The following is a 52,915-nucleotide window of genomic DNA, read 5'->3' on the forward strand; positions in this document are numbered from 1 at the left end:
TATTTTTTTGATCCAAACGAAAAAATTATCAATTACTAGAAATTAAGAAAACCACCAGATAGATAAAATCTGGTGGTTTGTAATCAACCTCAAGAAGCTAGGACTCTAGCTTCTTTTCATATAAATCATGAAAATCTTATCCCAGTGGAACAAGTCTGTTCCCTATAGCTTAATTCCTTTGGCCCATAGAACATTTTCAATGTCCATAATTTTTCTTAAGGTCTCCTGATTCACCTCATCATCAATGTTGAGCACCATCATCGCCATATCTCCCTTGGCGTTTCTGCCTACTTGCATGGTTGCTACGTTGATATGCTCTTGACCTAATATCTTTCCAATGTTTCCAATAACCCCTGGTACATCCATGTTTTGAATAAACAGCATGTAGTCACTTGGATTTACATCTACTTCATAGCCTTGGATCTTCACCAATTTTCCTTGACGCTTAGAAGATAAATTTCCCCCTAGGACAAAGGTTCCTTTTTTGTTTCTAATCTTGATTTCTATAAAGTCCATATATCCATCATAATGTTCTTTGATCTTTTGCTGTTCCACACGTATGCCTCTTTGCTCTGCTACCAGCTTGGCATTGATATAATTTACTTTATCCTCTACTACAGGTTCTAACAAGCCTTTGATAAAGGCGATGGTGATCATTTCTACATCTTGGGCTGCAATGTTCCCCCAATAATCTATATTGACAAACTCAATGGGTTCTTGATATAGCTGATAATAGATTTTCCCCAATTTTTCCAAAAGCTCGATATAAGGCCGTATCGCCATTAACTCATCCCTGTGGATGGCTGGCAGGTTCACGGCATTGGGCACAATCTCTCCCTTTAGTGCATTTACAATCTGCTGCGCCACAGTGATTCCCACATTTTCCTGGGCTTCTTTGGTGTCTGCTCCGATATGAGGCGTCACAATCACATTGTCTAGTTCGAATAAAGGATTCCCGTAGCAGGGCTCCTTTTCATGGACATCTAGGCCCGCGCTGGCGATTTTTCCGCTTTTCAAGCCTTCCATCAGAGCCTTTTCATTGATAATACCGCCTCTGGCCACATTGGCAATCCTTACCCCATCCTTCATGATCTCAATTTCCTTTTCACCAATCATGCCGAAGGTTTCCTTAGTCTTTGGGGTATGGACTGTAATAAAATCTGCTGTCCTCAATAAATCTTCCAACCTCTCGATTTTCTCCACTTTGAATCGTTCAAATCGCTCATCAGCGATATAAGGATCATAGGCAATGACCTTCATACCAAAGGCTGCCATCCTTGTGGCGATCAAAGAACCAATTCTACCCAAACCAACGATGCCTAACGTTTTATTATATAGCTCCACCCCTTGGAAAGGACTGCGGTCCCATTTCCCTGATTTCAGGAAGGTATTGGCTTGAGGAATATTCCTAGATTGAGCCAAGAGCATGCCGATGGTTAATTCTGCCGCAGACATGGTATTGCTCTCAGGGGTATTGGCCACAATAATCCCTCTCTGGGTTGCTGCCCCTAGATCAATATTGTCTACCCCATTTCCTGCTCTGCCCACTATTTTTAAATTGGTGGCTCTGGATAACAGTTCCTCATCTACCTTGGTTACACTCCTGACCACCAGAGCATCATATTCATGGATTTTCTCCAATAGTTCTTCCCGTGAGATGTTGAAGCATACATCTGCCTCCAATGCTTCCTGCAGCACTTTGATGCCTTCTTCATCAATTTTCTCAGTAATAATAACTCTTTTCTTTGTTTCCATTTTTAGTCCCCCTTTATACTTTCATGATTTAAATCGCTAAAGTACTCACTTGCGATCTTTGGTTTGATGAGAGATAGTACCCTGCCGAACGAATAAGAAAATCCCCGACCTTAACCTAATGTTAAGGACGGGGATTGATCATCCACATGGTGCCACCTTACTTCGCTGTAGATACAGCCTCTCGCTTCGATAACGGGAAATCCCGGCATAGGTTTTTGACCCCCATGCAGCTTCCGGTCGGATTCAATAGCCTTTATTGTCGATTCCCACCCACCATCGACTCTCTGAAAATAAAGGTGTATTTACTACTACCGTTCAACGCCTTTGGATATTTAAAAGCTATTATATTATTCTTAGAATATTTAAGCAATACTAAAAATATTTTTTTATATAAAATTTTTACTGCACAGAATCAGCAAAGTAATCATCCAGTGGTCTATAACAGATTTCCTCGCCCTTCTGCTTGAGCTCCACAGCGATGGTAAATGCCTTTGCCGTGTCGATAGAGGTAAAGGTAGGGATTTTGTATTCACTGGCTTTTTTTCTAATTTTAAAGCCCATGCTTTTTAGGTCGTTCCCCTTGGTCGGCGTATTGATCAGCATATGAATCCTGCCCTGGCTGATATATTGTTGAATCTCCTCCACCGATATGGATTCACAAGGTACATGGCTGTTTTTCAGGAAGCTGCCTGTGCCATTGGACGCATAGAGCTTGAAACCTAAGTTTACATACTGCTGTATCACAGCTAAGCCTTCTTCTCGGTCCACTTCTTTTAGGGAAACGTAGATACCGCCCTCTGTTGGTATCTTTATGCCTGAGGCACTAAATCCCTTGTAAATGGCTTTGTTCAAATCTCTATCGATACCGAGGACTTCCCCTGTGGATTTCATCTCTGGTCCTAGATAAACATCCACATCTGCCAGCTTCTCCCCGGAGAACACCGGTACCTTTACGGCATAGAAGTCTTTATTTTTCAATAATCCTGTGCCATAGGACATATCCACAAGCTTTTTCCCCAGCATGGTATCGATGGCAATCTTCACCATGGGCACCCCTGTTACTTTGCTCAGAATCGGCACGGTTCTGGATGCTCGTGGATTCACCTCGATCACATAGACATCTTTTCCGTCAAATACGTATTGGATGTTAACCAATCCAATGATATTTAAGCCTTTGGCAATCTTCTTGGTATAGGCCACCAATTTATCTACGGTTTCTTGATTTAAGGTAACATAAGGATACACCGTGATGCTGTCTCCTGAGTGAACACCAGTCTTTTCCACGTGTTCCATGATTCCCGGAATCAACACATCATCCCCATCTCCAATGGCATCTACCTCAATCTCGATCCCCTTCACATACTTATCAATCAATATAGGATATTTGGAAGAAAGATTTACCGCTTCCTCCATGTAGGTAATCAACGTCTTTTCATCATAGACCACTTGCATAGCCCGACCGCCGATGACGTAAGAAGGTCTTACCACCACAGGATAACCCAGTTCTTCTACTGTATCTATGGCTTCTTTCACGCTGGTTACAGCTTTCCCTGTGGGACTTGGTATCTCTAGTCTTTCTAGAAAATCTCTAAATTTATCGCGATCCTCAGCTAAGTCGATGGATTGAAAGGAGGTTCCCAGGATCTTTACGCCCCGCTCAAAGAGCTTCGGTGCCAAGTTCACTGAAGTCTGTCCCCCAAACTGCAGGATGACACCCTCAGGCTTTTCCCTTCTTACCACATTCATCACATCATCAATGTATAAGGATTCAAAATAAAGCTTATCTGCTGTATCGAAATCGGTACTGACGGTTTCAGGGTTGTTGTTCATGATAATGGACTGGTATCCAGCCTCTTTGATCCCCCATACCCCATGAACACAGCAGTAATCAAACTCAATCCCTTGGCCTATACGGATAGGGCCTGATCCAATCACCACAATCTTCTTCTCCTCAGAGATTACATTTTCATCATCTTCTTCATAGCAAGAATAATAATACGGGGTCTGGGCATCAAACTCACCACTACAGGTATCCACCATCTTATACACAGGATAAATGCCATGCTCAGTCCGGATCTTTTGTAGATCTTCACTTTTATAGCCTGATAGGTCACAGATCTCACGATCCGTAAAACCCATGGCTTCGGCAGCATAGAGGAGTTTTTCATCCATGCCTTCCTGCTGCAGCCGCTTTTCCATCTTCACGATATTCTGGATACCATGGAGGAACCATGGGTCTACTTTGGTCACCTCATAGAGCTGTTCCACAGAAATTCCTCTTCTCAAGGCATCTGCCAAGGCAAAGATTCGTTCATCATCACACAGGGCAATCTTAGCAAAAAGCTCTTCCTCTGTCATATCCATGATGGAGAACATTCTCAAGCCTGTAAACTTCCCTTCCAGGCAAGTGATGGCCTTTAATAGGGCACTTTCAAAGGTTCTGCTGATGGCCATCACCTCTCCTGTGGCCTTCATCTGCGTTCCTAGCGTTCTAGAGGCTTTACTGAACTTGTCAAAAGGCCACTTTGGAATCTTCACCACCACATAGTCCAAGGTTGGCTCAAAGCAAGCACTGGAAGTTTTCGTCACATAGTTTTTCAGTTCGTCCAAGCTGAAACCGATGGCAATTTTGGCCGCAATCTTGGCAATAGGATATCCAGCGGCTTTAGAAGCTAAGGCACTGGATCGGCTTACTCTTGGATTTACCTCGATGACCACATAGTTGTCACTCTTAGGGTCTAGGGCTAACTGTACATTACAGCCTCCCTCCAACTTCAGGCTTCTGACAATTTTAATAGATGCCTGTCGCAACATCTGATATTCCTTATCTCTCAAGGTCTGAGAAGGAGCCACCACAATGCTATCCCCCGTATGAACACCTACTGGATCCATGTTTTCCATATTACAGATGATAATACAGTTGTCTTTTTTATCTCGGATCACTTCATACTCGATCTCTTTCCATCCAGCCACGCTCTGCTCCAACAAAATTTGTCCAATCGGGCTGCTGCTGATTCCCCGCTGACAAATCTCTAACAGTTCCTGGTGATTGCTGGCGATACCGCCCCCAGTACCTCCCAAAGTAAATGCTGGTCGGATGATCACTGGATACCCGTATTGGGCTACAAAGGCTTCACACTCCGCAAGGGTAGTCGTTGTAATACTCATGGGAACAGGCTCACCGATCTCCATCATGAGCTGCTTGAAAGCTTCTCGGTCTTCTGCCTTGTGGATCGCCTCTCCTCGCGTTCCCAAAAGCTTTACTCCGTACTTTTCTAAAATTCCCATGCTCTCCAATTTCATGGCTAAATTTAAGGCCGTCTGTCCCCCAAATCCTGCCAATATCCCATCGGGCATTTCTTTTTCAATAATTTTTTCCAGGGCTTCTATGGTCAGCGGCTCAATGTATACACGATCTGCCACATTCAGGTCTGTCATGATCGTAGCTGGATTGCTGTTTACGAGGACCGTCTCAATTCCCTCTTCTTTGATAGCTTTACATGCCTGGGTTCCTGAATAATCAAATTCTGCAGCTTGACCGATGATAATAGGGCCAGAGCCGATAATCATCACTTTCTTCAATCCTTGATCTAAAGGCATTTGGTATCCTCCTTCTCCATGAGGTTAATAAATTTGTCAAATAGATAAGCTGAATCCGTTGGTCCTGGTGCTCCCTCTGGATGGAATTGGACGGAGTATACTGGCAAATCTTTGTGTTTCATCCCCTCTACCGTCCCATCGTTTAAGTTCTTATGGGTAATGATCATGTTTTTATCCTGGATGCTTTCAGGATCTACTGCATAGCCATGGTTCTGAGATGTAATGTAGGCCTTATCCATATCTATGTCATACACCCCATGATTCCCGCCTCTATGACCATATTTCATCTTATAGGTATCTCCCCCTACGGCTAGAGCGAGAATCTGATGGCCTAGGCAAATGCCGAAGATAGGCAGTTTCCCAAGAAGTCCTTTCACGGTCTCGATGGCCTCCACAGCTGCCTTTGGATCCCCAGGTCCATTGCTTAACAGCACCCCTGTGGGTTGAATTGCCATGATTTCTTCCCAACTAGCCGTTGCAGGAAAGATGGTGATATCACAGTCTCGCTCCTTTAGATTTCGCACAATGTTAGCCTTCACCCCAAAATCCACCAAAGCTACTCGATGGCCGCTTCCTGGTACATGGATGATTTTCTTTGTTCCTACTTCCTTCATCCAGTCATCTTTCATTTGTTCTGTTTGAAGCATCTGGTGGAGCTCCCCATCTTGCCACTCCTCATTGGTAATGACGCACTTCAAAGCACCTGCATTTCTAATTTTTTTCGTAATGCTTCTGGTATCCACACCACTAATCCCTACTACACCCATGGCTTTTAGCATCTCATCAATGGTTTTTTCACTTTTATGATTGGAAGGATTTTCTGAGATCTCCTTTACTACAAATCCTTTGGCATAGACCATGGAGGATTCATGCTCCAGGTCATTTACTCCGTAATTTCCGATCAAAGGATAGGTCATGGTAATCACTTGCCCCGCATAGGATGGATCTGTCAGTATCTCCTGGTAGCCTGTGATAGATGTATTGAATACCAATTCCCCTACCGTCGTTCCTTTCTTGCCAAATCCCTTTCCCTTATATACCGTTCCATCTTCTAAATATAATATTCCATTCATTTTTAGCACCTCTATCCTCATCGTTTTCCTTTTTTCCTCTTTACAAAAGGAAACAGAAAAGTTTTTTCTTTTCTGTTTCTCAATTCATTTTCTAAATAATATACTGGGTTAGGCTCCCAAAATTATTTTCTGGGCTGCCATCTACACAGAATACTTTATATTTTTCATTCTTTAAAATGCTGCCATCCTTCGTTAGCTCCTCATTTAATTCTTTCAATGCCATGGCGATTAAATCTTTCCCCAATCCTATGCCTAGGACTGTCTTCTTCCCCATATAGCCCTTGAGCTTTTCTACAACCTCAGGGATTATATCGGAATCCACCTTCCCATTGGAAATCATCAATACATCATGAGGTACAGCCTTTAGCTGTTGCGTACTAAAACTTTCATCGAAAATGTTCAAGCTATAGTTCATATTTACCAAATCCATCAGTTCTTCTTTTGTCATCCCTAGATTGACTATCGCTGCCTTTGTAATGCTTGGAGCAATATGAAAATAGCTTCCCTTGACTTCTCCTAAAACCGTCTCTATGTTCATCCCGCTAAATGCTTTTGCTGATAATACATACGTCATTTTTCATCCATCCTTTCCATTGATTGATCATTTTCATCTATCTATGAAATTCTCTATAACCTTTGCCTCTTTCTATATTTGTAAGGTTTATGCATGTCACATCGTCCTTTTCATCCTAGCAATTTATTCTTTCGTTATTCATAATTATACTTATTTGTATATAATTATGCAATATGTTTTTAAAAATTTTTCTTATTTTTATTAATATATTTTTATATTTATCCTCCCTGCGAGCGTGAAGTCATCTGAATCGACTCAAATAGTTGAAACAAGCTCTGGGATCTTGGTCATTTTTTATAAAACAAGGACATTATGCTTATTCACAATTACTAATATTAGTGTACACCCACACTTCTGTATATATACACATTTTATGTATATATATCCATTCCTTTTTCATCCACTGGCCTGCAAATGAATAATGGTAAACAAAAAACCTTCTGCCTGAGGCAGAAGGTATATTTTCCATGGAAAATCAAAGATATACGAAACCCATATCTTTTTCCGATACCCTTTTTAGCCTCTCTGGACCAATTTAAAGGTTCCTGTATTCTCTTTTCAAAACATATTATCATATATAATATTTATGTGTCAATATTAATCTTTATTCTTTTTTATCCTTGGACTTCTAGCATCGCTTCTTCCAATACTTTTACAGCCGTGTCTATTTCTTCTTTGGATACATTGAGTGGCGGAACAATTCGAATGACATTTTCTCCAGCGCCCACCAGCAGCAAGCCTTTTTCGAAACATTTATTGATGATAGCTTTTGGCTCGCCCTTCACCTTAAGCCCCAACAGCAAACCCAGTCCCTGCACCCCTTGGACTACATCGTATTTTTCTTGAAGCGCTGCCAACTTTCCGATGGTGTACAAACTCTTTTCATTCACTTCATCGATAATTCCGTTGTTCAGCAATTCATCCAGCACTGTCAGCGACACGGCACAGGCCAGTGGATTTCCGCCAAAGGTACATCCGTGATCCCCTGGAACAAAAGCACTGGCGGCATTCTCAGTGGCTAGCACTGCCCCAATTGGAAATCCGCCTCCTAATCCCTTCGCCATACAAATCACATCTGGTATCACACCAAAACTCTGGTAAGCAAACAGACTTCCCAAACGACCAATGCCACACTGAACCTCATCAAAAATTAATAAGGCATCATACTGGGTACACAAAGTTCTTACTTCTTTCAAATAGGCCGCTTGGGCCGCTACGATGCCGCCTTCTCCTTGAATGGGCTCCAGAATCACCGCACAAGTATTTTCATCCATTACTTCTTTCAACTTTTCAATATTATTAAATTCAACATTTTTTAACCCTGTCATCAATGGCATAAAATCTTTTTGATACTTCTCCTGCCCCGTTACCGCTAATGCTCCCATACTTCTGCCATGGAAGGAGTTGTTCATATAAATGATTTGATTTTTCGCGTTTCCGCCTTTGAGCTTTCCATATTTTCTAGCCAGCTTCAATCCAGTTTCTACCGCTTCTGTTCCGCTGTTACAGAAGAAAACCTGATGATGGTCACTATGGGATACCAATTTTTCTGCCAACGCCATTTGTTCTGTATTCCAATATAAATTAGAAACATGGATAAGCTTTTCTCCCTGAGCTGCCAGAGTTTTTGCAACGGCTGGATGACTATGTCCTAAACAATTTACAGCTACCCCCGACACAAAATCCAAATATTCCTTTCCATCCACATCATAGACCTTTGTTCCCTTACCTTTTTCGAAGATCACATCAAATCGACCATAGGTGTTCATAATATGCTTTTTCATAATTTTATCTCCCCTCCCCGAATCATCGTTCCAATTCCTGCGTTTGTAAAAATCTCTAGCAATAAGCTGTGTTCCTTTCGTCCATCAATCAAATGTACATTTTTAGCGCCCCTCTCGATGGCTTCTATACAACATTCAGCTTTGGGAATCATCCCTCCCTTAATCACACCAGTCTCAATATATCCCCTTACTTCATCGATGGTGGCCGATGAAATAAAACTCTCAGGATCATTTATATCCTTATAAATGCCTTCAATATCTGTAAGAAGAATCAGTTTTTCTGCTTCTAATACACTACCAATGGCAGAAGCCACATAGTCCGCATTGATATTATAGATATGTCCTTCTTCATCACAACCTACAGGTGAAATCACTGGAAGCTGTTCCTTCTCCAATAAATCCAACAGCAGCTTTTTATTGACCTCTTTTACTTCACCCACATAACCAATATCAATTTTCTCGTTCTCTTTATATAGATATTTCTTTTGCGCTTGAATGAGATTTCCATCTCTTCCGCTGATCCCCAAGGCACAGATTCCATGTCTGCAAAGATCCGCTGCAATCTCCTTGTTCACGCTTCCTGATAGAACCATCTCCACCACCTCTACAGCCTTCTGATCTGTCACCCTCAATCCATCTACAAATCGACTTTCCAAGCCCAATTGATCCAGCATGGCGGAAATATTTGGGCCGCCTCCATGGATGATAATCAGGTGTATTCCCACAAGTTTTAGAAGAACCACATCCTCTATAAAAGCCCTTTTGGCCTGTTCATTACTTATAATGCTGCCGCCATATTTAATGACAAAGGTCTTCCCTCTAAATTTTTTTATATAAGGTAGGGCTTCTACCAATATGGCTGCCTTTTCTTCGTTCATATTTCATCCCCCTTATCTGCCAATATATTTAATAATTATACTTTTAATTATATAAATATGCAATAATTTTCATGAATTTTTATTTTTGTTATTGAATATTTATTTATTAATCTGTATAATTACTTTAAATCATAAAAAGAGGTGATCCCATGATTCAAGCAGGTATATTAGGCGCCACAGGATACGCAGGCCAACAATTGATTTGGTTTCTCCTAAGGCATCCCTCCATTCGACTAAATTTTCTTTCTTCTCATAATCATACAGATATTTCTTTTCATCATATTTATCAGCAATATGCAGGTTTTATACAGAATGTCTGCATAGATATGCATGCAGCGGAAGAAAAACTTTCTGACATAGATGTACTGTTTATCGCCCTTCCCCACGGCAAGGCCTTTGACATCACAAAAAAAGCTCTGGATTTGGGCGTTAAGGTCATCGATTTGGGAGCAGATTTTCGTTTAAAATCTGCTGATGCTTATAAAGCTTGGTACGGGCTGGAGCATGAGGCGGAACACTTACTATCTACAGCAGTATACGGTCTGCCAGAAATTTATCGTGATCAAATCCCTACGGCTTCCTTGGTAGCCAATCCAGGTTGTTATCCTACTGCCAGCATATTGGCGCTGGCGCCATTGTTAAAGAATCATTTGATTGATCCAGCTTCTATCATTATCGATGCCAAATCCGGTGTCTCTGGAGCTGGTAGAGCAGCAAACATCGCCACTCTTTTTACAGAGTGTAATGAATCCATCAAGGCCTATGGGGTGGCCAGCCACCGCCATACACCAGAGATTGAAGAAATATTGGCAACACTCTATGGGAAAGAGCTCGTGATATCCTTTACGCCCCATCTGGTGCCCATGAATCGCGGCATCCTGGCTACCTGCTATGGTAACCTTCTAGAAAAGCAATCTCAGAGCCAGCTCTACGAAATATACAATGCCTATTATCAAGATGAATATTTTGTCCGCATTGTAGAAACCCTACCAGAAACAAGGTGGGTTAAAGGCTCAAACCTATGCGATATCGGCGTAAAGGTTGATGAAAGGACAGGAAGGGTCATCGTGGTCTCTGCCATTGATAATCTGATCAAAGGTGCAGCAGGGCAGGCAGTGCAAAACATGAACCTAATGTTTGGCTTTAAGGAACAAGAGAGTTTAGATGTATTATCTATGACCCCTTAATGATAGAGAAAGGATGATGAAAATGAAAATTTTACAGAACAAAACATTGACTGACGTATCTGGCTTTCAAGCCATTGGCATCCATAGCGGAATCAAAAAGAGCGGAAATAAGGATTTGGGCATCATTTACAGCACAAAGCCCGCCGTTGCTGCTGCAGCCTTTACCACCAATATCGTAAAAGCTGCACCTCTCCAGATAAATATGGAGAACTTGAAAATCTCCCAAAACACTCAGGCCATCGTGGTCAATAGTGGAAATGCCAATGCCTGCACCGGCGCCGAGGGCTTAAATCATGCCCACCAGATGACTCAAACGGTGGCGGATGCCCTAGGTCTATCTTCCAGTGAAGTCCTCGTGGCTTCCACAGGTATCATCGGTGTGCCCATGCCCATGCAGGTGGTAGTTCCAGGAATCAAGGCAGCCTGTGAATTGCTTGCCACAGGGACAGGTGCGTCAGCAGCAGAGGCCATCATGACCACCGATTCCTTTGTCAAATCCATTACCGTGGAAGTAATGATCGATGAAAAGCCTGTTTTAATCAGTGGTATTGCCAAGGGATCTGGTATGATCCATCCCAACATGGCCACCATGTTGTCCTTCTTGGTGACCAACGCCAATATTTCCAAGTCACTGCTCTCTGAAACCCTAAAGGATAGTGTCAGCGATTCCTATAACATGATTTCTGTAGATGGGGACACCAGTACCAATGATATGGTCATCATTCTGGCCAATGGTACTGCGGGGAATACCTTGGTGGAAAAAGCCGATGGGAATTATGGCAAGTTTAAGGAAGCCCTTGATTTTGTCAACAAGGAGCTGGCAAAGCTGATTGCCCAAGATGGAGAAGGTGCTACCAAACTGATTGAGATATCCTTATATAACGCCAAAACCCAAAAAGATGCTAAGGTATGTGCAAAATCCATCATTTCTTCCAACCTCGTAAAGTCCGCTTTCTTCGGCAGTGATGCCAATTGGGGAAGAATCATGTGTTCTCTGGGCTACTCTGGCGGTAATTTTGTACCTGAAAAGGTTGATATTTTGTTTAAAAATGAAAAGGGCACTATACAGCTGGTGAAGGATGGCGCAGGCATTCCTTTTAGTGAGGAACAGGCCAAGGAAATCTTAGACCAAAAATACGTAAATATCGTGGTAGATTTAAAGGACGGGGAACATGGTGCCGTAGCTTGGGGTTGTGACTTAAGCTATGATTATATAAAAATTAATGGTTCCTATCGAAGTTAAAAAACAAATAGAAGGGACTTAAGTCCCCACTACAGTTAAATTTAGAGCTGATAATAGATTAATATTTAAAGGCGTGGATCCATAATAGTGAATATATTTAGCAAGTAACCTTTATTTCTTCAAAGAAGTAAAGGTTATTTGCCTTGGTAAAGGACAAATCTGGAAATATATATTATAATAAATTTATGGGTCTAACACAAAGAACACCAGCATGGTTTATAGCAAATCTATAAGACCGTATAGATAATTTATTTCGGAGGTAATCATTTATGAACTTTGAAAAATCAAAAAAAGCCTTTGAGGAAGCGAATAAGTACATACCAGGTGGAGTAAACAGTCCAGTCAGAGCCTTTAAAGCTGTAAATATAACCCCACCCTTTATCAAAGAAGGAAAAGGTTCTAAAATTTATGATATTGATGGAAATGAATACATCGACTATGTTGGATCATGGGGTCCCCTCATCTTAGGCCACTGCCGTCCTGAAGTCATGAATGCTTTAAAAAGTTCAGTCGAAAAGAGTACTAGCTTTGGCGCTCCTACAGAAATTGAGACTGAAATGGCAAAACTGATTTGTGATGCTGTTCCATCCGTAGAAATGGTTAGAATGGTCAACTCAGGGACTGAGGCTACCATGAGCGCCCTAAGACTCGCCAGAGCTTATACTGGCAGGGAAATCATCGTTAAATTCATTGGAAATTATCATGGACATTCTGATTGTCTTCTTGTAAAAGCAGGTTCCGGAGCTCTAACCCATGGAACGCCAGATAGTCCAGGAGTTCCAGCAGATATTGTAAAGAATACTATTTCAGCAAAATATAATGATGTAGAAGATTTAAAAAATATATTTGCTGCCCACGGAGATAATATCGCTGCTGTAATTATTGAACCGGTAGCTGGCAACATGGGGGTTGTACCCTCTACGAAAGAATTTATGACATTTTTAAGAGATATCACGAATACATATGGTTCATTACTAATTATAGATGAGGTCATGACCGGTTTTAGACTGAGCTATCATGGTGCTCAGAGCTTATATAATGTAGATCCTGACATTACATGCTTTGCGAAGATCATCGGTGGAGGCCTTCCTGTAGGCGCTTACGGCGGTAAAAGAAAAATAATGGAAAACATATCTCCCCTTGGGTCCGTTTATCAAGCAGGAACACTGTCTGGTAATCCCCTTGCCATGACTGCCGGGGTTACTACTTTAAGATTGCTCAAAGAGAATGCCAAAATCTATGAGGCCATTGAGGAAAAATCTAAAAGACTTGAAGAAGGATTTAAAGATAATGCTTCAAAACTGGGCATAGACATCATAATAAACAGAGTAGGTTCTATGCTGTGTCTATACTTCACTAAAAATGATGTACACGATTTTGACAGTGCGCTAACAAGCGATACTGCAGTCTTTGCAAAATACTTTGAAGAAATGCTCAAAGAAGGGGTCTATCTCTCACCTTCCCAATTTGAATCAATATTTGTATCCTATGCCCATACAGATGAGGATATTGAGAAAACCATAAGAGCAAACTATAACGCATTGAAAAAACTTTTGTAAATTAAAAACCCCCGGCCTATTATCACTGGTCGCGGGTTTTTTTAGCTTGTTATTTTGTTTCCTATAACAGTAGTGGACTAATTATATTTTAAATAATGCAACCAATTCATTCAGCTCTCCTACCATGTTGCTTAACTGCTCAATGGAGGCGGTAATTTCCTGGATAGAAGCCATTTGCTCTTCTGTGGATGCTGCCACCTCTTGGGTACTAGCAGCTGTTTCTTCTGCAATAGACTCAATACCATTTATCAATACTGTAGTATTTTTAAAATTTTCGTTAAGGTCCGTCATCGAAGTTTCAAGCAGCGAGAACAACTGTTGATTTTCATTTATAGTACTTCCAATCGTTTCGAAGGTACTCCCCACTCTCTCAACAATCCGTTGTCCTTTGTCTACTTCAATCACACTATCCTCAATGGTAACAATAGCACCCTGGCTTTTTTCTTGGGTTTCTTGAATTAATTTTGTAATATCTTCTGCTGACCGTACGGACTGTTCAGCAAGATTTCTGATCTCCTCTGCCACAACTGTAAATCCTTTTCCGGCTTCTCCTGCTCTAGCTGCTTCAATCGCTGCATTTAAGGCCAGAAGATTTGTTTGATTGGCAATCTGATTGATCACATCTACAATCTTTCCGATTTTTTGAGAAGTACTGCTCAAATTCTTTATGGTACTGCTGGAGAGATAAGAAGATTCACGAATAATTTTCATTTGCTGATCCATTTCTAACATTTCTTTTTTACTAGCATTGGCTGATTGCACCATCACCTCTGTAGATGCCTTTAGCTCATCTATATTGTTCACAATATCCTTTATTTTGCTAGAGACAATATCTACATTTTCTTTTACCTTATTCGTCTTTTTCACCTGTTCTGAGGCACCAGCAGCTACTTCCTCTGTGGCTTTGGCAATTTGATCTGCTACAGCAGCATTTTGCTGAGCTGAAGTTACCAACCCTTCACTGAACGTATCCATGTTTTTAGAGGTGTTTGTAATCTTTTTAATCATATTCTTTACACTATCTATCATGGTAGAAAAAGATCGAGCCAAGTTTCCAATTTCATCTTGTGATGTTACTTCTATCGTTTCCCTCAAATCGCCAAGGGCGATTTGATCAGCAGATGTGACCAGCTTTTTCACTGGTTTGATAAGCCTTTGTATTAACAGCAGTACAAGAAGCAATCCTATAATAGAAACCACTGTGGCAGTAATAATACTTCTGGCAATCATGCTCTTCACAGCCGCTTCCACCGATGCTACAGACAATCCCACATTGATAGCACCAGTAATAGATCCATCTTGATTGTATATGGGAAAGATGACCTCATATATATTTCTTTTCCTTTCCTCAGAGTAGAAGATTCCCGTATGCTCTTCTCCCTTCTCAACAGCACCTCTTTCTCCCGCATAATCAAATACCATACCAACCCTTTCCTTGTCGCTATGGGCTACTGCTGTTAGGTTTCTATCAACCACCAGGGCATATACAACCTCCTCATCTTGACCGATAGATTCTAATAACCTTTGTATGCTGAAACTCTGCTTCATCTTTTCTATTTCATCAGCAACAATGCCGATTTGCACCGCCCCTTTACCATTCGGGAGCTTCACACCTCCATATTTATAAAATCTCGAATCTACTTCGCTTTTTCTTATATCCTCTACAATCTTTTCCTCATTTCCTTTTAGAATCCGCTGCATTGCATGATTTTCTCCATATACGTATCCTATGTTCTCTTTCATATTTGAATGGATGATGGCTCCATTCTCATCAATAATATTAATCTCTGTCAATCCAGTCTTTTGGGACAATACTTCCAACTTGTCATCACTATATATACCCATGTTGGCAATACTGAAGGCAGCATCATACAGATTATTGTCCAATATGACTTCTATGTCATCAGTCATCTTCTCCTGCATACTGGTTTGATATAGAACCAATCTAACCATTTCCTTGCCTTGAAGCTCCATCTGCTTATACAGATTTTCTTTTGCTATTTTTATCGATAAAGCTGTGGTCGATCCTATTGCGATCATCAAACAAATAATTACACCAACTATTATTTTTCTTGCTAATGATGGTTTTCCTGGACGCAACACGCATCATTCCTCTCTTCATTGGTTTTTTATTTTTCTAGATCTCTTTGTTGTTAATCTTATGTTTTATATTTACAAGATTTCATTGATTTTTACAAAAAAAGTTTTAGAAACCATCTAATCAAAGTAAAAGATGGTCTCCTAAAACTTTTTGGTTTCTGCCCTACACGTATTATCGATTATTTTTGTGCATCTGCCGTTGCCGGCTTTCTTACAGATTTAAACATTGTCATAGATGTATATAGGATTACAGCGATGACTAACCATCTTAAAACATCCAATGGCAGTGATTTTACAATATACGCCGCAATAAACACACCCACTAATCCAAATACACCTATGGCAAGGGATGCTTTTCTGTTATAAGATCCTTCTCTAACAAACTTTATAGATGCGACTGGCATTAAGAAGGCACAAGAACCCATCATGATAGGAAAAGCTACAGTAGGACTCATACCCAAGAAATAAACCAATGCCATACAAGGTGCATACATACCGATACCAAGTGTCATTAAGGCACCTAATATAAAGTTCGCAACTACAGCAACAACCAGCTTGATTCCTGATAATCCGATGGCTTCTCCTCCGCCAGGCATCCATCCCATGATACTGCACAACATCAAGATGGCTGTTACAAACAATGCAATGGCCATACCTAATTGAATTTTCTTCTCTGGTAAGTGAGATACAACGCCTGCCCCTAGCCAGGCACCTAAAGTTGCTGCCCCTAACATACTAATCAGAGTAATCGGTTCTACTTCAATAACAGTAATGAATATAAATGCTTCTGCAACAACAGGGATCGTGCAGGATACGTTTAGGGTACCCGGTATTACTCTGTCCTGGATTTGTTTGAATACCTTCAATAGTGCAGTTGTGGGCGCAAAACTTCCGATACCCAATGTATCAAAAAAGTTCGTTGTAAAGCCAATAGCGCTGGAAGTAGCAAAGCTTGTTTCACTTTCTAAACTAGCTCTATTGCGTGATAAGTCCCTTCCAAACTCAATGCCAAACCAAGCTGTCAATATACCTAGAATTCCTAAGATTCCCGTTATCATTTTTTTCCCCCTCTTCTTTTATATTCTAACTACAAGCAGAAACCATATTTCAGTGGATCTTCTGGATCGATAACATAATGATTAAATCCTGTAATATACGCACTTCCTGTTATCTCTGGTATGATGGCATCAAATTCTGCTACCTTCGTATGACCTACAACTTTACCTTTAAATAAAGTTCCTGTAATGCTTTCATAGACAAAATCTTCATTTTCTTTTATATATCCTTTTGCATATAAAGTCGCTAATTTGGCACTAGTTCCTGTTCCACAAGGAGAGCGATCCAACTGTCCTTGACCGAAAACAACAACATTTTTATAATGAGCTTCTGGATGAGTCGCTTTATCAAAAATTTCTACTAAATCTACACTGTTGATATGACGCTTCTCTGGATGCTGTACCTTCACCGACTGATTTATGATGTCTCTCACTTCCAGACCTATTTTGAGAAGATCATCAGATTGAGATGTTTCTACCTTTACCCCTAATTGTTTTGCATCAACGATTGCAAAAAAACTTCCTCCAAATGCAATATCCAAGGTTACTTTACCGATAGATGGCACCTCAATCACCAAATCTTTTTTATAAAGGAAAGAAGGTACATTGGTAATGGATGCTTCCTTCGCTTTTCCATTTTCGATCTTAACTCTCGCTTTGATCAATCCTGCAGGCGCTTCCATGACAATATCCGTATAGGGCTCCGTCACCTTTACCATGCCAGATTCTACTGCAATGGTGGCAGCACCTATGGACCCATGTCCACACATGTTCAGATATCCGCCGCCATCCATAAAAATGATTCCGAAGTCTGCTTCCTCTGTGGTTGCATTGGTGATGATAGATCCGAACATATCATTATGTCCTCTTGGCTCGTGCATTAAGGAAGTTCTTACATAGTCTAAATGATCTTCCAAATACTTCTTCTTATCTGCCATTGTCTTTCCAGGTATTCTTGGCACGCCACCTACGACGATCCGTGTCGGTTCTCCCATGGTATGAGAATCAATAGTATGTATGCTTCTGATGAATTTCATTTACCTTACCTCCTTCATTTTTAATTTCAAAAATGCTAATGCCTTCTTTGCATCTAAATAATCCGGGGTATTTTCCCCCACGACTTCTGTCTCGATGCCTGCCTTGGATTTATTAAAATCTACGATTGTGTCCATGTACTGATTTTTTATTACAAATTTTCCTTGCGTTCCTACAAAACTTAATCCAACTACAGGGATTCCCCTGCTGCCAATCTCTTCAATGGTATTGGCATAGTCAACATGACTATTTCCCCAGCCATCTACCGATATAATGGCACCATCTACTCTCATACTTTCCAGCCAAGCAGCAGTACGTCTTCCAACAAAGTGTTTTTCTTCATTATGTTGAGGTGTCCCTACGATAATGACGCCTACCAAATCTATATCATCATCGCTAGACACGATCTCTAAAAGGGGATCTCTAAAATGATGGAGTGTCGTTTCCTTTGTCGATGGTCCTATTCCCATTTCATCACCTTCCTTAAGTCATTGCTCTAAGAGCGCCATCCCTATATTCATTAGGTGTTAATACGATGGGTACATTTCCTAAATCGATAATAGAACGCCCCCCAGCAAAACCACTGGGCTCTTGTGGTAGAAGCTGATTATCATACATCGCCCCTTGTCCAGCTACTTGTTTCACAATAGCTATTTTCTTCTTGTTGAATCGAATCTTATCAAAAAACTCATGTTTTTCCGTATAGCTTCTGCCATCTACTTTTTTGAGTTTTTCTCTAATTTCCTGAATGAACAAATCACAGGCTTGATGCGCTTTTAAGATAGCTTCTCGGTTGGTACCTTGCCCCGCCTTCAGCGTGATATTTACTGAAATGATAAAATCTTCATCAGCGGGTGTTCCTGCTTTATTTAAGCATAATTGCTCTTTCAAGATGCCTTCTGAAGAACCAAATTCAGCCACCTGTACCCCAGCTGCATCCACTCCTGTCAGCACCACATAGACTCCTGTCAGCGTGTGGGTAATCCCCTCTCCTAATCTGCCAAGAACCTTTGTGGATATGGGGATAATATCCATGATGCTATTGGTCCATCGCTTATGGTCTTTTGGAGGAATGATTTCTATTTCTATTTTTTCTATCTGGGGAAAATTTGTTAATTTTTTATCAATATTTGCCGTAGAAATTTGAAGGCAATTATCATGAATTGAAACGTTATTTCCCAGCCTTATCTCCTCTATATGATAAGTTTTAATGACGAGTCTTCTTAGTACTTTCTCTTCATCTTTCATTAAAACCACCTTTTCTGATAAACCCAGCCTACCCTTCTATGAAATGAGGGATAGGCTAGATTTTTCTATAGTCTATACCTTTGCAACATACTCGTAAGGTAATGGTACAATCTTTCCTGCACTAGGTATTTCTATCAATTGTTTTAGTGTGTCTGCACAAATAGCTTTTTGCATTTCTGGATTGTTTGGTTCTCCAGCATTTGCACCCATTGGAACCAGTGGAGCAACCGCTCTTGGTGTTCCATTCTGTCTAACTACTGGAGGCAACGCTGCAATGATAATTGTAGGAATCCCCGATTCCTCTATCGCTCTCTGTACGATTACAGCAGAGCGGTGGCAGGTACCTCAGCCAGCAGTTAGAACAACGGCGTCCACTTTGGCTTCCTTTAGCTGTCTGGCAATCTCCGGGCCTGTTTCTTCCCTAAATTTTGCTTGATCGCCACCACCACCCATGAAACCAAAGTTTACAGAGGAAATTCCTTTGATGAAGCCCTCTTCTGCTAACTTTCTTATAGGATCGATTGGAAACATACAGTTGATATCTTTATTAACATCTGCGTTATCATACCCTCCATGGGATACCATCATTTCACTCACTGGTGCATCCCCTGGAATTACTCTAAAGGTGAAGTCTCCTGCTAAATTGAATCTTTTATCAGATTTCAAGTGCACTCCTGCTGCTGTAACCAATGCGACCGTCATGTCTTTGAGCTCTTTCGTTACAGGCGCCCATACAGGGGGAGGAGTGATTGGAACAAATATTTCTGATTGCAAACCTTTTACTACTGTTAAGTTAGCCATTATTCTACCTCCTTCTTGTCCTTATTCCTTTTGTCAATATTGCTAATATACTTTTCATTTACTTCTTCACGAACCACTTCTAAAAAACTCATTCTTAATGCCACTTCTTGCCCTATCTTGATAGGATAATCACTGATAATCATTCGCATGGGAACTTTTAAAAAGCCTAGTCTTCCTTTAAGGTCTACAGATACAGAACCGTCATGAACCTCTACGATGATACCTTCGATATATATGATTTTGTCACCATACTTCATTTGATCACCTTTTCTATCTATTTCAGTAATAGATTGTACCATCTACTCTACCTCGTAGATTTCTTGTCTCTTCTTGCTCTTTGGCAGTATCTGTTCATTTGCAACCAATTCTATGGCTTTTCCAGTCTGCTGCTTGATCATATCAATATTGTTTTCTTTTACATTGACATTGTACTTTCTCTCAGCAGGCTTAACTTCTTCTCCAGCCATGGCAGATTTTAGCATAGCAACCGCTCTGACAGCATCTTCTTTACATAACGTGTTGTTAGAAAGAATTTCATTTTCTATACCTTGTGATGACTTGTTCAAGTCTACCATGTATTTCATATATTTGTTTCCTACAACCAACGCTCCCTGCTCTGCGCAGAAAGACATTCCCACAACCGGGATATTCCTCATACCTACTTGCTCATGATGGCTTGCAAAATCGATATGATTATTTCCGAATCCTTCTGTTGTGATGAAGGCACCCTCTACATCCATCGTCTCTACAAGCATTCCCAGTCTTTCAGACACATAGAATTTCTCATTATTTACTTGAGGAGATCCAACAAACACAACCCCCGCCAAATCCAGTTCTTCATCATTCATTACCTGTATTACCAGTGGTTCTCTCCAGTAATGTCTTGAATTTTCTTTAGAAGCAGGTCCTATACAGGTTAATGCATGAATACCGCCATCCAATACTTCTAGCGGAGAAAGGACAACTGGAATGTTTCCTAAGTCAACATTTGGCTTCCCACCAATAACACCCACAGGTTCTACAGGAAGGATTAAATTATCGTGCATTGCTCCTTGTCCCATGATCTCTTTAATGATAATTACCTTCTTCTTACCGGGTCTTCTATATTGCACCAGTTCTTCTACTTCTGTCACTAAAGTCTCTTCTGCCTTTTTTAGTGCATCTCTGATTTCTTGTGTAATATAGTCTGTCGCCTTATGGGCAGCCAACGGTCCTGGTCTTTCCATATTGGTGTGTTCTTTGATCACAACCTCAGTTTTAATGAAGATTTCTCCCTTATCAGGTGCACCAGGTCTTCCCCACATGATATTGGTTTCAAGAACACCTTCAGACGAACCAAATTCACCAATTTGTACACCTTTTTCATCTGTTCCTGTTACAACAACTACTACTCCATCCAGCACTCTAGTTATGCCTTCTCCTAGCTTGCTTTCTCCTTCCTTTGTAGCAATTGGCTGAACATCCATGATGGTTTCACTGTATTTGTTATAGTCTTCTGGATTGATGATTTCTATTTTTATAGATGTAACAAGGCTGCTTGCATTCACAGCATCATCACAAATATTATCTCTGATATATAAAGTAGTTCCTTCGATTTTTGTTTCTGATCCAAATAACACTTTTTCAATCTTCAAGTGTTTTTTTATAAGCTTTCTAACAGCCTTTGCTTCCAAATCTACTTCTTTTCTTTCCTGATTCTCTACATTGGCAGCCTGTGGTACCAAAACGGCTTCTCCACATTGTGTTCCTGGCATCATTCCACCAGCTACAGATAGCGGAATTTCAAGATTTATATCTTTACCTTCTCCAATGTGGATCTTCACCACACCACCAAAAGCCTGTACCATTGAAGCTACAGGCGCTGCTGCCGCAACCTTAACTTCTTCCTTTACCTCTGATGATTTTTCTTCGTTTGTCACCTGTATTCCCTCTAATAAATCAGCGGTTAATGGCGTTAATGAGTCGATGGTTTTCATGAGTTTTGCACCCAAAACCTCCCCAATCTTAAGGCAGTTTTTAGGTATTTGTAATAACCCTGAGTCTTCCAAATCTGGGAAAATCGCTGGATCTTCAAGATTGGCAGCCCCGATAATTGTTCCTGCTTCAGTCCTACAGCATACTACCGCTAAATCATTTGCATGTTCTTTTGCAGTTTCTGGCGTTATAGACATTGTTTTCGCCTCCTATCTAGATTCTTTCATTCAGATTATTTTTGTCTATTCTTTATTTCTTCTAACAAGTCTTTGACCCACTGCCCTAAGAACATGGTCTGTACTGTGATACGTCGGAACTCCTAACCTAGGAGCTACATTCATGACTGTATTCGTTCAATCTCCACAGGTACCTGTTAAAAGAACTTGTATACCCTTTTTCTTCATTTTAAGAATTTTTTCCGCTTGACCCGGACATACCCCTGGCTTATCGCAGCGATATCTACCGTTTACCTCCACCATTCTCTTACATTTTTCTTCTGCTATGACCTCTGCTCCCATGGCTTTGGCAATGGCTTTTAATCTTCCCTCCTGGGCTCCGCATTCACAAGCTAGAATGCCCATCTTTCTTTTTTCCTGTGGGAAGGGCATCGCTACTAAGATTCCACCCAGGGTCTTGGTAACAGGAGAATCCTCCCTACCAGCTGCTCCAGTGAATGGTCCTCCCAGTGTGATTTCTCCATAAGGTTTTACATATCCACCACATTGGTCTATGTATTTTCCTACTGGTTCTCCCAAGGGTACATCTAAAAATACTTTTCCTTTTTTAGCGTTCTGTACACGGCCTGCTACCGTTATATCCTTGGTAATATAAGGTTTTCTCAGCTCTATTGCATTCACAATATGCTTTAGGGTTTCAACGTTTTGAATAATTGCTTTGGCTTCTAGCGGAAGCTTTCCTGGTTCTAGCTCAACCCCTAAAATTTCCCTTACAATTACCCGCTCATCTCCCGAAGGATACATATCTGGTAAAAATCTCACTTCAATGTCTTCTTCTTTAGAACAAGCTGTCTTCAAGGCGATTACTGCCTTCTTGTATTTTTCCTTTATGGCAATATAACCTTTCGAAGCATTAGTAATTTCCTTAATGTACTTAAGTCCCCTAACAATAACCTCTGGTTGTTCTTCCATCAGCTTTAGGTTATGGGCTAATACCGGCTCACATTCTGCTCCATTGGCGATAACATAGCCTCCCTGAAGATCTGCTTTAAGTTTGGCATAGGTAGGAAAACCAGCCCCCCCTGCCCCTACAATTCCAGCTTCTTTAATCGCCTCTAGCTTATCATCTGTTTCATGTATTTTTATATATTCATGGGGTTGTTCGTGATCGGGTAGAATGATAATTACATCTTCCGTAATACCTTCAACAACGCCATATACACTGGCATGAAGATTTGCACCTAATCCTTGAGGAGTAGCAATCAATTGTCCTTTTTTTACTTTATCTCCCGCTTTGACAATTGCCTCACAAGGAGCCCCTACGTGTTGCTTCAATGGCATAATAATTTTCAACTTTCTCACCTCCTCGAACTTAGTTTTAAGTATGAGCAAGTAGTATGCCAATTTCTAATAGTCGCTTTTTTACTATAGATTTTTTTTATAGAAAAGAATGAAACGATTGGTTTTTCAATTGTTTGTTATTTATCTAACTTCATGTTTTTTTCTTAAGGGCTCTTTTCAATATCGATTTTAAATTTTATAGTGTCAATCCATCGACAGCATTTCCCATATTTAGACATATCCATAAAAGTTTTACATCCTTGTTTCTTCAATACTTTTTCCTTTTATGTACACACAAAAAGACAACCGTCAATAGACTGACACATGTCATTCCATTGACGGTTCGTTTAAGTAGACGATACACTATAAATATTCTATCAAATCATAAAATTTTATTTTATAATACAAGGTGCTTCGCGGTATATTCAGGAGTTTTGCGGCCTGCGCTTTATTACTTTCAGCTGTCTCCATCGCTCTTCTTATGGCCGCTATTTCAGTTCTTTTTACATTTTCCTGTAGATCATAAATCGCCTCTGATTCTTGATCCCGTTCTACTTGTCTCAACAAATGTTCTGGTAGACTGTCCATCCTTATTTCCCCTTCCTTCGAAAAGACTACCAGATGTTCTACTGTATTTTTCAATTCCCTAACATTTCCTGGCCAGTTGTGGCTCATAAGAATTTGCAATACCTCAGGTATAATTCTAGGAACAAAGATATTATTTTCCTTACAAAACTCATCCATAAAATTTTTCACAAACATAGGAATATCTTCTTTTCTATCTCTCAAACTAGGTATTTCTAGATTTACAACATTCAATCTATAAAATAAGTCCTCTCTAAAACTGCCTTCCTTTACCATCGTCTTTAAGTCTCGATTGGTCGCAGAAATAATTCTTACATCAATATCAATTGACTTATCTCCTCCTACTCGCTCTACTTGGCGCTCTTGTAATACCCGCAAGAGCTTTGCCTGCATATAGAGGGGCAAATCTCCAATTTCATCTAAGAAAAGGGTCCCTTTATTTGCCAATTCAACTTTACCAATCTTTCCCTTATTTAAGGCTCCTGTAAAAGCCCCTCCCTCATAGCCAAACATTTCACTTTCAAAAAGGTTCTCTGGTATGGCACTGCAATTGACTGCTATGAAAGGTCCCTTTCTGCCGCTGGCTTGATGAATAGTCCTTGCAAAGACCTCTTTTCCCGTTCCACTTTCCCCGCTGATCAGGACACTGCTGTTTGTAGCAGCCACCTGCATTGCACGATAGATTTTATCTCGAATGACATCGCTTTTCCCCAATGTTTGTCCAAATGAATATTTATCTTCATTTATTTTATTTACCTCCATTTGCAGGTAATCGAGTTTTTCTTTAGCAATCTCCAGCTCTCGAGATAAATTTCTAACCTCCGTAATATCTCTATCAGTGGATACCCCTCCTACTAACTCTCCATTGATAAAAAGAGGCATGGCACTAATATTTACATAGCTTCCCTGCCGAGGGCTGTGCAGGACATTTTCTATCGGTCTCTTTTCCTGTAATACCCTCATCAAAAGTCCATTTGGAAAGAACTCCTTCAGTTTCCTTCCCACAATTTCTTCTTCCTTTACCCCATAGAGTTTCTCTGACTTACCGCTCCATAGGACAACAACCCCATCCTTGTCCACAACACATACGGCTTCATGAACACTATCTAAAATATATCTAAAAGCCTCTCTCATCTCATCTACTTTCAAATATACTTTGTCTAATATGTCCTTTACTCGGATAATACCAACTAACCGATTGTTTTCTATTACGGGAAGTCTACCAATATTCTTCTGTTGCATTCTATTTCTGGCTTCCAAAGCTTTTGCCTTACTATCAATGGATACCACATTCTTTATAGCATATTTTATTATTTTGTCTTCGAAGCTATTCTTACCGGGAATGTCCTTCATAGCACAGATAATATCGGTAAAGCTGACAATGCCAATAATATTTTCTTCTCCATCCAATATAACGATTTCTTCTGTGTTGCTATTTAGCATTTTCATGATGGCTTCTCTTAATGGAGTGTCTTTATGAACTGTCACCAAATCTGTTCCCATAATATCAGTTACAGTATAATCGTCTAGTCTATTTAGAAACATAGCATCCTCCTTATTTTACGGTCAGCACCCACATATCTGCTTCTTTCACTCATATAAATGCATAAATTTTTATTTATCAATGCACTTCGAGGAAATAGCGTTACACTTCCCAAAATCGACTACCTCTGCTAATAAAACCAGTTAAGCATACCTTTCCAGATTAATCACAAAAAATCAACTATTTCGACATAAATCTTACTCTATTATATACTAATATACAAAAATGGCTAAATAAAATTTTAAGAGCGAAATAAAATAGGCAGCGCTCCTGTTTTCATTCAAGAGCGCTGCCTATTGTTCTGATGTTTCACTTAACACTTTGGTGGTCTCACCTCTTTCATCTTCAACTGGTCTAAGAATTCATGATCTTCTTTGGTGGACTCATTCCCTTCTGTATATTGCTGTTTTATGAAATTATATTATATATTTACCACGGAATGGACAAGATAAACATCCCTTTTGAAGTTTTTTTATATTTAACTTCATCTATTTTTTCCATATAAATTCTAGTACAATAATGATATACACGTACGATCATTTCGTGGAACGATTGCTGATCTTTCTGACTGATTAAATTCTCTCGTCCCACATCTATCAAAATAGTTTCACATTCAGTAAATATAACAAAACGAAGGAGTGCTGGAATGAAAAGAATAGCATATTTTTCTGTGATGTGTGCTGCCATATTGTGGGGAATTCTAGGTATTTTTATCAAGAAACTTTATGGTTTTGGATTTAATCCATTTCAGATCGTAGCCATTCGTGCCGTAGGTGCCTTTGCCATGTTGTTTCTATATGTCACCGCCACCGATCGAAAACTTCTTCGGATTCAGCTTAAGGATGTCATTTATTTCATTGGTACAGGCATCATCAGTTTTGTCTTTTTCAACTGGTGCTATTTTATGGCCATTCATTATACTACCTTATCCATCGCTTCCATCCTTTTGTATACAGCACCAGCTTTCGTTATCGTATTCTCTACATTGCTTTTTAAGGAAAGACTGACTTCACGAAAAATACTGTCCTTTGTCCTAACTTTTGCGGGATGCATTCTGGTGACAGGATTTTTTCAACAGACAGGAAACAGTCTCCCTATGATCGGTATACTGGCTGGATTAGGAGCTGGATTGGGCTATGCTCTCTACAGTATCTTCGGAAGATACGCCTTAAAAAAATATGATTCTATGACCGTTACGCTCTACACTTTTTTATTCGCTAGTCTAGGCCTGATCCCTATAACAGACTTTCAAGGTATGTATCCCTTATTCTCTGGTGTAGATGTGCTGTTTTACAGCATTTGTTTAAGCCTATTTTCTACAGTACTGCCCTTCATTTTCTACACCAAGGGATTAAATCAACTGGAAACCAGCAGAGCATCTATTATTGCCACCTTAGAACCCGCAGTGGCTACCATGGTTAGTATTGTTGTCTTTCAAGAACATATTACCTCCTCTAGGATGATGGGTATTGTTTTGGTATTGGCAGCCATTATCGTGGTGAATGAAAATGTATCCGTAGAAGAAAAGGAACACATCCCCTTGAATGAATAGGGTCATCCATCAAAAAAACCCACAGATCTGTGGGTTTTTATTTCTATCTACATAACAATTTTTCGATCTCTTCGGCGGTGCCTAACTGTAATACCTGGTCTGCCAGGGTCTTCATCTCTTCATAAGACAAACTCTGAATCTGCTTGCGCGCATGTAGAATCGCCCCTGCACTCATGCTGAATTCATCTAATCCCATACCCAATAGTAGTGGGATCAGTCGTTTATCTCCAGCCACTTCTCCACACATACCTACCCATTTTCCAGCCTTGTGACCATTATCTATCACCAACTTGATCAATCTTAATACGGCAGGATTAAAAGGATTATACAAGTGAGCAATCTTCTCATTCATTCTATCTACAGCAGTAGTATACTGGATTAGGTCATTGGTACCGATGCTGAAGAAGTCTACTTCTTTCGCGAGGATATCTGAAATCACTGCCGCGGCAGGGATTTCTATCATGATACCCACTTCGATGTCCGATGCCCATTCTTTTCCTTCCTGCTTTAGCTCTTGTTTTACTTCCTCCATGATGCCATTGGCAGCCCGAACTTCTTCAAGGGAAGAGATCATCGGGTACATAATTTTTAGATTTCCATAGACACTAGCCCTTAGAAGTGCTCGAAGCTGGGTCTTAAAAATCTCCTTTTGGTCCAAACAAATTCGAATAGCTCGATACCCTAGGAATGGATTCATCTCCTTGGGCAGGTTCATATAAGGCAGTTCCTTATCGCCGCCAATGTCTAAAGTTCTGATCACCACAGGTCGTTTTCCCATGATTTCTAAAACCGCTTTATAGGCTTCAAACTGCTCCTCTTCGGAAGGCAATGCAGTCCGATCCATATACAAAAATTCTGTTCGATAAAGGCCGATTCCCTCAGCACCACTTTCATGGGCTTTCTGGGCATCCTTTGGATTCCCGATATTTCCACCCAACTCTACCCTTTTACCATCCTTAGATACCGTATCACTATGTAAAAGCTTTAATAGCTCTTGTTTTTCCTCCAGCAAGTAGGCTCTTTTCTTTGTGTACTGGTCGATGACGGATTCCTCCGGATTCACCAAGACCAATCCTTCTTCTCCATCAAACACAAGGATATCCCCGCTTTTGATCTGTTGTGTAATACTTTTTAAACCAACCACAGCAGGAATCTCCATGGTTCTTGCCATAATAGCACTATGGGAGGTTCTGCCTCCAATATCGGTAGCAAAACCTAAAACGTTTTCTCGATCCAGTTGAGCTGTATCAGAAGGCGTTAAATCATGGGCCACAAGCACCACAGGCTCTTTGAGCTTTGCCAAATTGGGAAGCTCCTTCCCTAACAGATTCATAAGGATTCTTTGACCCACATCCTTGATATCCGCTGCTCGTTCTCTCATGTATTCATTATCCATACTTTCAAAGATGGCCACAAAGGTATCGATAACGCTCTGTAAAGCTGCCTCTGCATTGATCTTTTCAGAAGAAATAGCTCCTTCTACCCCGCCAATCAACTCAGGATCTTCCAAAATCATTAAGTGGGCATCCAATATTTCTCGCTGGGCTTCCCCTGTCATCTTTTTGATTTCTTCAATCTGTTCCTTTGTTTTGCCCAATGCTTGGTGAAATTTTTCTTGTTCTTTCAGTTCATCACTGATGGATTTTCGCTCAATGACGACGTCTTCTTTTTTCAAAAGCAATGCCTTTCCCACGGCGATTCCTGGAGAAGCGCCAATCCCTTTGTACATGTTCATATCCCCTCTCTATACTCTTATATTTTAAAATTCAGTAATTCTTCCTATTTTATTCTTCATCATACTCTATTCTATAATGTAGTTCTCTAAAATATCTCTTACGCTGCCTGCAAATTCGCTGGCTGCACCCCAATCAAAATTAAAAATCATTCCTTGAGAACTACCTGTAGCAACAGATCTGACATCAGTATAGCCCTTTATGTTATCGATTATTACCACCAATGCTGCTCGATTTGAATTGCGAAAAAAGAACTTTTCAAATACTAATGTCCCAATATATTTATTTTCGCCCAAATCGTGGATTTCCTCATACACCAAATCTGCATTTTCCTCATCCCTTACTAGTCCTATAGCCCTTGTTGGATCAATACTTACTTTAAAATTTTGAATACTCATGGTGATATCCTCCTTTTTTATAAGTACCTCAATCCATTTTCTTTTACCATATCATAGAATAGTATTTCTTAACAATACCATGATCATTTTGGAAACGTTTGCCTTGCAAACAAATTATTTCTAAAACTTTATTTGAGAAATTCATGAAGAAAATGATACAATAATAATTAGGAAATATGCCGATATTCATCGAAAAGGAGTTGATATGGTGAAAAAAGAAGTTTGGGAGTGGATCAAGTCCATCGTTCTAGCCGTGGTGATTTCCTTAGTGATTACGTCCTTCATTACCCCCTTGGAGGTCTATAGTATATCTATGAATCCAACCCTTGTAGAGCATGACTATTTAATACTACAAAATACCCATAAGATCGAAAAAGGTGATATCGTTTCCTTTGAAACAGATATTCCCATGGAACCCGATGAATTGGGCCAATTAAACTGGATTCAACGTTTAAAGGATGTAAAAACTAAAAATCTGATCAAACGAGTAATTGCAGTGGAAGGAGACGAACTCCTAATCGAAAACGGTAGAGTCTATGTCAATGGTGTGGAACAACAAGAGGAGTATATCAATGAAGATTATACACCTGGAGATATCCATATTGATAACGTACCAGCGGGTAAAATTTTCGTCATGGGCGATAATCGCAGCCACAGCTTAGACAGTAGAAACCTTGGATTGGTAGATGTAGAAAAAGTACAAGGCAAGGTTTTGGTAAGAGTTTTACCTGTTTCAAAGATAGGAAAAGTAGAATAGAATTTCCATACAAAAACCAGCACCGAAAAAGTGCTGGTTTCTCTTTTTATTTTGAAATTCTTTCTAAACCACCCATGTAAGGTCTTAATGCCTCCGGAATCACCACAGATCCATCGGCCTGTTGATAGTTTTCCAAAATAGCTGCAAAGGTTCTACCTACAGCCAGACCTGATCCGTTCAAGGTATGAACATATTCTACCTTTCCTTTTGGCTCTGGTCTGTATCGAATGTTCGCTCTCCTTGCTTGGAAATCCTCAAAGTTGCTGCAGGAAGAAATCTCTAAATATCTTCCGTAGCTTGGCATCCATACTTCGATATCATAGGTGCAAGCAGAGTTTGCTCCCAGGTCTCCTGCACAGAGCTTCACTACACGATAAGGAATTTCCAATCTTTTTAATACCTCTTCCGCTGCTAAAAGTAAAGTTTCTAGCTCTTGATAAGACTCTTCTGGTTTTGTGAACTTTACAATTTCTACTTTGTTAAATTGATGCTGACGAATCAATCCCCTCGTATCTCGTCCTGCTGATCCAGCCTCTTTTCTAAAGCAAGGGGTATAGGCCGTATGATAAATCGGCAGTTGGTCTCCCTCTAGGATATCATTCATGTATAGATTGGTTAAAGGAACTTCTGCTGTGGGAATAAGATAAAAATCCTTGCTTGGTATATGGAACATATCCTCTTCAAACTTTGGAAGCTGCCCAGTTCCTGTCATGCTATCCTTATTTGCCATAAAAGGAGGGAGAATTTCCACACATTTATGCTCCTGAGTATGCAAATCTAACATAAAATTGATTAGCGCCCGCTCCATCTTTGCACCCAATCCTCTGTAAACTGTAAATCTTGCACCTGTAATTTTTCCTGCTGTCTCAAAATCTAAAATGCCTAGGTTTGTTCCTATATCCCAGTGGGCGCTATGCTCAAAGCCAAAAGCTCTGGGTTCTCCCCATTTCTTAACCTCCACATTATCCGTATCACTGGTGCCTTCAGGTACACTTTCATGGGGTGTATTGGGAATGGTTAACAGCATATTCTGAATCTCTTGTTCAATCCCCTTCACTTCTTCATCCATGGTCTTGATCTTTTCAGATAACACTTTCATTTCTTCCATGATGGCAGCAACATCTTCTCCCGCCTTTTTTAACCTTGGGATATCCTTTGATACCGTGTTTTGTCGGCTTTTCATCTGCTCCACTTCTTGAAGGAGCTCCCTTCTTTTTTCATCCAGAGCTACAACCTTATCTAGCCCGTAATCTCCCTGCCCCCGCTTCATAAGTTGTTTTTTTACCGCTTCCACATCATTTCGAATACGTCGAATGTCTAACATGGTATTGACCTCCTTTATTAAGTTCATCATCTTACTAAATCTAAGACCCAGTAGCATTTAGATTTCTAGCAAAAATAAAAACGCCCATCATCCCTATGTGAAAATAGGGACGAGAGACGTATTCCCGCGTTGCCACCCTAGTTGATTGGATTGCTCCAAACCTCTTAGCTGCGATATAACGGTCGCACCCGATGAAGCCTACTCTATTTTCAGCTTATAACTCTGGGACGGATTCAATCACAGATCCTATCGGTTCACACCAGCCACCGACTCTCTGGAAAAGTCTGAGAATTTACTGCTTCCCTTCATCGTTTTTCCTATATTTTAAAACATTCTAACATATTACCTATAGTTTGGCAATATCTTTATGATTTATTCCTTTTTCTTTTTCATACAGTAGATTTAGTAACCCCGGGCTTCTTTTTTCTTTCAATCCATAATACACTTGATCCATTCTCAAAAGGTACGGGTCTTCTATATCGAAATAAATAAACTCTTCCTTGTGGCCCCGTGATTCAAAAATGTATAACCAGAGATCTTTATCCACCAACCAGAGCTCTACATACATGTTATTGATAATATTCTCCCTTATCTTTATCCCTTTATAAGTTGCATCGGAGGTTTTCATCTTTAGCGTATCCTTTTGTTCTTTCAGTAAAATTAAGTCTAGGAGTTCATAAATTTTTTCCCGATAGCGTTCTTCTTTTTCTTCCTCATCACAATATTGCTCAATATATCGTTCGTGCAAATCCATGGTATGATAATACAGCTGTTCCAACTTCATATGGTCCTTATGAAAATAATGGGCCGCCACGGACTGAAAAAATATTTTTGTCAGCTCGAAAAGGTATCTTCCCGTTGTCAACTCGTAATTGTGCTCCATATCTTTTCCTCCAGTACCAAAAGATATATCTTCATACTATGCATTATATTTGTCCTAGGTGCAGAATATGTGCCATTTCTAGGATTGGCGCCTATTGCCCCGCAAAATTTTTCGTGAAAATGTATATTTTTTTTATCTTCGGGCAATGCTTTAGAAAGTAGAAACAAAAGGGGGTAAAGATATGTGTAACATTGATGTTTATGCACAATTAGGCGATTTAAAAGAAGTTGATTATAGAAATACCTTAGCCATCGCAACCTTGATTGAAATCCTTCATGAGAAGGGTCTGATTACCCGTAGGGAATTCTCTCAGAAGGCACAACAGTTAGATGCCATGACCATTGAGGAATTAAAGATCTTACGGACAAGATAATATTCATTTGTGTCCCCTTTCCATTGATATATTGAATAAATATGTCCCCAAACCAAAAAGAATCTTTCGCATGAGGTTCTTTTTTGGTTTAGGGAACATTGCTTTCCTTTAAGTGGAGGTTTCCTCCTTTTCTTTCTTGCGCTATAATAAGTTTATATGCATAAAAGAGAGGAGGTACATGATGAATTTTGATATTCGTGACATACTGCTCACCATTCCCGGTATTTTAATCGGCTTTTCTTTTCATGAATATGCCCATGCCCAAGTGGCTGTTTGGCTTGGAGATGATACCCCTAAGCATCAAGGACGATTGACCCTCAGTCCCATGGCCCATATTGATCCTATCGGATTTTTAATGATCGTCATTGCCCGTTTTGGCTGGGCAAAACCCGTGGAGGTAAATCCATTCAATTTTAAAAATAGACGAAGAGATGACATCTTGGTTTCTTTAGCGGGTCCTGTGATGAATCTTTTCCTCGCTGTTTTTTTCTTACTGATTATGAAAGCCTTCACCTTCGTACCGTCATCAATGATTTCCGATAGCCTTTTCAATACGATTATGGAGGTCTTCGATAATACTGTGTGGATGAATATCGTCCTGTTTGTGTTTAACCTCTTGCCTGTACCACCGCTGGATGGTTCCCATATTTTGTTCGGTCTTTTAAATCTAAAAGAAAAACCTATTTACGATCAGATTCATTCGGCTGGAAGAATTATTCTTATGATGATGATCATCAGCCGTACCACTGGCAATATCATTGGCCCACCCATCGGTATGATCTATGGACAACTGGTAGGCATGTTTTTTTAATTTATTTATCAAAAAACCAAGGAATTCTCGTTCCTTGGTTTTTCGTTTTCACTGTCTCTATTCAAAAGGAACAAATACCTGCTCTTTTGACAGAACGTCCGCCTTCCAGCTCCCTGATTTTTTTGTAAGAATTAAGGTGTACACCTGCTCTTTCCCCTCCAGATAAACCTTGGCATAATTGGCGCTTTCTACGGCGGAAGCCAGATGAGGCATACTCATCCGCCAAAACTGAATCTGTCCTAAGTCCAAAACCTCGCCTTTCAAATTATTATAAATTTCTTGATCTTTTTCATTAGAAAAATTGTATTTTTTTCCCGCTCCTGCATTTTTTATAAAGTCCAAAGCCACCTTTTCAACCTTTACTCTTTCCTTAGAGCCTGGGAAGGTACTCAAGCCTGTAATATACCATTTTCCTTCTTTCCGAACAAGTTCATAGCTGCAGCCAAAGCCCCAGCCACTTCCTCCATCATCTCGTAAACTAAAACCCGCTGTGGCAGAGGCATTGTTCCCATCTATAGTTATTTCATAGATTTCCCCTGTCATATGATATTTTTTATTTTCCTTCATTCCTTTGTATTTAAGTTTCAAAGCTTGAAGCAAATCATCATAAGCCTGCTGCTTCACAGGTTCCTCCGTGTTGATATAGTACTGAGCTAAACGTTCAGCCATCTCAACTTCTGAGGAAGGTTCATGATAAAACAAATCTGCATAAGTATCGGCGGCTACCACCAGTATGCCTGCAATATCAATTTTTTCCCAACCATCGATTAAAGGTGCAAGCCCTACAGTGCGTCCATTAATCTTTGCAACATTATTTAAATCTATTTTTTTATTATCATATCCACCTATGGTCAAATAGCTTCCATCGGGCCAAATGGCGAAGTGAGGGCCCGAAACATCCGCTAGACAAATCTCTTTCCCTTTCCTGTAGATATGAAGTTTATAAGTGGGTACGCCTCCTATATCTCCCCTTGTTGTAAAAATCAGCTCTCCTTGAGGTGTAAAGGCTACTTGATAAATATAATCATCGGTTAGAGGCTTTCCGTTCTCCATATCGGGAAAATAGATAAGACCAAAGTGCTCCTTTCCCACCTGCACCAACTGTTCTTCAAAATGGTTTCGATAGCGGCCCTCTCCAACCATCTTTTGAATGTTTCCTCCTTGGTCTAATAGGGCTGTAATCGGCGTCCGATTTCCATAGACATCTGAAGTCTCTGCTGTCCCAATATATACGTTTTCTTTGTATTCGTCTTTATAATAGGGTTTCCGATCCTTGATCTCATAGGATGCCAGCCCCTCTTTGCTTATTAAATCATATATGCCATCATTCGGTAGATTTTCATGCTCCGTGTAGATTTTCTTACTATCTGGAGACCAGCCAAAATATAGAATTGAAGGGGTATTGATGGCCTTATTCACATTTTCTACGGTTCCCGTTTCCTGATCGTAGAGCCACATCTGGTTACCTCCAATGAAACCCAGGTATTTTTTATCAGGAGACCACTTTGCCAAGGTCACGAAATCCATCTCTGAAATTAGCTCTTTTTCTGTGCCTTCCTTTGTATTTATCTCAGAAACAGAAACCTTACGGTAATAATCACCTACAATCACATTCCCCTTTTTCCCTTCATCCACATACTTCATACAATAGAGAATGTCAGCATCCTCTGGATGTACCGATAGGGGAATATAGCCCTCCGGCAGATGTTCCAGACTTTTTATTCCCATCACTTCCCTATTTTCTACAGTTCTTATTTCTTTCAGTTCTACATTCTGGGAAGAATCGATCTTCACCCCTTGCTGTACACATCCCATCAATATCATACATACCACCAAACAAACCAGGCCTACTCTTTTCATCTCTCTATTCCCCTTTTTTAAAACTTATCCTATAGATATCTGTCCATTGGTATCCACCTAACCCATAACTTGTCATCCTGAGTGAAGTAAAACGGAGTCGAAGGATCCCAGACCCAAAAGGAATACACTCCAAAAACTCTAAAGAATCTATCTTTCAGCCTTTGGGATTCTTCGCTGTCGCTCAAAACGATATTTCCTTATATCTTACACCTTAAAGACGAAAACAATGGCGGCAAAGTTTCCTTTCCTTGGAAATATATTTTCCTGATGAAAGTCTCTTATGCCGCCATTTCCTCTTATTTGCTATTCTGTTGTTTCCTGCTGATTCAGTCTTTCCAGAATATTTTTCAATTCGTCGATATATCGTCCATAGTCTGCCCAATTGCCTGCCCGCTGGGCTTCCTGAGCTTGATTAAAGACCTGATTTGCCCTGACAATCAATTCCTTCACATCCTGGGACTCGCCCTCAATGATTGGGGTTGGCTCTATCGGTATTTGAGGTTCTTCCTTAACTGTTCCAAAGAGCTTGTTCAGTGCTTGCTCCAGGGTCTCCTCATAGGCAACCTTATCCCCATAGGCAACAATCACTCTCTTTACCTCAGGCAAGCTATTTTCATTGTCAGCCTTTAGATAAATGGGTTCCACATAGATGAAAGAGTTTTTTATAGGAATTGTTAATAGATCTCCATGGAGATAGGTAGAACCCTGCTGTCCCCAAAGGGAGAATTCTTTCGATATATTTGGGTCCTGATTGATCTTGGTCTCAATTTGCATTGGTCCGTAAATATTTTTCTGCTTTGGCAACTTATAGGTCACCAGTTTTCCATAGTTTTCCCCATCATTTCTTGCCACCAAAAGGGCCGTCATATTAGGCTTGCCCTTTGGTGTATAGGAAATAGAAAGGATGAATTCTGCCTGATCTTCTCCAGGCAGCTTCATGATCATATAGCTGGATTCCATCACCTCTTCTTTTCTTTCATAGAGCTGATTGGCAATCTCCCATACATCTTCTTTCTGATAGAACACTTCTGGGTTGGTCATATGATACAACTTATATACATTGGCTTGTATATCGAAAATCTCTTGTGGATATCGTATATGACTCTTGATTCCCTCTGGCATTTTATCCATAGAGGTAAACAATTGAGGAAAAATCTTGCTCAAGGTTTTCACCACAGGATCTTTTTCATCAGCTAAATAATAGGTAGTGGTACCATTATAGGCATCGATGACCACCTTCACTGCATTACGGATATAGTTTACCTTTTCAGCAGCATAGGGCTGGGCATAAGGATAATTACTGCTAAGGGTATAGCCATCAATGACCCAAAACAATTTACCTTGGTCTATGACCAAATAGGGATCTTCATCATAATGAATAAATGGTGCAATTTTTCGCACTCTATCATTAATGTTTCGATACATAAGTATCTTGCTATCCCCAGTGACATTTCCGGATATCAGCATTTTAAGGCTGCCTTGACGTACAGCATACAACAACTTATTCAATCCATTTAAACGAATACCACCTGTCCCAGCATAAATGGCCTCGGCATTTTGATCTCCCTTAGGGTAATCAAATTCCTTTTCCTTGGTGTTGGTAATCACGTAATGATTCGTCATCTCTCCATAGTAAATCTCAGGTCTTTGGATTTCTATACCCTCCACCCTCGATTCTGGTGGAATATTTTGAATGAGGAGCTGAGGCTGACCCTCCGTAGTTATCTGGTTCACTGGAGATAAGACAGCGCCATAGCCATGGGTATATTTTAGATGCCGATTAATCCATTGTTCATTTACCTTATTGATATCTATTTCCCGAGCTGCTAAAAACACTTGGCGATATGCATCGTCAATGATATAACGATCAATGTCCACATCATTAAACTGATAGTAAGGACGAATCCCTTGTCGTTGATTGTAAAACTGATTGGCAGGCCTGTAGTCATTGATTCGAATATTATCGATGGTCTCCCTATTTGCTTCCAAATCCTGGGCAGTTAAATCCTGTTCTGCTGAAAATTCTTTCTCTTCAATGGATTCCAAACCATAAGCCATTTTTGTATATTGAATATTATATTCTAAATACTGTCGTTCCTTGGAAATTTCATCTGGGGCTACGATAAAATTCTGCACCCCAACCTCAATGAAACCGCCTAGCACGCCAATGACAATCATCAGTACAGGCCCTGTCAATGCCAATTTTAATTTCTTTCCTTTTGCCCCTACGATGAGCAGTATGGCAGACAAGAAAGCTAATCCCATCAAAATGCGATAAACCCATAGGGTTACGTGAATATCTGTAAAACTGGCACCATAGGCTACTCCCCTAGGAGAATACAATAGCTCAAAGGTTCTTAAATAATAACCCAACCCCAAAACTACAAAGAAAATAACACCTAAAACCAGTAACTGTCGCATTGCAATATGGAAAAGCTTCTTTCCATTTTCAAGGTTCAACCCTCGTCCCAGGTGTACCTCCTCAGAAGAATCGTTGACATCAAACAAAGTTGGCCGTCTAATACTCATCATAATCAAATAAAATACCAGTGTAATGATTGTCAGCAGTATGATAAATGAAATAAATGTGGTGTAAATCTGTCCAATCAAAGGATACTGGAACATGTAGAAGGCTATATCCTTTCCAAAGATAGGATCTGTAACCCCAAAGGGTATAGCATTTAGAAAGGTTAGCAGCTCAAACCATAGGTTTCCTGTAAAAGTAGCGCTGGTGATAAAGGATACAAAGGCAGCTCCACCTAAGGCAATCCGATTGATGATTTTTTCATCGGTTCCATGATATGCAATCTGTACCTTCTTGTAATAGTCCTTCTTAATGGTTTGTAGGTACAAAAAAATAAAAACAGTTAATGCTAAGAACAAAGGAACACCAATCTTTAATTGGGTTATGAGCTTTGTCAAAAACACCTGGTCGAAACCAAGCTCCTTAAACCACTGATAATCAGTAATGAAATGAACCAACGTGCTGAAGGATGCAAACAAAATGATCAGTGCTCCGATCAGCGTACTTCCAATCCATCGCTTTGTTTTTTGCATTTTTTCACCCCAATCTTTTTTTTATATAAAAAATCCTCTCGATCGTATCCGCCTTAGCTTTATTATACTACCGAGAGAATCATACTTCAAATTATCGATTCAATTTCATATCTCCAAATTGAATCCAGCCTTTTTTTCGCATATACTCTGAAATAATCAAGGTTAAAACTGCTGGTAAAATAAAATGTAATAATGCAATCTTTCCGATAATCAGCTGCATGGGCTGCTTTCCTGCCATGGCAGCCACCGTTCCAAATTGTCCTACCAACCCGCTGGTTCCCATGCCTGCACCAATACTATTGTTCTCCATTCTCATCACATAGGTTGCTATGGGCCCTAGGATAGCACTTGCTAAGGTTGGTGGTATCCATATCTTTGGATTTCTAATGATGTTTGGAACTTGCAGCATAGAAGTTCCTAATCCTTGGGCAATAAGCCCGCCTACCCCATTCTCCCTATAACTAGCCACTGCAAATCCCACCATCTGAGCTGCACAACCTACCACTGAAGCCCCAGCAGCCAATCCACTCAAACCCAAAGAGATGGCCAGGGCTGCACTACTGATTGGCAATGTCAAGATCATACCCATCAATACTGCAACAATAATACCCATGGGTATAGGTTGTAGCTCCGTGGCACGATTGATGATATCACCCAGTTCCTTCATCACAAAGGTCATAACAGGTCCAACAAAAACACCTGCCAATCCGCCTAAAATAATGGTTCCTGCAGGTACAAGAACAATATCTACCTTTGTCTTCCCTGAAATCAACTTGGAAAACTCTGCCCCAATTAATGCTGCCACAAATGCCCCCACAGGCTCCCCAGTTTTTATCATGAATACACCTTCTGGGGCTGGCGAAATCGTTCCTGCACCAATGGCCCCTGCCACAATAGAAGCAAAGATTCCCAATGGTGGCGCTTTCACACTAAAGGCTACGCCAGCTCCGATGGCTGGACCCATGAGCAATTGAGCTGCTTTTCCGAAGGAGGATAAGCTTGTAATCTGCGTGTAATCTCCAATTTGCTTAAGAATGAGTCCAATAATCAAAGAAGAAAATAATCCTAGGGCCATGCCATTCAAAGCTTGGATAATATAGTCCCTAAATTTAAATCTATCCTTATTCATTCTTCCACCCCTTTTCTTACTTCACGATATTCAAACTGATATCCATAGCTCTTACAGAATGGGTCAATGCCCCCACAGATATGACATCAATACCGATTTCTGCAATCTCCCGCAGTCTTTCCTTCGTGATATTTCCTGAAGCTTCTAGAATCGCCCTGCCAGCAGTTATTTCAACAGCCTTTTTCATGTTGGCCGTATCCATATTGTCCAGCATGATGATATCTGCCTTTGCTTCCAATGCCTCTTGAAGCTGGGCCAGAGATTCTACCTCCACTTCAATTTTCATGGTATGGGGAATATTTTGTCTCGTTATTTCAATGGCTTTGGTGATACTTCCCACTGCCTTGATATGATTATCCTTGATCATCACTGCATCCGATAGATTAAAACGATGGTTATGGCATCCGCCCATACGGATTGCATATTTTTCCAGAATCCTCAATCCTGGTGTAGTCTTCCTCGTATCTACTATCCTTGTAGGATACCCTGCCACTCCATCGGCGTAGGCTTTCGCCATGGTAGCAATACCCGACATTCTTTGAATGAGATTCAAAGCCAGACGTTCTCCCTTCAAAATTCCTCGGGTTGATCCCTTGATTTCAGCCATATGCTCGCCTTTTTTTACCATATCTCCATCCTTTTTTAAAGGTATAAAAGAGATACTTTGATCCAGTATCTTGAAAGTCATCTCTGCCACAGCCAGTCCAGCAATCACACCGTCCTCCTTGGCTGTCATTCTAGCCACTGATATACTTTCTTCCCCAATTAAGGTATCCGTGGTTATATCACCGTAGTTCATATCTTCTTTCAATGCGTTCCGAATAATTTCTTCCACCATCAATTTGCTCAACAAATCTATCCCTCCATCTCATCCTGGCGATAATGCCCCCCCAGGCTCTCTTTCCTCTTTATTGCACTTTCGATAATCAACCATGCAACCGTGGTCATATTTTTAAGCTCATGGTAAGGAATCGAATTTTCTTGACTTCCCTCCAAAGTTTTTCTAATTTCCTCTACCTCTCCTCGAGCTTGTTCTAAGCCCTTTTCAGTTCGAATGATAGATACATGGCGATCCATGGTTTCTTTCAATCGATTTTTTAAAGCAGAAATGTCTATTGGGCTATTTGTTTTCGTTTTTTCTGCACCAATGCGCCCAATCAAAGGAGCTTCATTTGATTGATCCTCGCTTAATATTTTATTGATATCCTCTGCTACTCTTTTACCAAAAACCAAACCTTCCAACAAAGAATTGCTTGCCAACCGATTGGCTCCATGGACACCCGTGCAGGCACACTCTCCACAAGCATAAAGTCCTTTTAGATTGGTTCTTCCATAATCATCGGTCAGAATTCCACCCATCACATAGTGCTCTGCTGGTGCCACAGGAATCCATTCCTTTGTCATGTCGATTCCTTCCTTCAAACAATGGTTATAGATGGTAGGAAATCTATGTTGGATAAATTCCGATCCTTTATGCGTAATATCCAAATATACATGGGATTGACCTGTCTTGATCATCTCTGCAAAAATACTTCTAGCGACAATATCTCGAGGTGCCAAATCTTCTAGCTCGTGGTATTTTTCCATAAAGGCTTCTCCATGGATATTTCTCAGTATAGCGCCTTCTCCTCGAACTGCTTCAGAGATTAGAAATTTCTGTCCAGGCGTATCTGTATACATAGCAGTAGGGTGGAATTGTATAAACTCCATATCTCGGATTTCTGTCCCTGCTTCGTATGCCATGGCAATTCCATCTCCCGTAGCCACCGATGGATTGGTAGTATTTTTATATACCTGACCGATTCCTCCAGTAGCCATGACAATACAGTTGCTCTGATAGATTGCTTGTTGTCCATCCTTATCAATCGCCAAAAGACCTATCACGCCTTTTGGTGAAACCATTAGCCAGGTAGCACACACATGCTCCATAAGTCTTATGTTTTGTCGCCTATGGATTTCTTCCCCCATTCCTCGAATAATCTCCCTGCCTGTGGCATCCTTTGCATGGAGTACCCTTCTTTTGCTATGCCCACCTTCCCGGGTTACCAAAAGTTTCCCCTCTTCATCTCGATCAAGATTCACCCCATACTGCAGCAATTTTCCAATATTCACGGGGGCTTCTTCAATGAGTATTCGCGTATGCTTCTGGTCATTATGATAGGCGCCGGCCTTCACCGTATCCTCATAATGGGACTCAAAATCATCGGAAGGGCTCACACAGGCAGCAATACCGCCTTGGGCAAGATTGCTGTTATTGGTCTCGAGGGCCGCCTTAGAGAGGATCGTAACCGTATATCTTTCACTTATGTTCAGCGCCGTATATAGACCTGCAATGCCTGTTCCTATAACAACAACATCGCTTTTCACTGCATCCTCCGGCTCTTTTGTGGATACATTTTCATTCATGTTCATATTCTCCTTAGCTTAATTCCAACATTCTTTCTAAACAGCCTAGGGCTTTTTTACGAATTTCTTCATCTACTATAATTTCATGCTGTTCATGAAGCAAGGCCTTATAGATATCTGGAAGGGATGTTTTCTTCATATTGAAGCACGTCAAGCCCGGAGACAGTAGATAAAATTTCTTGTCTGGATTTTCATTTCTCAGCTTGTGCATAACACCCATCTCTGTTCCAATGATAAACGTCTTACTGTCCGACATCTTGGCATAATTGATGATCTCTGAAGTACTGCCCACAAAATCAGCCAGTTCCACCACATTAGGTGAACATTCTGGATGGATGAGGATTTTCGCATCGGGGTGCTGCTTTCTTACGTTGTCTACCTCCGATGTTCTTACCCGGTGATGGGTAATACAGAAACCTTCCCAGGAGATCACTTCTTTTTCTGGTACTTGCTTTCCAATATAATGGCCTAGATTCTGATCGGGTACAAACAATATTTTGTCTGCTTCCATATTTTTTACGATCTTTACAGCATTGGCCGAGGTACAACAAATATCACTCTCCGCTTTTACCTCTGCCGATGAATTCACATAGCATACGACAGGGATTTCCGGATATTCTTTTTTAAATGCCCGCAGTTGATCTGCATCAATCATATCTGCCATAGGACATCCTGCGTCATAAACAGGCAAAAGCACCTTCTTCTCAGGCGAAAGTATCTTTGCGCTCTCTGCCATAAAGTGTACCCCACTAAAAACAATGATATCTGCATCTGTTTTTGCTGCTTCCTGGCTAAGCTTTAGGGAATCTCCCACAATATCTGCAATATCTTGAATCTCTGGAATTTGATAGTTATGAGCAAGAATAATTGCATTTTTTTCTTTCTTTAGCCGTTCAATCTCGTGAATCATTTCTTTTTCATTCATCGTTTCTTTCTCCTTTTATTCATCGTTTCGTCTTATCTTTTATAGGTTTTCCATTTCACTAAAAAAGTATTTTCTTCACACATATTGTTTGAAATTTAACAGAGTTAACTGTTTTTACACCTGTCTTGTCACCTAATAAAAAAAATATAACAAATCTTTTTGCCTTGTGCAACCATTAAGATTTGTACATTTATTTTTAATTACACTATTCTACTTCTTTTACAAAGAATCCTTTTTCCTTCAGCACTTCTATCATCCTCTGAAAAGCGCGATCATTTGGGATCTCTAAAGTATGCATGTGCTCTCCCCCCGTCAACGTCGATAGGGGTTCTGCCTTATCTTTTCGGACATTCTTCATAAAATCCTCCACATCCATGCGAGAACCTATATTTAGAGATCTTCGAATCTTCCCATAAAGGGGATGATGAACGATTACATCCACTACCTTGATACCCGTATCCACCATGATCGTCAGTTCTTGTTCCATTTCGTCATATCCACTATGCTTACATACAACATTTTTTAGGTGGGATGTACTTTCTTTGTCTATTGGAATGATATAACCGCTAGGTGTTGCCAAAATCGAATATCCCTGGGCTCGAATCAAAGCGATATCCTGGACGATCACCTGACGGCTTACTTGAAACTGCTTTGAAAGTTCAGACCCCGTTATGGGTTCCCCACGCTTCTTCAGCATTTCAATAATCTGCTGACGTCTAGTCTCTGCCATTCTTTTCCTCCTTCCTAGCCACCCTTTTATTCCTATTCTATCATAATCTTTATTTTATGTGGATACTCACATTTTATGTTGGACGGATAGCTCTAACGTAAAATAGTCTGGCTGCGCCAGACTATTTATATTTTAGCTTAACTTAAATGCTCGAATTGCATCTTCCAGCTTCTTAGACATTTGACTCATTTCTTCTGCCAACCCACTCATTTGTATTGTGGCATTATTTTGCTCTTCCGTCGCTGCCGATACCTCCTGGGATGCCGCAGCCGTTTCTTCTGATACAGCAGATACATTTTCAATCACCGTTAGTACATTGTTTCTACTTTCCATAACACGATCCAGACTTGCTGTAATCTTGTTAATCTGATCTACCACATGCTCAATGCCTTGGTCAATTTCACCAAAAGTCTCTCTTGTATGCTTCACTGCCTCATTTTGCTCCTGGACTACAACTTCAGCAGTTTTCATCGTCTCTTGGGCAAGTTTTACATCTTCCTGGATCGTCATGATGATTTCTTTTACACTATTGCTGGATTGCGCCGTGCTTTCCGCCAGCTTTCTCACCTCTTCTGCTACTACCGCAAACCCTCTTCCTGCTTCTCCTGCCCTAGCTGCTTCAATCGCTGCATTTAGTGCTAAAAGATTGGTCTGTTCGGATATTGCCGTAATGGTCTCTACAATATTTCCGATGGTATTTGCCTTATTGCTCAAGCTGCTCACCACACCAGCAACCTTATGAGACACTTTATTGCTTTCCACAGTCTTAGTTTCTAACACATTAACGGCCTCTAATCCCTTATGATTCGCAGTATACACAAGATTAGAAGAATCTTTGCTTTCCTCAATATGCCGGGCCATCATCTCCAACTCTTTTGATAGTTCGTGAGCCGCCATCGCTCCAGCCTCCGCATCCCGTGCTTGATCATTGGCACCTCGGGCTACTTCTGAAATTGTTCTTGCTACCTCTTCAATAGATCGGGCTGTCTCCTTCGTTGTAACGCTTACCACTTCAGAGGTTGTCAATACCTGATGAGAGGTTTCACCTATACTTTGAATCAAATGGGTCATTCCTTGCATCATGGTATTGAAGCTATTGCTTAGCTTCCCTAACTCATTTTTGCTAGTATATTGGCTTTGTACTGTCAGATCACCACGGGACGCCCTATCCATTAATATCATCAATTGTTCGATAGGCTTGGTAATGGCCCTAGAAGTAAAGTAGGTCCCGATGATCACAAGAAGAATAAGTCCTGATGCAATGAATATATTCCTTTTCTGAATATCCTTCACAAATGCCATGGCACTGGATTTTTTCTGTACTGTAATTACAGCCCAAGGATCTGATATACCAGGAAGATTAATGGTTTGATAGGCACTGATGACCGTATCACCATTTCCATCCACATATTCAGCCACCCCAGTTTCTCCACCCAATGCTTTTTCGGTTATTTCCTTCAACTTTTCTGGTACTTCAATGGCCTGTTCCTCTATCTTTTCGTTCCCTTTTTCATCCTTTAATACATTCCCATTGCTATCTTTCATTTGTATTGTCTTTTTCATCGTTTTGTAATTATAAAGTTCTTTTACTTGGTTTTTCTCCGGATGGGCAATTACTGTTCCCTCTCCATCAATCACATAAACATACTGATCCTTCCCTGTACTAAACTTTTCAACCATCTCCTGAAGGGCATCCAACTTAATATCCGAGCCCATGACACCCATCAACTGGCCATCATTATAGATCGGCAGAATCACAGAGGTTACTGCCACATTTCCATTTACAGAATAATAGGACTTACTGACAAAAGGTTTTTTATCTCCCATGATCTGAATAAACCACCATCGATTGGAACGATCCCCCAAGTCACCCGATGATTTGGCAGTCTGCATACCATCGGTACCCTGGATATATAGGAGATCAAAGTAGGAATGTCTTTGAATCACATCGGTCAGTACCTTATTTTGTTCCTCCGTAACAAAGCCTGTTACACTGCTATGGTGAGTGATTTCCTCTGTCGTACTATATGCCTTGTCTATGAAAGCGCTTACATTTCCTGCAATGGCATTCGCAACAGTTTTTCCATTTTCTTCAATATACTTGTGAAAATCCTTAGAAATAAAATGATGACTAATGATATTAGATGCGACGAATGGTAAAAGAACCATGATCAGTGTAATAATGATAAGCTTGCTTCGAAGTGTCCTCAATTACATCTCTCCTTTTGTCTTTTATAAAATATTATTATAAGATCTTTTTAATTATTCTACACGTTTCGTCATTTTCCTGCATATCATGACCCCTGTTCACAATAATTAGTTATCTACACTTAGAAGGTTTTTTACTTTCTATGTCGAATTTTATAGTATGTTTATGATACACTACTTTTACAACATCAAATTTTACTATTCCCATAACCTTTATTCCTTCTAAAGCTTGATTGATAAGGAAAAGGAGGCTTTTGAATATGGAAAAAATGATTGAGCGTACATTGACTTTGTATAAAAATAATCTAGACATCGATAAAGGTCAAGAAGCTATCTTAAAATATGGCATTTATTTAGCCTATACTTATATTTTTGGTTTTCTTGCTTCTTTATTTCTAGCCCAAATCTTAGGTATTTTTACTTATGTTTTGGTGCTCCTTATTGCTATTTCAATATTTAGAAATTTTTCTGGTGGAGCCCATTGTACTTCCATGGGCAATTGCATTGTTTTCAGTGCTGTAACCGCCAATCTGCTGGGCTTATTTGCAACAACTTTCCTGGGTCATCAAGTTGTTATGCTACTTACAACCCTCGGGATTTTCCTCTTTGCTTTATGGACAGTTTCTACCTATGCACCTGCTGACACACCAGCTAAGCCCATCACTTCTCTTGAAAAAAGAAAGCTTTTAAGGAATCGCTCCTATTTGGTACTAATTTTTTGGTTCACTATAAATTTAGGATGGTACATATATTTTGATAAGATTCATTCTTTGATCTTTACTTCATCCATTGGCATCCTTTGGCAGAGTATATCCCTGACCAAATTTGGCTATAGACTCTACCATGCTTTTGATGCAGTATTCAACAGATTATTTGCGAAAGGAGGAAACTACTTATGATGAGAAGATTATTACAATTATCCGTAGCCGTACTTACTTTCTTTGCCTTTACCAGCGCAGCATCTGCATGTACTATTATAGGTTTTCAACCTGAACTACCAGAACAATTAAAAGACATGTAATGACTAAGAAAAATAGCAAAGCTGCTGTATACTTTGCTATTTTTCTGCTTATTACTTTAATAGGTTTTATTTTGGAGGGACAATTTATGGCAACAGTAGAATCTTTAATCGTCTTTTTTATCGAAGGATTTCTAAGCCTGGGTGCTGGCTTAGGTATATTGGGTATTCGCTTGAATTTACGTCATATGGGACTTCTGTCTTGCCTATATTCCCTCATCACTTATGGTGTTCGAAAGCTTTATGCGTTATATAACATTCCTTTTGGCACTCATACCTTTATTATCCTTGGTATTTTTGCATTATTCATTGTTTTCATCGGAAAGCAAAAAATATTGGACAGTATTCTTTCGGTAATTGTTAGTCTATCTCTTATGCTATTAGGTGAAAGTTTTTTCCTTTTTCCCATATTGAATTTCCTAGGTGTTGATTTTACCACTTTGACCACTAGAATCGGCGGCACCCTTTTACTAGCGCTTGCTGTATATATTCCTCTAATCATTGCTTTTTGCTTTTGCTATGTTTTAAAGTTTACAGTTATTAACATGAATCATTTTAAAAATGTAAATAGATTGTAGGGATCTGCTATGAAGTTATATACAAAAGCTTATTTCCTGATCATTGTTATACTTGTACAGAGCTTGACTGTGATTTTACTAACTAACCAGCTTTTTATTAATATGATAAAAGGATTGCTGGCTTTCGATAAGTACTCTTATCCCGTAGCCATCATTTTGAACCTACTGGCCATCAGTGCTTTTTTCTCCATCTACTTTGTCTTGAGATTTCTTCATATCGAGAGAGAGTCTATCATAAAGCTGAATCACTCCCAGGAAGTCATTGATGCCCTCCATGGGCAGAAGCATGATTTTAACAATCATCTGAATTTGATTGCTGGAATGCTTCAGGTCGGAAAGCCGGAAAGAGCTTTAGAATATATTTTTGATGTGTCACAAAAAGTGGATGAAGTATTTTCAATTTCTAAAATTAAAAACATCGAAATCGCTGCTACCCTGAGTAGAAAATGCGCCATTGCAGAAAGTAAAGGGATCACTGTAGAGATGGATATCACCACTTCTTTAGAAAATCTAAGGATGGATCCCATCGAATTGTGCAAAGTACTATTTAATCTTTTGGATAATGCGATCTACGAACTGGAACATAGTGACCATGAACAAAAAATCTTAAGCATTGATATCTCAGATCATGACCACAGGTACTGTATTGCCATCGGAAACTCCTATCCCATACTACCCTCTGAGTTATATGACAGAGTCTTTCAGCCAAGGTATACAACAAAGAATGGTGAAGGTCATGGCTACGGTTTAAGTATTGTAAAACAAATTGTGGACAAAAATAAAGGAAGTATTGCTGTGGAAAGCTACGAGGGCATAGGCACAATTTTCACAGTTTTCTTACCGCAAATATAAAAGAGTGTATAAATAGATAAACTATTTATACACTCTTTTATATTACTTGCTCGTATTCTCTACGTTTTTCATAGAATTGTTTACATGCACGGTAAGGGCCTTTTCAGCTCTTTCCTTGTCTCTATCCAAGAACGCATCCAAAATCGCTTTGTGTTCTTCCAATGCATGAGGCATCCTGCCTTCGTTCTCTAAAGATTTTTTTCTTGTCTGCTTCACATAATATTGGAAATCCTTTAATACCTGCTCCAAATATCTACTTTTCGTTGCTTTATAAATCGTTTCATGGAATCTGGTATTCTGCTCGGCAAACTTATCCTTATCTTTTTTGAATGCATAGAACTCCATTAGTTCATAGGTTTCCTTTAGATCTTGTAATTCTTGATCTGTAATCCGCTCTACAGCCCAAGTCGCAGCAATTCCTTCAATCGCTCTACGAATGGTAAAAATATCTTGTATATCTTGCTTTGTAATCCCTTTCACCACAACGCCACGATTTGGGATGTTTTCTACAATCCCATCGAGCTCCAATTGTTTTAAAGCTTCCCTTACCGGTGTACGGCTGACGCCTAATTCCTCCGCGAGTTTTGCTTCTACCAACTTTTCGCCTTCTGTATATTTTCCATGTAATATATCATCTCTAATGACGTTAAATATCTTCGATGTCAAGGATAATCTCCCTACATTATCCTCGTTCAGCAGATCCCTTCCCATAATATCCTCCATATCCAAATAATATTTTACCTACCAGTGTATTCTCCGATCTGGTAGGCAAACGCATTCCTTACAAGCCCATTTTATTATAAAAACGCAGCAATGTCAATGTATACAGGAGTGCAGTAATACATTCTCGAAATTGCATTCTTAAAAATTTCTCCTTCATTCTTAGGATCTTTAAATATAGAGGTACATTCTATATCGCATACCATAGCAGCCTACGCATCCTTCATATTTCCCATCTCACATAGAAAATATACATGTTCATGAATAGAGAAATGTTGATGAAAAGCACTTCTATCGGAACGACAATTGAAATATTCTACTTCGTACGCTTCAAAACCTAACATTTTTCCCTTTTTCTTACAAATTCATTTCATAAAAGTTGTAATTTTTTCATAAAATTTTAAATAATTTTCCAACCAGAAGGAAATGTTAAAACTTTGTAGAATGACTATTGTTGGAAACGTATCATTTAGTTTACATATATTATTTTATTTTTCTCCTATTTCTAAACTTTAACCATTGGAAAGGATGATTTTCGTGAGTGTATCAATCAACCAGTTAAGACCTCAAGCTGTTTTTCATTATTTCGAAGAAATATCAAAAATTCCCCATGGCTCTGGTAATGAGAAAGCTATCAGTGATTATTTGGTAGACTTTGCAAAACAACATGGTCTTGAGGTAATCCAAGATCCTGCCATGAACATAATCATTAAAAAAGGCCCTTCTCTTGGTTATGAGAACGCACCTACGGTAATTATTCAGGGCCACATGGATATGGTATGCGAAAAGAACAAGGATACCGTCCATGATTTTGAAAAGGATCCACTTCAATTAAGAGTCATTGAGGATATGCTCTATGCCACCAATACCACATTGGGCGCTGATAACGGTATCGCCATCGCCTATGCATTAGCAATTTTGGCTGCCAATGATATCCCCCATCCACCGCTGGAGGTTCTGGTTACTGTAGAAGAAGAGACTGGTATGGGTGGTGCCATGACCATTGACCCATCTCATCTTAAAGGCAGTATCCTCATCAATATTGACTCCGAAGAAGAAGGCCACCTCCTTGTAAGCTGTGCCGGTGGTGTGAGAACCAAACACATCCTATCGATTGCTTGGGAGGATGTGAAAGCAGGTACAGATACTTATGGCATTCGAATCCGTGGTTTAAAGGGTGGCCATTCTGGCATGGAAATTGACAAGGGTCGTGGCAATGCGAATAAACTCATGGGTAGAATTTTAAATGACTTATCTACGGTTTGTCAGTTCCAGATAATTGATATCAACGGTGGTTCTAAAATGAATGCCATCCCAAGAGAATGTGATGCCCTCCTATCTGTGAGTCAAGAAGATGAGCAGGCACTAAAAACTAAAATTGAAGAGTGGAATCAGCTTCTCAAAAATGAATTACGGGTATCGGATCCAGATGTGGTTGTAAAGCTAGACAGAGTGGATGATGAAATCAAGAAAGTATTCTCTAAGGATACAACCCATAAAGTGATTGCCTCTTTGGTACTCATCCCCAATGGTGTTCAAACCATGAGTATGGATATTCAGGGTCTCGTAGAGAGCTCAACCAATTTAGGGGTGGTCACTACAGATCAAGATATGGTACGATTTGAAAGTGCTATTCGTAGTTCTGTAAGAAGCTTAAAGTATAAAATTTTAAATGAAGCCAAAATGGTTGCTAAAATCCTAGACTGTGAATTAAAAGCAGACTCTGATTACCCTGAATGGTCCTACAATCCTGATTCTAAAATTCGACCTTTATTTCAAAAGGTTTATGAAGAGAAGTATGGTGAAGAAGCGAAGATTATCGCCATCCATGCCGGTGTGGAATGTGGTCTCTTTAAAGAAAAAATGGAACACTTGGATATGATCTCCTTTGGTCCAAATATGTATGATGTCCATACACCCAATGAGCATCTAAGCATTTCTTCTACAGAACGAACATGGGATTATCTATTGTCCGTATTAAAAGAAATTAAATAGTTTATCCAATTATATATAACTTTCTTGGAAATAATCTTTCTATTCAGTAAAGAAGCAACAAACAGAACAGAAAAATATAACAGTATAAAATAAATGGGAGTGACTGTCACTCCCATTTATTTTATATCAAGATATATAGTTTTTTCATCTTGAATCCATTTTGCAGTACAATTTAGCATGTCCGTAATAAAACCAATTTCAACTTTTGTTTTTCCAAAAGATAAAACAGTATTAGAAATAATAAGGAAACACAGTTTTTTTATTAAAAGCTTGCAGAGAGATACTCTTTTCATTTAAAACAACTGATATATTTTTATTGTATAGTTAGGCTGAATAATAATCCTCTGATCTAATGAGCTCATAATTAGCAATATTAGCTACTGACACTAAATCAACAAAAGCTTTTCCGTTTCTAATTATAACCTTCTCATTTCCATCAATTACCCTACCATCATCTAATGATACCAATAGTTCATTTGCTTTAAAATTTGCACTTAAACCATTTTTTACATATGCTCTATAAGATACGTTAATAGTACTAAAATTGACCAAAAAAATGGCTTAAGCATTTCCTTTTTATTTTTTTCTGCAACAAAAATTATAATTATACATAACCCAACTAATATTCCAAAAAAACTTGATAGTTGATTTAATAGAGTATTTTTTGAAAATATATAGGCTCCCCTCAGCAAAAGGTAAAATAATCCGCTAACATATGTAATATTTATTAAATGCTTCATAATATTCTCCTCTCTTTCGACCTGTATAGTATAGTTTCCAATCAACACAGTTATAATTATGCTTCTTTATAGATATTTAATATTTTCATAGCACTGTATTTACTTATAAATTCAGCTCTATTATTAACGTTTAACTTTTCATAAATACTGGATATGATTTTCCTCAATGTAGACAAGGAAATATGACATGCTTGGTATATTTCTTTGTCTGTAAAGCCCAATTCTAAATAATGCGCAACTTGGCTTTCTTTTGGAGAGAGATGGACCTCATCGGTTTTACCATCTAAAATGTATCCATCTTGAAAATTATTCATTATGCTTTGAATAATAAAGTTCTTATAAAAGGTCGTAACTAACATTTCAATAAATAATATTAGATCCTCGTTAATTTCCCGTCTTGTAATCATTGATATAAAAAATATCATTTCACCATTTTTTTTTTGAATAGGCTTAGTTAAGATATCACCTATTTTTTCTGTGTTTAGTTGTATAGAAATTGATTTTTTCTCTCTTGATAACAATATATTTTCTTTTATTTTTTCTTCTAAATCAGCGAGGATTGTTTCTTCATTAAGATTGAACCCCTTATAATTCAATATAATTATATTATTTAAATTAAATTCAGTCAAAACAAATAGAATTTCCGTACTTAGATTATTCATCACATTCGTAATGGATAGTTCATTAATTGTCTTTTTTAAAATACTTATAGCGCACCGCTTATTGTTAGTAAAAATTTCACGCATGCTTCCCTCCTATATTTTATATGTGGCTAATTGTAAAAATTATACTATACATACTAATGACACCACAATTTCAAATAAGTTGCAAATAATTACATGTTTTTACATTATTTTATTTATTTTATTAAATTAAATATGCTTATAATAAACAAAATTTATTGCGCTGTTAGTTAATATACTACAAATTATATAATAAGTTTGAGTTTAAGTAGTGGCCGCTAATACACTCATATAACAATAATAGGGGGATTTTAACTTATGATTAAAAATAAAAGAGTCATTTTATTATTAGTTGCTCTATTTGTGCTAGCGTCAAGTATAAGTGGTTTTGCTGCTACTTCATGGAGTGCTCCTAATGGAGGTGTCTGGACATTTACAAAAACTGATGGAAGTAATCCAATACTACGACCTGAAACAATTAAATATATACCATATGACGAATTAGCCTTAATTCAGGCAAACAAATTGACTAAAGCAGACCTGTCCACTATAGCTAACGTAATTAGAGATAAAGGCGTATGACCTTTACCCAATTTGATGGACACACATCAAAGCTAGTATAATAAAAGTAAGATGGAGGTGTCCTTATGGGTAAGAAAAAAACTTATGATC

Annotated in this window: 43 protein-coding genes and 2 other annotated features; of the genes, 13 read left to right on the top strand and 30 right to left on the bottom strand. The window is 39.5% G+C overall.

Going from position 1 to position 52,915, the window contains the following annotated elements; all coding sequences use genetic code 11:
* Positions 1–162: 162 nt before the first annotated feature.
* The 6 genes from serA to argB all read right to left on the bottom strand — a co-directional run bounded on the left by serA (position 163) and on the right by argB (position 9,664).
* Positions 163–1,755 (bottom strand): phosphoglycerate dehydrogenase, encoded by a 1,593-nt coding sequence (serA, locus tag HNQ80_RS22220; RefSeq protein ID WP_184312878.1) that lies wholly within the window; start codon positions 1,753–1,755, stop codon positions 163–165.
* Between the two features lie 120 nt (positions 1,756–1,875).
* Positions 1,876–2,083, bottom strand: a binding site (T-box leader).
* Between the two features lie 71 nt (positions 2,084–2,154).
* Positions 2,155–5,355, bottom strand: coding sequence for a carbamoyl-phosphate synthase (glutamine-hydrolyzing) large subunit (gene carB, locus HNQ80_RS22225; RefSeq protein WP_184312879.1), 3,201 nt, complete (start codon positions 5,353–5,355; stop codon positions 2,155–2,157).
* Complete coding sequence (gene carA / locus HNQ80_RS22230) at positions 5,346–6,428, bottom strand: glutamine-hydrolyzing carbamoyl-phosphate synthase small subunit (RefSeq protein WP_184312880.1); 1,083 nt, start codon at positions 6,426–6,428, stop codon at positions 5,346–5,348. The genes carB and carA overlap by 10 nt, the downstream gene beginning before the upstream one ends.
* A 91-nt stretch (positions 6,429–6,519) precedes the next feature.
* Positions 6,520–7,002 carry a type 1 glutamine amidotransferase family protein gene (locus HNQ80_RS22235; RefSeq protein ID WP_184312881.1) on the bottom strand — a complete coding sequence of 161 codons (483 nt, stop codon included), beginning with the start codon at positions 7,000–7,002 and terminating at the stop codon, positions 6,520–6,522.
* Positions 7,003–7,616: 614 nt separating this feature from the next.
* Positions 7,617–8,786, bottom strand: coding sequence for an aspartate aminotransferase family protein (locus tag HNQ80_RS22240; RefSeq protein WP_207727156.1), 1,170 nt, complete (start codon positions 8,784–8,786; stop codon positions 7,617–7,619).
* Positions 8,783–9,664, bottom strand: coding sequence for an acetylglutamate kinase (argB, locus tag HNQ80_RS22245; protein ID WP_184312882.1), 882 nt, complete (start codon positions 9,662–9,664; stop codon positions 8,783–8,785). The genes HNQ80_RS22240 and argB overlap by 4 nt, the downstream gene beginning before the upstream one ends.
* 149 nt (positions 9,665–9,813) lie before the next feature.
* Between argB and argC the strand changes: the two genes are divergently transcribed.
* The 3 genes from argC to hemL all read left to right on the top strand — a co-directional run bounded on the left by argC (position 9,814) and on the right by hemL (position 13,653).
* Positions 9,814–10,851: an N-acetyl-gamma-glutamyl-phosphate reductase gene (argC, locus tag HNQ80_RS22250; RefSeq protein ID WP_184312883.1), complete on the top strand. Its 1,038-nt coding sequence runs from the start codon at positions 9,814–9,816 to the stop codon at positions 10,849–10,851.
* 22 nt (positions 10,852–10,873) lie between these two features.
* On the top strand, positions 10,874–12,094 hold the full coding sequence (gene argJ, locus HNQ80_RS22255) for a bifunctional glutamate N-acetyltransferase/amino-acid acetyltransferase ArgJ (RefSeq protein WP_330602992.1): 1,221 nt from the start codon (positions 10,874–10,876) through the stop codon (positions 12,092–12,094).
* Between the two features lie 269 nt (positions 12,095–12,363).
* Positions 12,364–13,653 (top strand): glutamate-1-semialdehyde 2,1-aminomutase, encoded by a 1,290-nt coding sequence (hemL, locus tag HNQ80_RS22260; RefSeq protein ID WP_184312885.1) that lies wholly within the window; start codon positions 12,364–12,366, stop codon positions 13,651–13,653.
* A gap of 81 nt (positions 13,654–13,734) precedes the next feature.
* Here the strand turns inward: hemL and HNQ80_RS22265 are convergent, their stop codons facing one another.
* The 10 genes from HNQ80_RS22265 to prdR all read right to left on the bottom strand — a co-directional run bounded on the left by HNQ80_RS22265 (position 13,735) and on the right by prdR (position 25,513).
* On the bottom strand, positions 13,735–15,756 hold the full coding sequence (locus tag HNQ80_RS22265) for a methyl-accepting chemotaxis protein (protein ID WP_184312886.1): 2,022 nt from the start codon (positions 15,754–15,756) through the stop codon (positions 13,735–13,737).
* A 176-nt stretch (positions 15,757–15,932) separates the two neighbouring features.
* Positions 15,933–16,811, bottom strand: coding sequence for a sulfite exporter TauE/SafE family protein (locus HNQ80_RS22270; RefSeq protein WP_184312887.1), 879 nt, complete (start codon positions 16,809–16,811; stop codon positions 15,933–15,935).
* A 29-nt stretch (positions 16,812–16,840) separates the two neighbouring features.
* Positions 16,841–17,845: a proline racemase gene (locus HNQ80_RS22275; protein ID WP_184312888.1), complete on the bottom strand. Its 1,005-nt coding sequence runs from the start codon at positions 17,843–17,845 to the stop codon at positions 16,841–16,843.
* The gene (locus tag HNQ80_RS22280) at positions 17,846–18,313 is read right to left on the bottom strand and encodes a glycine/sarcosine/betaine reductase component B subunit (protein WP_184312889.1); all 468 of its coding nucleotides are present in this window, start codon (positions 18,311–18,313) and stop codon (positions 17,846–17,848) included.
* Positions 18,314–18,326: 13 nt separating this feature from the next.
* Positions 18,327–19,091, bottom strand: a complete 765-nt coding sequence (gene prdD / locus HNQ80_RS22285) for a proline reductase cluster protein PrdD (protein ID WP_184312890.1) — start codon at positions 19,089–19,091, stop codon at positions 18,327–18,329.
* Positions 19,092–19,163: 72 nt separating this feature from the next.
* Complete coding sequence (gene prdB / locus HNQ80_RS22290) at positions 19,164–19,892, bottom strand: D-proline reductase (dithiol) protein PrdB (protein ID WP_184312891.1); 729 nt, start codon at positions 19,890–19,892, stop codon at positions 19,164–19,166.
* Positions 19,892–20,191 (bottom strand): CBO2463/CBO2479 domain-containing protein, encoded by a 300-nt coding sequence (locus tag HNQ80_RS22295; protein WP_330602993.1) that lies wholly within the window; start codon positions 20,189–20,191, stop codon positions 19,892–19,894. The genes prdB and HNQ80_RS22295 overlap by 1 nt, the downstream gene beginning before the upstream one ends.
* Complete coding sequence (gene prdA / locus HNQ80_RS22300; protein ID WP_184312892.1) at positions 20,192–22,063, bottom strand: D-proline reductase (dithiol) proprotein PrdA; 1,872 nt, start codon at positions 22,061–22,063, stop codon at positions 20,192–20,194.
* Between the two features lie 45 nt (positions 22,064–22,108).
* Positions 22,109–23,395, bottom strand: a complete 1,287-nt coding sequence (prdC, locus tag HNQ80_RS22305; protein WP_243183503.1) for a proline reductase-associated electron transfer protein PrdC — start codon at positions 23,393–23,395, stop codon at positions 22,109–22,111.
* 351 nt (positions 23,396–23,746) lie between these two features.
* Positions 23,747–25,513, bottom strand: coding sequence for a sigma-54 dependent transcriptional regulator PrdR (gene prdR, locus HNQ80_RS22310; protein ID WP_184312893.1), 1,767 nt, complete (start codon positions 25,511–25,513; stop codon positions 23,747–23,749).
* A 644-nt stretch (positions 25,514–26,157) separates the two neighbouring features.
* Between prdR and HNQ80_RS22315 the strand changes: the two genes are divergently transcribed.
* Positions 26,158–27,063: a DMT family transporter gene (locus tag HNQ80_RS22315; protein ID WP_184312894.1), complete on the top strand. Its 906-nt coding sequence runs from the start codon at positions 26,158–26,160 to the stop codon at positions 27,061–27,063.
* A 43-nt stretch (positions 27,064–27,106) separates the two neighbouring features.
* Here HNQ80_RS22315 and ptsP read toward each other — a convergent pair whose 3' ends face one another.
* Together ptsP and HNQ80_RS22325 are read right to left on the bottom strand one after the other, a co-directional pair.
* Complete coding sequence (gene ptsP / locus HNQ80_RS22320; RefSeq protein WP_184312895.1) at positions 27,107–28,792, bottom strand: phosphoenolpyruvate--protein phosphotransferase; 1,686 nt, start codon at positions 28,790–28,792, stop codon at positions 27,107–27,109.
* 72 nt (positions 28,793–28,864) lie between these two features.
* On the bottom strand, positions 28,865–29,194 hold the full coding sequence (locus tag HNQ80_RS22325) for a DUF6054 family protein (protein ID WP_184312896.1): 330 nt from the start codon (positions 29,192–29,194) through the stop codon (positions 28,865–28,867).
* Positions 29,195–29,399: 205 nt separating this feature from the next.
* Between HNQ80_RS22325 and lepB the strand changes: the two genes are divergently transcribed.
* Positions 29,400–29,951, top strand: a complete 552-nt coding sequence (gene lepB, locus HNQ80_RS22330; RefSeq protein WP_184312897.1) for a signal peptidase I — start codon at positions 29,400–29,402, stop codon at positions 29,949–29,951.
* Between the two features lie 46 nt (positions 29,952–29,997).
* On the opposite strand, the gene serS is transcribed toward lepB, so the two are convergent.
* Positions 29,998–31,275, bottom strand: a complete 1,278-nt coding sequence (serS, locus tag HNQ80_RS22335) for a serine--tRNA ligase (RefSeq protein ID WP_184312898.1) — start codon at positions 31,273–31,275, stop codon at positions 29,998–30,000.
* A 102-nt stretch (positions 31,276–31,377) separates the two neighbouring features.
* Positions 31,378–31,593: a binding site (T-box leader), on the bottom strand.
* A 28-nt stretch (positions 31,594–31,621) separates the two neighbouring features.
* Positions 31,622–32,158, bottom strand: a complete 537-nt coding sequence (locus tag HNQ80_RS22340) for a hypothetical protein (RefSeq protein WP_184312899.1) — start codon at positions 32,156–32,158, stop codon at positions 31,622–31,624.
* Between the two features lie 181 nt (positions 32,159–32,339).
* Between HNQ80_RS22340 and HNQ80_RS22345 the strand changes: the two genes are divergently transcribed.
* Together HNQ80_RS22345 and HNQ80_RS22350 are read left to right on the top strand one after the other, a co-directional pair.
* Positions 32,340–32,531: a hypothetical protein gene (locus HNQ80_RS22345; protein ID WP_184312900.1), complete on the top strand. Its 192-nt coding sequence runs from the start codon at positions 32,340–32,342 to the stop codon at positions 32,529–32,531.
* 181 nt (positions 32,532–32,712) lie between these two features.
* Positions 32,713–33,342, top strand: a complete 630-nt coding sequence (locus tag HNQ80_RS22350; RefSeq protein WP_184312901.1) for a site-2 protease family protein — start codon at positions 32,713–32,715, stop codon at positions 33,340–33,342.
* Between the two features lie 57 nt (positions 33,343–33,399).
* Here HNQ80_RS22350 and HNQ80_RS22355 read toward each other — a convergent pair whose 3' ends face one another.
* The 8 genes from HNQ80_RS22355 to HNQ80_RS22390 all read right to left on the bottom strand — a co-directional run bounded on the left by HNQ80_RS22355 (position 33,400) and on the right by HNQ80_RS22390 (position 45,660).
* Complete coding sequence (locus HNQ80_RS22355) at positions 33,400–35,202, bottom strand: WD40 repeat domain-containing protein (RefSeq protein ID WP_184312902.1); 1,803 nt, start codon at positions 35,200–35,202, stop codon at positions 33,400–33,402.
* Between the two features lie 303 nt (positions 35,203–35,505).
* Positions 35,506–38,259: a UPF0182 family membrane protein gene (locus HNQ80_RS22360; RefSeq protein WP_184312903.1), complete on the bottom strand. Its 2,754-nt coding sequence runs from the start codon at positions 38,257–38,259 to the stop codon at positions 35,506–35,508.
* A 91-nt stretch (positions 38,260–38,350) separates the two neighbouring features.
* Positions 38,351–39,388 carry a PTS transporter subunit IIC gene (locus HNQ80_RS22365; RefSeq protein ID WP_184312904.1) on the bottom strand — a complete coding sequence of 346 codons (1,038 nt, stop codon included), beginning with the start codon at positions 39,386–39,388 and terminating at the stop codon, positions 38,351–38,353.
* A gap of 16 nt (positions 39,389–39,404) precedes the next feature.
* Complete coding sequence (gene nadC / locus HNQ80_RS22370) at positions 39,405–40,241, bottom strand: carboxylating nicotinate-nucleotide diphosphorylase (protein ID WP_184312905.1); 837 nt, start codon at positions 40,239–40,241, stop codon at positions 39,405–39,407.
* 2 nt (positions 40,242–40,243) lie between these two features.
* Positions 40,244–41,794: an L-aspartate oxidase gene (gene nadB, locus HNQ80_RS22375; RefSeq protein WP_243183504.1), complete on the bottom strand. Its 1,551-nt coding sequence runs from the start codon at positions 41,792–41,794 to the stop codon at positions 40,244–40,246.
* Between the two features lie 13 nt (positions 41,795–41,807).
* A complete protein-coding gene (nadA, locus tag HNQ80_RS22380) occupies positions 41,808–42,719 on the bottom strand; it encodes a quinolinate synthase NadA (protein ID WP_184312907.1) in 912 nt (303 codons plus the stop codon).
* A 205-nt stretch (positions 42,720–42,924) separates the two neighbouring features.
* Positions 42,925–43,449 carry a transcription repressor NadR gene (locus HNQ80_RS22385; protein ID WP_184312908.1) on the bottom strand — a complete coding sequence of 175 codons (525 nt, stop codon included), beginning with the start codon at positions 43,447–43,449 and terminating at the stop codon, positions 42,925–42,927.
* Positions 43,450–43,581: 132 nt separating this feature from the next.
* Positions 43,582–45,660, bottom strand: a complete 2,079-nt coding sequence (locus HNQ80_RS22390) for a methyl-accepting chemotaxis protein (protein WP_184312909.1) — start codon at positions 45,658–45,660, stop codon at positions 43,582–43,584.
* A 257-nt stretch (positions 45,661–45,917) separates the two neighbouring features.
* Between HNQ80_RS22390 and HNQ80_RS22395 the strand changes: the two genes are divergently transcribed.
* The 4 genes from HNQ80_RS22395 to HNQ80_RS22410 all read left to right on the top strand — a co-directional run bounded on the left by HNQ80_RS22395 (position 45,918) and on the right by HNQ80_RS22410 (position 48,105).
* Positions 45,918–46,556, top strand: coding sequence for an accessory gene regulator ArgB-like protein (locus HNQ80_RS22395; protein ID WP_184312910.1), 639 nt, complete (start codon positions 45,918–45,920; stop codon positions 46,554–46,556).
* The gene (locus HNQ80_RS22400) at positions 46,553–46,678 is read left to right on the top strand and encodes a cyclic lactone autoinducer peptide (RefSeq protein ID WP_184312911.1); all 126 of its coding nucleotides are present in this window, start codon (positions 46,553–46,555) and stop codon (positions 46,676–46,678) included. Before HNQ80_RS22395 ends, HNQ80_RS22400 begins: the two co-directional genes overlap by 4 nt.
* 86 nt (positions 46,679–46,764) lie before the next feature.
* Complete coding sequence (locus HNQ80_RS22405; protein ID WP_184312912.1) at positions 46,765–47,253, top strand: hypothetical protein; 489 nt, start codon at positions 46,765–46,767, stop codon at positions 47,251–47,253.
* 9 nt (positions 47,254–47,262) lie between these two features.
* Positions 47,263–48,105, top strand: a complete 843-nt coding sequence (locus tag HNQ80_RS22410) for a sensor histidine kinase (protein WP_184312913.1) — start codon at positions 47,263–47,265, stop codon at positions 48,103–48,105.
* Between the two features lie 42 nt (positions 48,106–48,147).
* Here HNQ80_RS22410 and HNQ80_RS22415 read toward each other — a convergent pair whose 3' ends face one another.
* Positions 48,148–48,816, bottom strand: a complete 669-nt coding sequence (locus HNQ80_RS22415; RefSeq protein ID WP_184312914.1) for a GntR family transcriptional regulator — start codon at positions 48,814–48,816, stop codon at positions 48,148–48,150.
* Between the two features lie 537 nt (positions 48,817–49,353).
* Here HNQ80_RS22415 and HNQ80_RS22420 point away from each other — a divergent pair.
* Entirely contained in the window at positions 49,354–50,820 is a 1,467-nt protein-coding gene (locus tag HNQ80_RS22420) for an aminoacyl-histidine dipeptidase (RefSeq protein ID WP_207727157.1), read from the top strand.
* 796 nt (positions 50,821–51,616) lie between these two features.
* Here HNQ80_RS22420 and HNQ80_RS22425 read toward each other — a convergent pair.
* Complete coding sequence (locus HNQ80_RS22425) at positions 51,617–52,306, bottom strand: helix-turn-helix transcriptional regulator (RefSeq protein ID WP_184312916.1); 690 nt, start codon at positions 52,304–52,306, stop codon at positions 51,617–51,619.
* A gap of 255 nt (positions 52,307–52,561) precedes the next feature.
* Between HNQ80_RS22425 and HNQ80_RS22435 the strand changes: the two genes are divergently transcribed.
* Positions 52,562–52,825, top strand: a complete 264-nt coding sequence (locus HNQ80_RS22435) for a hypothetical protein (RefSeq protein ID WP_184312918.1) — start codon at positions 52,562–52,564, stop codon at positions 52,823–52,825.
* The last annotated feature ends 90 nt before the right edge of the window (positions 52,826–52,915 follow it).

The organism is Anaerosolibacter carboniphilus (assembly GCF_014205875.1).
Classification (GTDB): domain Bacteria; phylum Bacillota; class Clostridia; order Peptostreptococcales; family Thermotaleaceae; genus Anaerosolibacter; species Anaerosolibacter carboniphilus.

Bases quoted from the DNA above. Each gene is read 5' to 3' on its own strand.
- serA (WP_184312878.1), bottom strand. From the start codon at position 1,755: ATGGAAACAAAGAAAAGAGTTATTATTACTGAGAAAATTGATGAAGAA.
- carB (WP_184312879.1), bottom strand. From the start codon at position 5,355: ATGCCTTTAGATCAAGGATTGAAGAAAGTGATGATTATCGGCTCTGGC.
- carA (WP_184312880.1), bottom strand. From the start codon at position 6,428: ATGAATGGAATATTATATTTAGAAGATGGAACGGTATATAAGGGAAAG.
- HNQ80_RS22235 (WP_184312881.1), bottom strand. From the start codon at position 7,002: ATGACGTATGTATTATCAGCAAAAGCATTTAGCGGGATGAACATAGAG.
- HNQ80_RS22240 (WP_207727156.1), bottom strand. From the start codon at position 8,786: ATGAAAAAGCATATTATGAACACCTATGGTCGATTTGATGTGATCTTC.
- argB (WP_184312882.1), bottom strand. From the start codon at position 9,664: ATGAACGAAGAAAAGGCAGCCATATTGGTAGAAGCCCTACCTTATATA.
- argC (WP_184312883.1), top strand. From the start codon at position 9,814: ATGATTCAAGCAGGTATATTAGGCGCCACAGGATACGCAGGCCAACAA.
- argJ (WP_330602992.1), top strand. From the start codon at position 10,874: ATGAAAATTTTACAGAACAAAACATTGACTGACGTATCTGGCTTTCAA.
- hemL (WP_184312885.1), top strand. From the start codon at position 12,364: ATGAACTTTGAAAAATCAAAAAAAGCCTTTGAGGAAGCGAATAAGTAC.
- HNQ80_RS22270 (WP_184312887.1), bottom strand. From the start codon at position 16,811: ATGATAACGGGAATCTTAGGAATTCTAGGTATATTGACAGCTTGGTTT.
- HNQ80_RS22275 (WP_184312888.1), bottom strand. From the start codon at position 17,845: ATGAAATTCATCAGAAGCATACATACTATTGATTCTCATACCATGGGA.
- HNQ80_RS22280 (WP_184312889.1), bottom strand. From the start codon at position 18,313: ATGGGAATAGGACCATCGACAAAGGAAACGACACTCCATCATTTTAGA.
- prdD (WP_184312890.1), bottom strand. From the start codon at position 19,091: ATGAAAGATGAAGAGAAAGTACTAAGAAGACTCGTCATTAAAACTTAT.
- HNQ80_RS22295 (WP_330602993.1), bottom strand. From the start codon at position 20,191: ATGGTACAATCTATTACTGAAATAGATAGAAAAGGTGATCAAATGAAG.
- prdA (WP_184312892.1), bottom strand. From the start codon at position 22,063: ATGTCTATAACGCCAGAAACTGCAAAAGAACATGCAAATGATTTAGCG.
- prdR (WP_184312893.1), bottom strand. From the start codon at position 25,513: ATGTTTCTAAATAGACTAGACGATTATACTGTAACTGATATTATGGGA.
- HNQ80_RS22315 (WP_184312894.1), top strand. From the start codon at position 26,158: ATGAAAAGAATAGCATATTTTTCTGTGATGTGTGCTGCCATATTGTGG.
- ptsP (WP_184312895.1), bottom strand. From the start codon at position 28,792: ATGTACAAAGGGATTGGCGCTTCTCCAGGAATCGCCGTGGGAAAGGCA.
- HNQ80_RS22325 (WP_184312896.1), bottom strand. From the start codon at position 29,194: ATGAGTATTCAAAATTTTAAAGTAAGTATTGATCCAACAAGGGCTATA.
- lepB (WP_184312897.1), top strand. From the start codon at position 29,400: ATGGTGAAAAAAGAAGTTTGGGAGTGGATCAAGTCCATCGTTCTAGCC.
- serS (WP_184312898.1), bottom strand. From the start codon at position 31,275: ATGTTAGACATTCGACGTATTCGAAATGATGTGGAAGCGGTAAAAAAA.
- HNQ80_RS22340 (WP_184312899.1), bottom strand. From the start codon at position 32,158: ATGGAGCACAATTACGAGTTGACAACGGGAAGATACCTTTTCGAGCTG.
- HNQ80_RS22345 (WP_184312900.1), top strand. From the start codon at position 32,340: ATGTGTAACATTGATGTTTATGCACAATTAGGCGATTTAAAAGAAGTT.
- HNQ80_RS22350 (WP_184312901.1), top strand. From the start codon at position 32,713: ATGAATTTTGATATTCGTGACATACTGCTCACCATTCCCGGTATTTTA.
- HNQ80_RS22355 (WP_184312902.1), bottom strand. From the start codon at position 35,202: ATGAAAAGAGTAGGCCTGGTTTGTTTGGTGGTATGTATGATATTGATG.
- HNQ80_RS22360 (WP_184312903.1), bottom strand. From the start codon at position 38,259: ATGCAAAAAACAAAGCGATGGATTGGAAGTACGCTGATCGGAGCACTG.
- HNQ80_RS22365 (WP_184312904.1), bottom strand. From the start codon at position 39,388: ATGAATAAGGATAGATTTAAATTTAGGGACTATATTATCCAAGCTTTG.
- nadB (WP_243183504.1), bottom strand. From the start codon at position 41,794: ATGAATGAAAATGTATCCACAAAAGAGCCGGAGGATGCAGTGAAAAGC.
- nadA (WP_184312907.1), bottom strand. From the start codon at position 42,719: ATGAATGAAAAAGAAATGATTCACGAGATTGAACGGCTAAAGAAAGAA.
- HNQ80_RS22385 (WP_184312908.1), bottom strand. From the start codon at position 43,449: ATGGCAGAGACTAGACGTCAGCAGATTATTGAAATGCTGAAGAAGCGT.
- HNQ80_RS22395 (WP_184312910.1), top strand. From the start codon at position 45,918: ATGGAAAAAATGATTGAGCGTACATTGACTTTGTATAAAAATAATCTA.
- HNQ80_RS22400 (WP_184312911.1), top strand. From the start codon at position 46,553: ATGATGAGAAGATTATTACAATTATCCGTAGCCGTACTTACTTTCTTT.
- HNQ80_RS22405 (WP_184312912.1), top strand. From the start codon at position 46,765: ATGGCAACAGTAGAATCTTTAATCGTCTTTTTTATCGAAGGATTTCTA.
- HNQ80_RS22410 (WP_184312913.1), top strand. From the start codon at position 47,263: ATGAAGTTATATACAAAAGCTTATTTCCTGATCATTGTTATACTTGTA.
- HNQ80_RS22415 (WP_184312914.1), bottom strand. From the start codon at position 48,816: ATGGGAAGGGATCTGCTGAACGAGGATAATGTAGGGAGATTATCCTTG.
- HNQ80_RS22420 (WP_207727157.1), top strand. From the start codon at position 49,354: ATGATTTTCGTGAGTGTATCAATCAACCAGTTAAGACCTCAAGCTGTT.
- HNQ80_RS22425 (WP_184312916.1), bottom strand. From the start codon at position 52,306: ATGCGTGAAATTTTTACTAACAATAAGCGGTGCGCTATAAGTATTTTA.
- HNQ80_RS22435 (WP_184312918.1), top strand. From the start codon at position 52,562: ATGATTAAAAATAAAAGAGTCATTTTATTATTAGTTGCTCTATTTGTG.